General features: G+C 46.9%; 68 protein-coding genes and 2 pseudogenes (2 of these 70 running past the window's edge). 10 read left to right on the top strand and 60 right to left on the bottom strand.

What is annotated here, in order from left to right; genetic code table 11:
• The 15 genes and pseudogenes from gpG to G9F50_RS11545 form a co-directional block, all read right to left on the bottom strand.
• On the bottom strand, nt 1-76 hold the 5' portion of the coding sequence (gene gpG, locus G9F50_RS11610; RefSeq protein WP_241264965.1) for a phage tail assembly chaperone G. 263 nt of this gene lie to the left of the window's left edge; 76 of the gene's 339 nt are visible here — the first part of the coding sequence; the start codon lies at nt 74-76; the stop codon falls past the left edge of the window.
• Between the two features lie 83 nt (nt 77-159).
• Entirely contained in the window at nt 160-765 is a 606-nt protein-coding gene (locus G9F50_RS11605; protein ID WP_241264964.1) for a major tail protein, read from the bottom strand.
• A gap of 2 nt (nt 766-767) precedes the next feature.
• Nucleotides 768-1,112: a hypothetical protein gene (locus G9F50_RS11600; protein WP_165417759.1), complete on the bottom strand. Its 345-nt coding sequence runs from the start codon at nt 1,110-1,112 to the stop codon at nt 768-770.
• A complete protein-coding gene (locus G9F50_RS11595) occupies nt 1,109-1,537 on the bottom strand; it encodes an HK97-gp10 family putative phage morphogenesis protein (protein ID WP_232469702.1) in 429 nt (142 codons plus the stop codon). Before G9F50_RS11595 ends, G9F50_RS11600 begins: the two co-directional genes overlap by 4 nt.
• Nucleotides 1,534-1,875, bottom strand: coding sequence for a phage head closure protein (locus G9F50_RS11590; protein ID WP_165417758.1), 342 nt, complete (start codon nt 1,873-1,875; stop codon nt 1,534-1,536). The genes G9F50_RS11595 and G9F50_RS11590 overlap by 4 nt, the downstream gene beginning before the upstream one ends.
• Before the next feature lie 5 nt (nt 1,876-1,880).
• Complete coding sequence (locus tag G9F50_RS11585; protein WP_165417757.1) at nt 1,881-2,120, bottom strand: head-tail connector protein; 240 nt, start codon at nt 2,118-2,120, stop codon at nt 1,881-1,883.
• Nucleotides 2,121-2,122: 2 nt separating this feature from the next.
• Entirely contained in the window at nt 2,123-2,413 is a 291-nt protein-coding gene (locus tag G9F50_RS20580) for an Ig-like domain-containing protein (RefSeq protein ID WP_260399194.1), read from the bottom strand.
• Nucleotides 2,414-2,422: 9 nt separating this feature from the next.
• A pseudogene (locus G9F50_RS20795) lies at nt 2,423-2,638 on the bottom strand (fibronectin type III domain-containing protein); the annotation flags it as partial.
• 13 nt (nt 2,639-2,651) lie between these two features.
• Nucleotides 2,652-3,806 carry a phage major capsid protein gene (locus G9F50_RS11575; protein WP_165417755.1) on the bottom strand — a complete coding sequence of 385 codons (1,155 nt, stop codon included), beginning with the start codon at nt 3,804-3,806 and terminating at the stop codon, nt 2,652-2,654.
• Nucleotides 3,806-4,549: a head maturation protease, ClpP-related gene (locus tag G9F50_RS11570; protein WP_165417754.1), complete on the bottom strand. Its 744-nt coding sequence runs from the start codon at nt 4,547-4,549 to the stop codon at nt 3,806-3,808. The genes G9F50_RS11575 and G9F50_RS11570 overlap by 1 nt, the downstream gene beginning before the upstream one ends.
• Entirely contained in the window at nt 4,503-5,810 is a 1,308-nt protein-coding gene (locus G9F50_RS11565) for a phage portal protein (protein WP_260399193.1), read from the bottom strand. The genes G9F50_RS11570 and G9F50_RS11565 overlap by 47 nt, the downstream gene beginning before the upstream one ends.
• Before the next feature lie 3 nt (nt 5,811-5,813).
• Nucleotides 5,814-7,595 (bottom strand): terminase large subunit, encoded by a 1,782-nt coding sequence (locus G9F50_RS11560; RefSeq protein WP_165417752.1) that lies wholly within the window; start codon nt 7,593-7,595, stop codon nt 5,814-5,816.
• Nucleotides 7,570-7,893: a P27 family phage terminase small subunit gene (locus tag G9F50_RS11555; RefSeq protein ID WP_088030590.1), complete on the bottom strand. Its 324-nt coding sequence runs from the start codon at nt 7,891-7,893 to the stop codon at nt 7,570-7,572. Before G9F50_RS11555 ends, G9F50_RS11560 begins: the two co-directional genes overlap by 26 nt.
• Nucleotides 7,894-8,014: 121 nt before the next feature.
• On the bottom strand, nt 8,015-8,356 hold the full coding sequence (locus G9F50_RS11550) for an HNH endonuclease (RefSeq protein ID WP_165417751.1): 342 nt from the start codon (nt 8,354-8,356) through the stop codon (nt 8,015-8,017).
• The gene (locus G9F50_RS11545; RefSeq protein ID WP_242517106.1) at nt 8,346-8,693 is read right to left on the bottom strand and encodes a hypothetical protein; all 348 of its coding nucleotides are present in this window, start codon (nt 8,691-8,693) and stop codon (nt 8,346-8,348) included. Before G9F50_RS11545 ends, G9F50_RS11550 begins: the two co-directional genes overlap by 11 nt.
• A gap of 180 nt (nt 8,694-8,873) precedes the next feature.
• Between G9F50_RS11545 and G9F50_RS11540 the strand changes: the two genes are divergently transcribed.
• Nucleotides 8,874-9,500, top strand: coding sequence for a hypothetical protein (locus G9F50_RS11540; protein ID WP_165417750.1), 627 nt, complete (start codon nt 8,874-8,876; stop codon nt 9,498-9,500).
• A gap of 584 nt (nt 9,501-10,084) precedes the next feature.
• Here G9F50_RS11540 and G9F50_RS11535 read toward each other — a convergent pair.
• The 12 genes and pseudogenes from G9F50_RS11535 to G9F50_RS11480 form a co-directional block, all read right to left on the bottom strand.
• Nucleotides 10,085-10,624, bottom strand: a complete 540-nt coding sequence (locus G9F50_RS11535; RefSeq protein ID WP_165417749.1) for a hypothetical protein — start codon at nt 10,622-10,624, stop codon at nt 10,085-10,087.
• Entirely contained in the window at nt 10,621-10,899 is a 279-nt protein-coding gene (locus G9F50_RS11530; protein WP_165417748.1) for a hypothetical protein, read from the bottom strand. The genes G9F50_RS11535 and G9F50_RS11530 overlap by 4 nt, the downstream gene beginning before the upstream one ends.
• 1 nt (nt 10,900) lies before the next feature.
• Entirely contained in the window at nt 10,901-11,713 is an 813-nt protein-coding gene (locus G9F50_RS11525; protein WP_165417747.1) for a hypothetical protein, read from the bottom strand.
• A gap of 72 nt (nt 11,714-11,785) precedes the next feature.
• The gene (locus G9F50_RS11520; protein ID WP_165417746.1) at nt 11,786-12,157 is read right to left on the bottom strand and encodes a sigma factor-like helix-turn-helix DNA-binding protein; all 372 of its coding nucleotides are present in this window, start codon (nt 12,155-12,157) and stop codon (nt 11,786-11,788) included.
• 67 nt (nt 12,158-12,224) lie between these two features.
• Nucleotides 12,225-12,608 (bottom strand): hypothetical protein, encoded by a 384-nt coding sequence (locus G9F50_RS11515; protein WP_165417745.1) that lies wholly within the window; start codon nt 12,606-12,608, stop codon nt 12,225-12,227.
• A pseudogene (locus G9F50_RS11510) lies at nt 12,605-12,814 on the bottom strand (helix-turn-helix transcriptional regulator); the annotation flags it as partial. The pseudogene G9F50_RS11510 and the gene G9F50_RS11515, both read right to left, overlap by 4 nt.
• Nucleotides 12,815-13,225: 411 nt before the next feature.
• Nucleotides 13,226-13,426, bottom strand: coding sequence for a hypothetical protein (locus G9F50_RS11505; protein WP_165417743.1), 201 nt, complete (start codon nt 13,424-13,426; stop codon nt 13,226-13,228).
• Nucleotides 13,419-13,760 carry a hypothetical protein gene (locus tag G9F50_RS11500; RefSeq protein ID WP_165417742.1) on the bottom strand — a complete coding sequence of 114 codons (342 nt, stop codon included), beginning with the start codon at nt 13,758-13,760 and terminating at the stop codon, nt 13,419-13,421. The genes G9F50_RS11505 and G9F50_RS11500 overlap by 8 nt, the downstream gene beginning before the upstream one ends.
• A complete protein-coding gene (locus G9F50_RS11495; RefSeq protein ID WP_165417741.1) occupies nt 13,757-14,083 on the bottom strand; it encodes a hypothetical protein in 327 nt (108 codons plus the stop codon). The genes G9F50_RS11500 and G9F50_RS11495 overlap by 4 nt, the downstream gene beginning before the upstream one ends.
• A gap of 37 nt (nt 14,084-14,120) precedes the next feature.
• A complete protein-coding gene (locus tag G9F50_RS11490; protein ID WP_165417740.1) occupies nt 14,121-14,663 on the bottom strand; it encodes a hypothetical protein in 543 nt (180 codons plus the stop codon).
• Nucleotides 14,656-14,793, bottom strand: a complete 138-nt coding sequence (locus G9F50_RS11485) for a hypothetical protein (protein ID WP_165417739.1) — start codon at nt 14,791-14,793, stop codon at nt 14,656-14,658. Before G9F50_RS11485 ends, G9F50_RS11490 begins: the two co-directional genes overlap by 8 nt.
• Before the next feature lie 391 nt (nt 14,794-15,184).
• Nucleotides 15,185-16,360 carry an AimR family lysis-lysogeny pheromone receptor gene (locus tag G9F50_RS11480; RefSeq protein WP_165417738.1) on the bottom strand — a complete coding sequence of 392 codons (1,176 nt, stop codon included), beginning with the start codon at nt 16,358-16,360 and terminating at the stop codon, nt 15,185-15,187.
• Between the two features lie 119 nt (nt 16,361-16,479).
• On the opposite strand from G9F50_RS11480, the gene G9F50_RS11475 reads away from it, so the two are divergent.
• Nucleotides 16,480-16,695: a helix-turn-helix domain-containing protein gene (locus G9F50_RS11475; protein ID WP_101605383.1), complete on the top strand. Its 216-nt coding sequence runs from the start codon at nt 16,480-16,482 to the stop codon at nt 16,693-16,695.
• Between the two features lie 189 nt (nt 16,696-16,884).
• On the opposite strand, the gene G9F50_RS11470 is transcribed toward G9F50_RS11475, so the two are convergent.
• Both G9F50_RS11470 and G9F50_RS11465 read right to left on the bottom strand, forming a co-directional pair.
• A complete protein-coding gene (locus G9F50_RS11470; protein WP_165417737.1) occupies nt 16,885-17,220 on the bottom strand; it encodes a hypothetical protein in 336 nt (111 codons plus the stop codon).
• 268 nt (nt 17,221-17,488) lie between these two features.
• On the bottom strand, nt 17,489-17,635 hold the full coding sequence (locus tag G9F50_RS11465; protein WP_165410212.1) for a hypothetical protein: 147 nt from the start codon (nt 17,633-17,635) through the stop codon (nt 17,489-17,491).
• A gap of 181 nt (nt 17,636-17,816) precedes the next feature.
• Between G9F50_RS11465 and G9F50_RS11460 the strand changes: the two genes are divergently transcribed.
• Nucleotides 17,817-18,056, top strand: a complete 240-nt coding sequence (locus G9F50_RS11460) for a helix-turn-helix domain-containing protein (RefSeq protein WP_165417736.1) — start codon at nt 17,817-17,819, stop codon at nt 18,054-18,056.
• Nucleotides 18,057-18,264: 208 nt separating this feature from the next.
• Here G9F50_RS11460 and G9F50_RS11455 read toward each other — a convergent pair whose 3' ends face one another.
• The 7 genes from G9F50_RS11455 to G9F50_RS11425 all read right to left on the bottom strand — a co-directional run bounded on the left by G9F50_RS11455 (nt 18,265) and on the right by G9F50_RS11425 (nt 24,692).
• Nucleotides 18,265-19,341, bottom strand: a complete 1,077-nt coding sequence (locus G9F50_RS11455; protein WP_165417735.1) for a tyrosine-type recombinase/integrase — start codon at nt 19,339-19,341, stop codon at nt 18,265-18,267.
• Between the two features lie 199 nt (nt 19,342-19,540).
• Nucleotides 19,541-20,266, bottom strand: a complete 726-nt coding sequence (locus tag G9F50_RS11450) for a helix-turn-helix domain-containing protein (RefSeq protein ID WP_165417734.1) — start codon at nt 20,264-20,266, stop codon at nt 19,541-19,543.
• Nucleotides 20,267-20,422: 156 nt separating this feature from the next.
• Nucleotides 20,423-21,454 (bottom strand): tyrosine-type recombinase/integrase, encoded by a 1,032-nt coding sequence (locus G9F50_RS11445; protein ID WP_165417733.1) that lies wholly within the window; start codon nt 21,452-21,454, stop codon nt 20,423-20,425.
• A gap of 230 nt (nt 21,455-21,684) precedes the next feature.
• A complete protein-coding gene (locus G9F50_RS11440) occupies nt 21,685-22,047 on the bottom strand; it encodes a HesB/IscA family protein (protein ID WP_003151967.1) in 363 nt (120 codons plus the stop codon).
• 78 nt (nt 22,048-22,125) lie between these two features.
• Nucleotides 22,126-22,980: a diaminopimelate epimerase gene (gene dapF, locus G9F50_RS11435; protein WP_012118345.1), complete on the bottom strand. Its 855-nt coding sequence runs from the start codon at nt 22,978-22,980 to the stop codon at nt 22,126-22,128.
• Nucleotides 22,981-23,103: 123 nt separating this feature from the next.
• Nucleotides 23,104-24,321, bottom strand: a complete 1,218-nt coding sequence (locus G9F50_RS11430; RefSeq protein WP_012118346.1) for a NupC/NupG family nucleoside CNT transporter — start codon at nt 24,319-24,321, stop codon at nt 23,104-23,106.
• Nucleotides 24,322-24,455: 134 nt separating this feature from the next.
• A complete protein-coding gene (locus tag G9F50_RS11425) occupies nt 24,456-24,692 on the bottom strand; it encodes a YuzB family protein (protein WP_007408721.1) in 237 nt (78 codons plus the stop codon).
• Nucleotides 24,693-24,958: 266 nt separating this feature from the next.
• On the opposite strand from G9F50_RS11425, the gene G9F50_RS11420 reads away from it, so the two are divergent.
• Nucleotides 24,959-26,026 (top strand): NAD(P)/FAD-dependent oxidoreductase, encoded by a 1,068-nt coding sequence (locus G9F50_RS11420; RefSeq protein WP_060561898.1) that lies wholly within the window; start codon nt 24,959-24,961, stop codon nt 26,024-26,026.
• Between the two features lie 37 nt (nt 26,027-26,063).
• Here G9F50_RS11420 and G9F50_RS11415 read toward each other — a convergent pair whose 3' ends face one another.
• Nucleotides 26,064-26,390, bottom strand: a complete 327-nt coding sequence (locus tag G9F50_RS11415) for a YuzD family protein (protein ID WP_015240509.1) — start codon at nt 26,388-26,390, stop codon at nt 26,064-26,066.
• Nucleotides 26,391-26,469: 79 nt separating this feature from the next.
• On the opposite strand from G9F50_RS11415, the gene G9F50_RS11410 reads away from it, so the two are divergent.
• Entirely contained in the window at nt 26,470-26,805 is a 336-nt protein-coding gene (locus G9F50_RS11410) for a NifU family protein (protein ID WP_169510385.1), read from the top strand.
• Between the two features lie 40 nt (nt 26,806-26,845).
• Here the strand turns inward: G9F50_RS11410 and G9F50_RS11405 are convergent, their stop codons facing one another.
• The 5 genes from G9F50_RS11405 to cotNH form a co-directional block, all read right to left on the bottom strand.
• On the bottom strand, nt 26,846-28,822 hold the full coding sequence (locus G9F50_RS11405; protein WP_060561899.1) for a S9 family peptidase: 1,977 nt from the start codon (nt 28,820-28,822) through the stop codon (nt 26,846-26,848).
• A gap of 102 nt (nt 28,823-28,924) precedes the next feature.
• Nucleotides 28,925-29,854 (bottom strand): homoserine kinase, encoded by a 930-nt coding sequence (gene thrB / locus G9F50_RS11400; protein ID WP_060561900.1) that lies wholly within the window; start codon nt 29,852-29,854, stop codon nt 28,925-28,927.
• Nucleotides 29,851-30,909 carry a threonine synthase gene (gene thrC / locus G9F50_RS11395; RefSeq protein WP_007408726.1) on the bottom strand — a complete coding sequence of 353 codons (1,059 nt, stop codon included), beginning with the start codon at nt 30,907-30,909 and terminating at the stop codon, nt 29,851-29,853. Before thrC ends, thrB begins: the two co-directional genes overlap by 4 nt.
• Complete coding sequence (locus G9F50_RS11390; RefSeq protein WP_003151938.1) at nt 30,909-32,210, bottom strand: homoserine dehydrogenase; 1,302 nt, start codon at nt 32,208-32,210, stop codon at nt 30,909-30,911. Before G9F50_RS11390 ends, thrC begins: the two co-directional genes overlap by 1 nt.
• 201 nt (nt 32,211-32,411) lie before the next feature.
• Nucleotides 32,412-33,428, bottom strand: a complete 1,017-nt coding sequence (cotNH, locus tag G9F50_RS11385) for a spore coat-associated protein CotNH (RefSeq protein WP_101536283.1) — start codon at nt 33,426-33,428, stop codon at nt 32,412-32,414.
• Between the two features lie 154 nt (nt 33,429-33,582).
• Between cotNH and G9F50_RS11380 the strand changes: the two genes are divergently transcribed.
• Nucleotides 33,583-34,083 carry a phosphatidylglycerophosphatase A family protein gene (locus G9F50_RS11380; protein WP_060561902.1) on the top strand — a complete coding sequence of 167 codons (501 nt, stop codon included), beginning with the start codon at nt 33,583-33,585 and terminating at the stop codon, nt 34,081-34,083.
• Nucleotides 34,084-34,109: 26 nt separating this feature from the next.
• On the opposite strand, the gene G9F50_RS11375 is transcribed toward G9F50_RS11380, so the two are convergent.
• From G9F50_RS11375 to lipA, 4 genes are all read right to left on the bottom strand, one after another.
• Nucleotides 34,110-34,880 carry a TIGR01457 family HAD-type hydrolase gene (locus tag G9F50_RS11375; RefSeq protein WP_060561903.1) on the bottom strand — a complete coding sequence of 257 codons (771 nt, stop codon included), beginning with the start codon at nt 34,878-34,880 and terminating at the stop codon, nt 34,110-34,112.
• A 33-nt stretch (nt 34,881-34,913) separates the two neighbouring features.
• On the bottom strand, nt 34,914-35,348 hold the full coding sequence (locus tag G9F50_RS11370; protein ID WP_060561904.1) for a DUF86 domain-containing protein: 435 nt from the start codon (nt 35,346-35,348) through the stop codon (nt 34,914-34,916).
• Nucleotides 35,349-35,373: 25 nt separating this feature from the next.
• Complete coding sequence (locus G9F50_RS11365; RefSeq protein WP_003151928.1) at nt 35,374-35,649, bottom strand: YutD family protein; 276 nt, start codon at nt 35,647-35,649, stop codon at nt 35,374-35,376.
• Nucleotides 35,650-35,866: 217 nt separating this feature from the next.
• Nucleotides 35,867-36,763, bottom strand: a complete 897-nt coding sequence (lipA, locus tag G9F50_RS11360; protein WP_003151923.1) for a lipoyl synthase — start codon at nt 36,761-36,763, stop codon at nt 35,867-35,869.
• Between the two features lie 201 nt (nt 36,764-36,964).
• On the opposite strand from lipA, the gene lytH reads away from it, so the two are divergent.
• The gene (lytH, locus tag G9F50_RS11355) at nt 36,965-37,942 is read left to right on the top strand and encodes an L-Ala--D-Glu endopeptidase (protein WP_003151918.1); all 978 of its coding nucleotides are present in this window, start codon (nt 36,965-36,967) and stop codon (nt 37,940-37,942) included.
• 37 nt (nt 37,943-37,979) lie between these two features.
• Here the strand turns inward: lytH and yunB are convergent, their stop codons facing one another.
• The 6 genes from yunB to G9F50_RS11325 form a co-directional block, all read right to left on the bottom strand.
• Nucleotides 37,980-38,738 carry a sporulation protein YunB gene (gene yunB, locus G9F50_RS11350; protein ID WP_039253993.1) on the bottom strand — a complete coding sequence of 253 codons (759 nt, stop codon included), beginning with the start codon at nt 38,736-38,738 and terminating at the stop codon, nt 37,980-37,982.
• Nucleotides 38,739-38,864: 126 nt separating this feature from the next.
• Entirely contained in the window at nt 38,865-40,259 is a 1,395-nt protein-coding gene (locus tag G9F50_RS11345) for a bifunctional metallophosphatase/5'-nucleotidase (protein WP_060561905.1), read from the bottom strand.
• Between the two features lie 17 nt (nt 40,260-40,276).
• Complete coding sequence (locus G9F50_RS11340; protein WP_003151913.1) at nt 40,277-41,098, bottom strand: sulfite exporter TauE/SafE family protein; 822 nt, start codon at nt 41,096-41,098, stop codon at nt 40,277-40,279.
• A 19-nt stretch (nt 41,099-41,117) separates the two neighbouring features.
• Entirely contained in the window at nt 41,118-41,969 is an 852-nt protein-coding gene (locus G9F50_RS11335; RefSeq protein ID WP_060561906.1) for a DUF72 domain-containing protein, read from the bottom strand.
• 26 nt (nt 41,970-41,995) lie between these two features.
• Nucleotides 41,996-42,349 (bottom strand): YunG family protein, encoded by a 354-nt coding sequence (locus G9F50_RS11330; RefSeq protein ID WP_007408736.1) that lies wholly within the window; start codon nt 42,347-42,349, stop codon nt 41,996-41,998.
• Nucleotides 42,350-42,421: 72 nt separating this feature from the next.
• A complete protein-coding gene (locus G9F50_RS11325) occupies nt 42,422-43,786 on the bottom strand; it encodes an allantoinase (protein WP_060561907.1) in 1,365 nt (454 codons plus the stop codon).
• 180 nt (nt 43,787-43,966) lie between these two features.
• Between G9F50_RS11325 and G9F50_RS11320 the strand changes: the two genes are divergently transcribed.
• Complete coding sequence (locus G9F50_RS11320) at nt 43,967-45,562, top strand: PucR family transcriptional regulator (protein ID WP_007408738.1); 1,596 nt, start codon at nt 43,967-43,969, stop codon at nt 45,560-45,562.
• Nucleotides 45,563-46,571: 1,009 nt separating this feature from the next.
• On the opposite strand, the gene G9F50_RS11315 is transcribed toward G9F50_RS11320, so the two are convergent.
• From G9F50_RS11315 to allC, 4 genes are all read right to left on the bottom strand, one after another.
• On the bottom strand, nt 46,572-47,012 hold the full coding sequence (locus G9F50_RS11315; protein WP_041482215.1) for a hypothetical protein: 441 nt from the start codon (nt 47,010-47,012) through the stop codon (nt 46,572-46,574).
• Between the two features lie 529 nt (nt 47,013-47,541).
• Nucleotides 47,542-48,738, bottom strand: coding sequence for an MFS transporter (locus G9F50_RS11310; protein ID WP_060561909.1), 1,197 nt, complete (start codon nt 48,736-48,738; stop codon nt 47,542-47,544).
• A gap of 121 nt (nt 48,739-48,859) precedes the next feature.
• Nucleotides 48,860-50,071 (bottom strand): pyridoxal-phosphate-dependent aminotransferase family protein, encoded by a 1,212-nt coding sequence (locus G9F50_RS11305; RefSeq protein ID WP_285840295.1) that lies wholly within the window; start codon nt 50,069-50,071, stop codon nt 48,860-48,862.
• Between the two features lie 60 nt (nt 50,072-50,131).
• The gene (gene allC, locus G9F50_RS11300; RefSeq protein ID WP_060561911.1) at nt 50,132-51,373 is read right to left on the bottom strand and encodes an allantoate deiminase; all 1,242 of its coding nucleotides are present in this window, start codon (nt 51,371-51,373) and stop codon (nt 50,132-50,134) included.
• A 199-nt stretch (nt 51,374-51,572) separates the two neighbouring features.
• On the opposite strand from allC, the gene G9F50_RS11295 reads away from it, so the two are divergent.
• Entirely contained in the window at nt 51,573-52,442 is an 870-nt protein-coding gene (locus G9F50_RS11295) for an endonuclease I family protein (protein ID WP_007410107.1), read from the top strand.
• 49 nt (nt 52,443-52,491) lie between these two features.
• Here G9F50_RS11295 and G9F50_RS11290 read toward each other — a convergent pair whose 3' ends face one another.
• On the bottom strand, nt 52,492-53,598 hold the full coding sequence (locus G9F50_RS11290; protein WP_060561912.1) for an ABC transporter ATP-binding protein: 1,107 nt from the start codon (nt 53,596-53,598) through the stop codon (nt 52,492-52,494).
• A gap of 155 nt (nt 53,599-53,753) precedes the next feature.
• Here G9F50_RS11290 and frlR point away from each other — a divergent pair, with 155 nt between their 5' ends.
• On the top strand, nt 53,754-54,482 hold the full coding sequence (gene frlR, locus G9F50_RS11285) for a transcriptional regulator FrlR (protein WP_012118372.1): 729 nt from the start codon (nt 53,754-53,756) through the stop codon (nt 54,480-54,482).
• A 24-nt stretch (nt 54,483-54,506) separates the two neighbouring features.
• On the opposite strand, the gene G9F50_RS11280 is transcribed toward frlR, so the two are convergent.
• The 3 genes in view from G9F50_RS11280 to G9F50_RS11270 are tightly spaced (at most 13 nt apart) and all read right to left on the bottom strand, a layout consistent with a single transcriptional unit that may run on beyond the window.
• The gene (locus tag G9F50_RS11280) at nt 54,507-55,361 is read right to left on the bottom strand and encodes a PfkB family carbohydrate kinase (RefSeq protein WP_060561913.1); all 855 of its coding nucleotides are present in this window, start codon (nt 55,359-55,361) and stop codon (nt 54,507-54,509) included.
• Between the two features lie 13 nt (nt 55,362-55,374).
• Nucleotides 55,375-56,259: a carbohydrate ABC transporter permease gene (locus G9F50_RS11275; RefSeq protein WP_003151895.1), complete on the bottom strand. Its 885-nt coding sequence runs from the start codon at nt 56,257-56,259 to the stop codon at nt 55,375-55,377.
• Nucleotides 56,260-56,262: 3 nt separating this feature from the next.
• Nucleotides 56,263-56,343, bottom strand: partial view of a carbohydrate ABC transporter permease gene (locus tag G9F50_RS11270; protein WP_012118373.1) — the final stretch only. 810 nt of this gene lie beyond the right edge of the window; only the last 81 of its 891 coding nucleotides appear in the window; its start codon lies beyond the right edge, outside the window; the stop codon is at nt 56,263-56,265.

Here is a 56,343-nt window from a genome sequence, read left to right as displayed (position 1 = left end):
CGCGAAGCATTCTTCCTTTAATAAATGGTGCGTGAAAGACCTTTTCTTCACCTTTGATAAGTAATGTAATTTGCATGCAAACACTCTCCTAATTTGTTGTTTTTTGAGTGAACAAATAAAAGAGAGCCGGCCGCAGCCGAACTCTCTGATATGAATTTATTACTCGCCTGAAGGCGGTGTTCCGCCGCCACCGGTAGATGCGGAAGGCTCGTAAACTTTCGTGAACCAATCGTTAATAACCGCCTGATTAACGCCTTCACCTTTCGTGTAAACTGAACGTCCCCAAACGCCGTCAAACTCACGACGCATGAATGTGCCGGAAATTGAATCCGTTTGGAATTCTGGACTATCCGTCTTAGTAGCGAACTCTTCTTCCTGCAACTGGAACTTACCTTTATATAGCGCGTAAAGCTTGTCGCCGCCGCCCGATACTTGCGATTTAAAGAGTAACGCCCCATACGGCGCCAAGTCGGTATCTTTCTTTTCGAGCACGCCATCAGCATTAACCGTATGCCCGAGCAATAACGCCTGGATGTCGTGAGACAACTGGTCAACGCCGATTTCTACCTCGACGCCGCCGAAAGCCGTTTCGATCTCAGACGGCCCATCATCCGCGTTCAAAGTTTCGCTGTTAGTGTTCGGTGAAATAGACGCTTCAATTGCCTTACCGATCTTAACCGGTTTATCGTAAGTGGCGCCTGCTTCATCGTCCTTAATCAATTTCGCAAAGTAAATATCGCGTAATCCCATGCGTGTTCCTGCCAAATTTATTCCCCCTCTGTATTTTGCGCATAATAAAAACGGAGCACCTTGTGGTATATCTCCGTTTCGTTTTCGTATAGGTCGTACTGCCCTAAGCGCCCAAAGCCCGCATCGACGAGCTGTTTCTTAACGCCAGTTTCTAGCCGGGCGTATTCGCTTGGGTCCTTCGTATAAATATCAACTTGAACGTAAAATCCCGTCGCTTCCTCATCGTCTTCCGCATTGAGTGCGCTCTTTTCGTCGTAGAAGAAAAACCGGATGTATGTTTCGTCCTCTCCGCGATACTTAAGAAAAACAACGGGCACGCCCAACGGTTTAAGCGCCGAGTTAACGATTGCCCGCGCATTCATCGAAATAACTCCCTTTCTAAATAGCGTCTGATCTCGCGCTGTGCTTCGTTCTTTTTCGCGTTGAAAGACGGCTCAATAAAAGGCATCGCTTGGTGCCCCGGGTGATCGACTTCTCTTCCGTAAAACGTAGAACCGTCGCTCATGACCTTTTTGTTCTTCGCTTTTTCTAAGTGCGGACTGGTACCGAACTCAGCGAATCGCGATATAAAGTCGAGGTCGCTCGGTCCGATTTCGATAATGTCGTTCTTAACGTCGCTGACCAGGATCTTACTTTGTGCGCTAGGCTTACGCGCTTCCATCTCTTCAAATACCGGCTTAGCGCCGGCCTCAAGCGCGCCTTTTTTAACGGACTGAGATTCCCGCCCCATCCGGTTTAGCCTCGCCATCAGCTCACGCATGCCTTTAACGTTTGATCTTGAACTCATTTAACGTCGACCTCCTTCGCAATAATCGTGAAGGTAACGTTTGCTTCGTTATCGTTGATAATGCTTTCGATCTCGAACTCTCGTCCGTCATATTTAACGCGCATCTTGTTATTAAGCAACGCCTTCATTCGCTTGGAATAACGAATGATAAAACGGGTCGTCCTCTCGGCCTGAATCGTGGCTGCCGCAATAAATTCTCGGCCCTGTAACGTCTTTACTGCCGACCAAACCGTGGCAACCGACGTCCATCCGTCGATCTCAAACCCTTCGTCATTCGTTGTGTTTGCGTACTGCAGAAACGTGATCCGCTTATTAAAACTTCCGATGTTTACCGCCATAGCGCTCACCTCAATTGAAGGATCATACCGGCGATTTTTGCTCCGCTGTTAGCTGTCGTCCTGTTTTCGTAGGCGTCCGCAACAAAGATCAGCACCGCCATTTTGTACAGGTCCGATTCGGTATCCTTTACGCCTGCGTTTTCCATATGCTTTTCTGCTGCGGAAATAAAAAAGGAGACGAGGTTATCGTCCTCATCTCCATCAATCCGCAAGTATTCTTTTGCTTCATCAAGCGTAAGTGCCATCGTTATTCACCTGCCGGAGGTGCCGGTTCGTTGACCGTAATAGCCACCGTTTTCTTAACCGAAGGTTTCGACTTAGACGCGACAGTGATCGTAGCTGTACCGGCTGCTTTAGCCGTTACTAAGCCGGAGCTAGATACGGTTGCCGTCGCGGTGCTGCTAGACGTAAAAGTCACGCTTTGGTCTGCGCTTGAAGGCGTGACCGTTGCGTTAATCTTATACGTATCGCCCACCGTTAAGGTCTTGGAGGTTTCCGTTACGTTGACGCCTGTAGGTTCGGTCGCTAACGTAGTCACCGAAAGCTCGGCGCTAAGTGGAGACGGATCGCCGGTGTTAGGAATTGCGCGAACCTGATACTTATACGTTGTTAATTGCGTCAAGCCGCTGTCTGCAAACGATGTCCCTACGCGAGATCCGATAGATACTCCGTCTCTGTATACCTCGTATTCTTTAATGCCCCCATTAAAGGTTACGGCGTCCCAACTAAGGGACACCGATGTGTCTTTAGGAGTCGCCGTTAACCCTTGGGGCGCATTAGGGCGTAGTTACAACGGATGCAATACGGAACGCAGATTTAAGCTTGATTTTATGGTCGAACCAAGCAGTCAGAACGAATAAGTTTTCGCCTGTGTTGATGTCTTTGTCGCTTTCATAAGTGATCGCTGGATCGTAGTTAAAGTGAGAGTAACGGAAGTCACCGACGATTGGTTTAACCGCAGCATCCGAGAATACAACCTGTTTACCGATAATTTGCTCTGGCTGAGCGTTGTAAAGAGTTGCGCTGCCGTTTGCGAGAGTTTCGATCATTTCCAAGTAATCCGCATAGGTCATCATAACTTTTGCGTTCTCGCGGAAATCTTCCGGCAGATCGGCAATGGCCTTTTTAATCGCTTTGTACGTAGATTCTCCGGACACTTCTTTAATGCCGGCTCCGTAGAATGACATCTCCTCTTCGCCAACTTTCGGTGCAGTTGCAAAAGATACTTTCTTCTCTTTAGCAGCTAGACCGGACTGAAGTGCTTGCTCAACCGTTGATACTAGGTTTGTATCAGTCGCAGCTAAAATAGTTTCAGAAACTTTTGCTTTAACTTTGAATTTGCGGCGACCAAAAGTTACAACTGAGCCCTCAACTTCTAGCTCTTTAGCAGTCTGTGTATCTTGAATGAAATCATCATCATCTAAAGAAAAATCCACTTTAGGGATCTCTAGGTTAGTAACGCTTGTATAGGTTGATACATTACGGAGTGGGTTCTTTACAAAAGGCTCATGAATTAGCTCTTCAGATACTGTTTTCGGCAGTAATTTTTCTCCGCCTGTTCCGTTGTTATCGCCAAGAACCGCACGCACTTCTTGCGCCGGGACTTCACGGCGCATTGCAGCACGGATAAGTCCGGCTTTAGCTGAAACTTTACGTACAGATGGGTCAGAACTTTCAAGACCTGCACTCGCGCCCGCATGCTCTTTTTCAAGTGAAGCTTGAATCCTAGCCTTTTGCTCCGCTTCTTTTGCATCGTGCTGACTTTTCAAAATGTCGTAACGTGCTTGTAAATCTTGTTTTTTCTGCTGAAGCGCTTTTAAATCTTCCATTTGCGCACCTGGATCTGCAGCTTTCACTACGATCTCACGATCAACTGATGCCAATTGCGTACCTACGGTATTTAAATTAGCTTTTAGATCAAATAGTTCCATTAATTTATTCCTCCGTCATTTCTTAATTTGAGTAAATGTGTTTCGGCTTCTGCGGCAATTTGTTCGCGGAATCTCCGTTCCTCCTCCGACATGCCCGCAGGCTGATCGGACTTAAAGACGTCCGGAGTATTCCGGTAACTCGCGAATAACTTCGTATCTATCTTCGCAGCCACTTGTTTAGGTGCTTCGATGCTGTCGCAAAGCCCTAATTCGAGGCATTCTTGCGCTGTAAGCCACGTTTCAGCGTCCAAAAGCGCGATTAATCGGTCACGATCAAGCTTTTCGCCTGCTTTTCCGAGATAAGCCTCGATAAGACTTTCGCGAATGCGGTCCATGTCATCGGCCTGCTTACGGAGTTCGTCCGCATTTCCTTGCGCTAAGGTCCACGGGTTGTGAATCATCATCATCGCGTTTGCGGGCATAAAAATAGCGTCACCAGACATTGCGATGACGCTTGCGATACTGGCAGCCAGCCCGTCGACGTAAACGTTAACGTAGGCTTTGTGCCGCTTTATGATGTTGTAGATCGAATTTCCTTCGAAAACGGACCCGCCAGGCGAGTTAATATAGATATTTAGCGTAGAAACGTCGCCCAGTTCGTCTAAATCCGCCTTAAAAGTCTGCGCTGTTACTTCGTCGCCCCAAAATTGGGCCGAACTGATTTCACTGTAAATGTAAACCTCACCAGCTTTAGCGTCACTCTTCGCCGCTTTGATTTCCCAGAACTTCTTTATCGTCCTCACCTCCTTTCGAGTCTTCGTTATCATCTTCGTTAGTTTTTAACGTTGGAGGCGTTGGCGCGTCGTTGCTCGTGATTTTCTGCTGTGCGACTTGATCGATCGGGAATAAGTCTTTGCTCAAATAAAGCGTGTCCCCACCCTTTTCTGGCGGTAGATCCTCCCACGCACGCACCTCATTCGGCTTAAACCAACCGCTCCGGATGCCTTGTTGATAGAAATTGCCGCGAGTCTGCATGTCTCCGCGTAATAATGCGTTCATGCTAAACTTAAAATAATAACCGGCCTTGCGTTCCTCATCAGTCAGCAGCTTCCGGTTAAATTCCTTCTCGTATTGAGTTGCAATAGGCATCAATGTGCCTTGTACATAGTCGATGTAAAGTTGCTCCATTTTAGATACGCTGCCTTGCGTTTCCCCGAGCATATATAACGGAATATTAAAAGCCTGTGCAACCCTTGCACGTGTCACCTTCTCGACTTCAAACGCTTTCGTATCGATGAATTCCTTTTTTAATTCACGTATTTTTACGCCCTGTTCTTGAATTAAGATGCCGCCGTTATCTCTATAGAAGCTTTTAAAGTTCTCAAGCATCTCTGCTTTTCGCTTATCGTCCAACTGCGTTGCAAGTTCGAGAATAAACGATATCTTAGCGCCGTCCATCTGTTCGAGACTGAACGTCCTTACATCGCGATCAAAGTCGAGCGCATTCCGCAAAACCTTTAACGGCGAAATTCCTTTGAGTCCGTCAACCGACGTATACTTAACGTGAATCATATCCATGTTGTGAACGAAGTAGTTGCCGCTATCACCGAATATCTCGTACCAGAGCTCGCGAGACGTTTCTTCAATGACCGGCTGCACCCGCGAAGGATCTAAAACGTCCAGCCCGATGACTTCAAAACGCATTCCGTACCGTTTTATCGCGTAAGCATTGCCATAAACAGCCCGATGAGTCTCTAAAAGTCCGATCATTTCACCGGAAGTCATGTTATGGTTCGGCGCGTACGTTAATAGTTCGGATGCCTGCGACTCGATCGGCTGATAGTTCTTGTACGCCTTGATCGGCAAGCTTGCCATCGTATTTGATAGTCGCGATACAGCCGAGAAGACAGTCTCGTTATCAGCCAACGCATGCTCACCATAGTTTCCGAAAATGCTAGCTCGGGGGATAAACCAGTGAGCGAGATCCTTTTTGACGGCCGCCTTTGCTTCGGGTGCACCTCTGAAAAAGTTTCGTACGTTGCTCCAAAAGCCCAATTTTCTCACCTCCTAACCGTTTAATAGATCATTAATCGAGATAAATCCGACGCTTCCGCCTGCAACCGGCTTCGTCATGTCGAGATATATCTGCGAATGGGCGTTAAGGAACGCAGCAAAGCCATCAATTTTCCGGTAGCGTGTTTGTTTGGTCGGCAGCCAGTTTCCGTTACGATCCTCGACGAGTTTAACGTTGTTTAAATACCACGTGAAAAGTTTGTTCCCGTTATATACGACTCTTCCGTCGAGCAATAATTCTTTGACGTTCTTCAACGGATCGCTCAACGTGATATAGCCCTGCCGCACGACTTCAGTTTGGAAACCGTAATTTTGAAGGTCTTGGACCAGTCGCATCGCATTCGCCGGGTCAAACGTGATCTTTTCGATCTGATATTTGCGCGACATCTCCACGAACCAGTCGTAAACGTACTCGTATTCTACGTATTCGCCCGGAATAATCGTCAAATAACCGTCGGCCTCAAACCCACGGTAGTCGATTTTTTCGTTATCTTTTTGTACTTTTGCCGCCGGAACCCACGAATGAGACAAAACAAAAACGCGATTATCCGGCAAGATGAATTCCAGACACGCGCTCGTAAAGTCTTCCGTTTGTGATAAGTCGAAGCCGCCGATGCATCGCATGCCGCGCAATGATTCCGGATCGATATTTCCATTGTTGCGCTTGATGACTTCGAAGTCGATGAAACTTTCTTCGCCGTTATCAACGAAGATATTGAACCGCTTGACCAGCCAGTCGTTATATTCGCGTGGTACGTGTCGGTCTGCGTTAAAGTCCTGAATCATTGACGGAATATCCATCGTTACGCCGATGTTTGGGTTCGCTTTGATCCACATTTCCGGGTTTTCGACCTCAGATATGTCGTCTAATTCCGCCATAAAGTAGAAATTTCGCTCCTGGACGTTGCTTCCGTCAAGAACATCGGAGGCAATTTCGTAATATTCAACCAAAGGGCCATCCAGCTGATAGCCTGCCGTCGTAATGTAAATGATTAACGGTTGGGTACGCGCAGCCCTTGAGTTCTTGATTACGCTGATGAGCTTCGAATCTTTGAATTCGTGGATCTCATCGAATATGCCGAGGTGCGTGTTCAAGCCGTCCAACTTTTCGCTATCTGACGCCCGCGCTTCGATCTGACTCATGGACGCGTCGTGGTAAATGCCTTTTTGATTCTCGCGAATGTGTTTCCGAAGCTTCGGTGATTTTCTTATCATAGCGCGACTCTCTTCGAAAAGGACGCCCGCTTGCTGCTTCGAGTTGGCTAAAACGTAGGCTCTGGCGCCCGGTTCGCCGTCTTTTGTTATCGCGAAATTTGCTAAACCGCTGATTTTCGTCGTTTTTCCGTTCTTACGGCCGACAAATATAAGGCCTTCGCGGAAACGTCGTAGCCCGGTATCGCGATGAACCCAACCGTATAGCGATCCGATTACGAAGTGTTGCCACGGCTGAAGCGTTAAGTTTGAGTACCGTCCTTGCGACGGCTTGCAATACCGCTCGATAAATTGTATCGGTCGATGTCCTTTTTCTTCGTCAAATACGTAAGGAAATTCGTCTGTGCCGGCGCGTTCAAGATCGCGAAGATGACGTTTGCAAGCGAGAATATTTTTCTTACTCGCGACAATTTCACCGGCAGCCACCTTCTCCGCGTACCAAGTCGTTAGCAACTTTTCGGACGGTTTTTCACGTATAAATCCGGCTATTTTTTGCGTTTTTAGCCAGTTTTCGTACCATTTTTCGATCTCTGTAGCGTTAGAATTTACTGAAATCGTCGTCATCGTCATCACCGCCCGCGTTTAATTCTTTGCGCTGTGCCGGCGTAAGATCGAGCGATTTCAGAAGGTTATTTAATGTCGTAACCGTCTTCGTGAGCTCAATCGCTAACGGATTTTTGACGAGGTTTTCCGCGCCTGCCTTGTTCGTATGCCGCATCATTAAAGGGTTTTCTGCCACTTCCTTTTTTAATCGGCGGTAGAACTTATGCGTATCGACGTAAAGATCGATAAGCTCTTCGTCCGATTCCGTATACCTGTCGCCAAGATATTCGCGCAGCCTTTTCGCAGTGGGTACCGCCATATGATCGCTCCTTTCATCCGGGGATTTACCCCCTTTAATGTAAAAATTCCGGTCGCGCTACAAGCGAAGGGGCCCCGCCGGTCCTTACGTTTTTGCCTTCGAAATCCCAACGGTAGGGGGGCTATAGCTCCGGATTAGCCTGCGCCTTCACCACGTTAATCTTGCGCTTCTTCTTCGCCTTTTCAGCCGGTCCAGCGCCTTTTTCCGGATGCCTTCGGTTGTGGCACGGATTGCATAAACTTACGAGATTTTCGAGTGTTAAAGATAATTCCGGATGATCACGGAGTTCTTTGATATGATGAACCGTCTGAGCCTTCGTTATCTTACGTTCTTTGAGACAGTCTTGGCATACGCCATGGTCACGCGTCAAAGCCAACGCCCTGCACTCCGTCCATGCCTTCGACTTATAGAACGCCCGTGCTTCGGGGTTGCGCTTGTGCTTGTCGTAGTAGTTATGCGCCATAAGCCCGTTCGCCTACCGCCAGTTCCTTCGTCTCTACAACCGGTTTCTTACTGCCAATATTAGCGTGCTTGATACGGAAATAGGTAGACCCTATCTGCTTATCATCCCTTGTACTCCACTCGAAATCTACCGCAATAAGAGCAGTTACATCTTCGCCTTTGTATACGATGCGTGGTATCGATTGTTCATCCGTTAGTTCTATCGTTAGTAAGTTCGGTGATGCTGTCGGCTTAGTATCCGAATCCCCTACCGTTTCCCTATCGTAAAACTGACGAAACTTATTCACCGTTAGACCACTTAAGTTCATATCGTTATATCGTGTTGATCCGTCTTTCACCGCTATCCCTCCGTTCATAAACGCTCATTTGTCCGTTTAATATTATACATACGATCGGCCCAGGGTTATCACAAGTCTTTCCCTAAATAGTTTTGATATTTTCCTTTTAACTGATTCATAGCCTTAGTCTTTTGTTATAAACTATAGATAGACTATGATATAGAAGGAGCGATATAAATATTGGCCCCTAAATGGCAACCTACCGAAGGTTTAAACCCTATACAAGATCTATCAAACATAGACGAATTTTTAATTAAAAATGCAGTTGGTTTAGTTAAGGATGAGGTATTTTGGTATTATCAAAAAGATATCAACCAATTTAAAGTAATCAGCGATTTACATTCCGTGGAAAAAACTCATTCATTTAAAATCCTTGCTAATGTAGGCCTAGAATATCTAATTAAAGCTGTTTGCATTAAATTAAAAATCAATATATTTAAAGCCTATAAATCGGATACTAGGGAAAATTCGATTAACAGTATTTTCAAGATTACTGCAAGTAACAACGAGTGGTTGCAATCTATCTTTAACAGGCTTAGTTACCGATATTTAGGTGATATCAATACGATAACGTTAAATAAGTGTATACATAAATTAAAAGACAAGTTACTGCAGAGTAACTCCCATAAAGATCTTGCAGTAGAGATGTTTATAAGAAGGCTTGAATTCGTAAGAAAATACCACCGTAATTTAGAAACCCATATAGTTATAAATCTAACTGACACTGGGATGTACGAAAAAGAACTTCCTGATTTATACAATACGCTTTTAAACTTATTTTACGATAATAAATTTAACTTAAGTTAATTTTTGCATTTTGTGTTTTTGGATATAAGACTCTATAACGAGGTTGATTAACAAACAAGAATATTTATGACTATCCTAAAGAAAGGCGCCAGTATTTGCGGCTGATGCCTCGGTATTATTTCCGTGAGTGGCCGCCCTTCTTTACGATAGCCTTCTTCATAACGTATAGACAGCTAAAGTCCGATAATGTGCATGTCGGTTCTCATAACGTAAGACAGCATATCGACACATTGTGTGCATATAACCATTCATAATACATAGATAACTATTCGTGTGTGCATTTATAAGTATTATTTCTTAATATAAAAGAATAGCGCCCACTCCGTCGCTTTCGCTCCTTCGTGTACGCAGATATTTATATATTAAGTTCTTTATCGCGATAAGGTACTTAACTACTTACATATCCTTTATAACTAATATCTGCGATGTCAAAGGCGTAAGCATTTGGCTCGCTATTATTTGTTTCTATTTTACGTATTGCTCTTTTACGTCTTTCTCTTTTTACAATGTGTCCTGCGCACATCATCCGTAGTGTGTCCTGTACACATCACCGTTAATGTGTCCTGCGCACATGAAGCGTCATATCAACGTTTGCGACGCTTCGGCAAGTACACGCCAAAGTCCGGGTGCACCGTTTCCCCGAACTCATTAACGATATACCCATCGTCAGTTATGTGCGGACAGAATGACGGAAAGTACCACTTGAATCGCTTCGTCCCTTCGTAGTGTCCGGCCGTCCGTATAATCCCGTTCGTCTCTAAGATCGCGGCCAGCAAATTGATTCGGTGCTTTTCAATCCGCAAGCGCTGCTGAATAGTTTCGTAGTTTAAAAAGCAAGCGCCGAACCTATCGTTAAGGCTACCGTCACTGCGCGTATAGTTACCGTCAATATACGACTGCAGTAGAAAGTAAAACGCTACCACGTCGCGTATCTCCGGCTTGCGTTTGTAATCGGCATAAGCTACGTCATAGGCTTCGTTAATCAAGCGCGGAAAGACTTTCCGCATGAGCTCGCGGTTGTAAACCTCGAAGCCCTGCGGATTATCTAAGAGCGCGGCTTTGTCGTTCGGCATTGGCTTGCGTTCCTGTTCGCCTCCACCACCAAACGCTAATACGTTATTCATTCGCGCACCTCCTCGATTGATACGATATTCTGTAGCGCTTGAACAATGATCGGCGTGCTATCGTAGCCGGCGCCCAGATGCTCCGACATGATACTGCAGGCGAGCAACGATTTAGCGATCTGCTTATTGGGCGCTGTAACCGTTTCTTCCCGTTCGCCTGTTGCCGTCCCATACCCGGTAAATTCGGGCATTGGGAACGCATAGATATCGTAAGGGTCGGCGAGCTTAAATAACGGCTTTATCGTCGGTTTATAAACGATCTTGTATTTCTTCATATTACGCTTCCCCCTTAATAGTATTGATTAGTTCATTTAAAGGCATTTCTCGTTCATAATACTCGGTAATCTTCCCGTCCAGGCGATCGTGTGATGCTGCGCTTATATTGACGAGATATAGCGCTAGTGCTTCGATCTCTTGTACGTCGAACAATAATTCGATGTGATTTCCTTCGCTTTTTACAAGCAGTATCTTAATCGCTTCAAGAACTGATACCAAGTAGCTGTCGAAGTCTATCGGCGTATTCCAGTCGCTCAATTCGTACGTACTATCGACCATTTCCTCTAACGCCGTGGCTCCGGATACAAAATCGTCTATAGTAGCCGCAATGCTATCGTGCTCAATGCCTAGGCCGGAAAGAGTCACTTCTTCGACTAACTTTAGCTCCGTTGATAAGTTTGCGCTGTTTTCTTCGGTCTTAGCGTGTAGCTTGCGGACAGATTCGAAGAATTCACGTAAAAGCAGCTTCCTCTCGCTGACTTTATATTGCTCGTGGCCGGTCAACTCGATTGCTTCTTCGACACTCGGAACGTTCTCCCAATCGCCATTTACTGCGGCTTCAAACGCATCAATCATAACGTCATAGCTTACATTGCCGCACTCCACTTCGTATAAGAGGTCGTAAATGATTTCCGGAGGCCCATCTACGCCAAACAGTGCCTCATCCAGTAAAAAGGTACGCCCCTCCGTCAGATCGATGGTTGCGTTTCTACCGAACACCTTCTCGAAATCATGCTCCTTTTTATAATCATTGCGGCGTCCGTCTAAGATAACAGTAATAAGATTGCGTTCGATTTCAGTAAACTTTTTCATTAAAAAATTCCCCCTGTTTTTGAGTTTTATAGTTTAAATCGTCGAGTGCGGCAGATACACTCCCGGTTTGATTCAATTAACGCAGTAGCCTTCGCCTCTATCCGCCCAATATGCGTAAATTTCTGCGATTTTATTTACGGCAGCAGTTACGTGTTTTGATACAACACTTCTCTCAATCCCCATTTCGTCGGCGGCTTCCCTTTGTGTAAGATCCTCGATGTAGATTAGCGTTAAAGCTCGTTTTTGAAGCGCTGTGAGCATCGCAGCGTCTATCGCATCCTCTAAGTCTAGGAGGATATCAGATGCCGCGTAGTCGCCGTTTATTCGGCTATGACAGAGCTTGTGGTAATCACGCAATAGAGAGCGTATACCTTCGGAATCATTCAGTTTATAGTCCGCTTCATATTTGCGGTGTTGGTCCGGTCTGTTTGTCGCTGAACCCATTGCGTCCCCTCCCGTTTTAATGTTAAGATATTATTGGATCTTTTTAGCCTTTTTCCTTAAGTCAAAGTCAAAAACTCTTCCCCCACCCTTTAGCCCTTAGTTCTGACCTTAACCGCACAATAATCGTTTGTATGTGGTATTGAGTAAATGCGTAATCCAAACGTTTTTCTTTTGCATAAGGCAGTTTACAGTAGGTGTACGCAAACTTCTTCGCCAAACCTTCGATTTTATCGGGCCTAATACGACTTAGGCTACTAATGTCTGCGGTTCTCCTTACATACTCGCGAAGTTTACCGTATAAGTCCTCGCCATCCCACAACGCTATGTCTGATTTAACTACCAGCCTTTTGTTCGTAAAATACAACGCCACCTCATTCCCTTTGTTATCTGCAATACTTCGAAGAGGATGTTTCTTTTTGCAAAAATGACAGTATTCAAATTTAGTACTCATTGACTTACCTCCGTTTTTATAAATTCTTTTAGACTGTCATGCCTCATTTTGTAGTTTAGAAAGCTATCTGAAATAGGGACTTTTTGAATTAGTTTGTGTTCTGTTCTTTTTGATACTGGACGCTTGTTACGTTCAATCGCACTTACTGTCTTTCTGCTTATCCCTAATAAGTTCGCAAATTCCTCCTGTGTCATATTTTGATGCCTTCTTAGCTTTTTCTGCCGTCATTAATAACTGCGAGTTGAACTACCGACTTGGCACAACCTTTTCATTAATAACTGCAAAGTTACTTTTCAAAACGGACACTTTCCGCTGAAACTTTTTACCTCCTTCACCTGTAAAACCCCATCGATATATTCGATTTTGCGACATTCGAAGTAAAACTTTTTACAACCGATAATATGCGCGCCAAATTAATACCGCGCAAATTTCTACTGTCATTATTAACTGCGTATTAACTTCCAAATTGGCACGACCTTTTCGTTAAGTTTTCTCCCTTCACAAGTAAAACCCCATCGCTGTGTTCGAATCTGCATCACCGATTTAAAAATTTTCTCTTCCGTCACTATTAACTGCGTATGTACTTCGGAAAATGGACAAAAAAATTAAGCCGGCGTTTAACCGGCTTTAACTTCGGAACCTTCGTCAATCAACTTTTCCGGAACGTCATGTATAGTACCCGACTGCCCCTCGATCTTATAACTCCATTCTTCAGGCTGTCGGCCGATTATCTTACCGGTCAAAGCTTCCGCCGAAAGCCAAGTCAGCCCGCCTGTCTTAACGCCCCAATAACGTACGGTTTCGCCTACTTTATACACGGTTTTCGCCTCCCGTGAAAAACATCCGTATAAACTCCGCAACGCTCATATCCGCTAATTCCTTACCGTCGAGCTTCTTTAGGGCCGCCGTTGTCTTTGCGAACTCGAATGCAAATGATGACGGGTGTGCGTCGTCATATAAGTGGTAGCCGTCATCCTTCCGCGTTAGGCCGCCCGTGTCGTAAAACGCAAATCTGCCGCCGCCCCACGCATCAAAGTCGCACAATGCTACCGTATCCGCTGCAATTAAATAGGCGTCGTGGGTTTCTTTATAGGGAAAATCCGCCGATCCGTGTCGGACCAGATGCACCTTCTGCGATTGGAACTGGCTCATGCCGGTTGCGCCTCCTTTCCGTACTTACCGGTCAGGAACAACATAAGCTCGACTGCGGACATGGCTGCGATCTCCTCTAACCCCGGAATGCGTCCATTTTTTGGCGTTGAATACATCACATTTTCGCTTATTTCGGAGTGCCAGCCGATTTCCGGACCGTGTGGGCCGTCATATATCGAGTAAATACCTACTAAATTATCCGGCTCATCTTTGCCGGTCATTGTGAGCGCGCAGCCGTTACCGAGATCAATAGCCTCGACTGTCTCCTCAATCCGCTTGCCTTCTTCCATAAAATAAAAGTGTGTGATATTGATTTTCTCCACGTTATTTCCTCCTTTAGTTGCAAGTAATTCGGCAAGCTTAGATATAAGGTACAATCGCACGTTCTAAGTCGGTCATTTCTTTTCTAAGCGCTGATCTATCTTCATGTAGTCGCTTATTATCTGCGCAAAGGGCTGCTAAACGGCTGTTTAACGCCGCAGCCTCTTCGGTACCTGCGTCAATTAATTCGAAGCGCACTTTAGCGATTTCGTAACTATTTTCGTGAAAAGCGAGTTCAGCTTCGCACCATTTGTGGTGGATCTCGTCTCTTCTCGCGATCAGAGTCTTTTTAGTCGATTCCTTAAGCGATTGGCGTACCTCTTCCGAGAGGTTGTGCGGTGACTGTAGCGCGTAATCAATAGGGAAAACGTCCAAGACGGTGCCGTTCTCAGCGATTACAAGGCGCACTCTTTCTTTGTAATTGTCGTAAACGGCTTGGCTGCCGCTTGTAGAGTCGAGCGCCCAAACGAACGCGGCGCCTTGTGCGTATTTAATTAAGGCGTTCGGCGCTAGTGCATTTGTAAGACCGAGACGAGCTACCGCGTTTTTTATTGCTGAACGAGAAACGTTATATTTATTCATTATCGAACCCTCCGAAGTTGTTGTTTTGAGCGTCGGAATCTGTTTTCCAAACCGCCCATACCATGCAGCCTAAGATAAACACTACGATTACTGCGGATATCGGAAATATCCATGCGAAATCGACTGGCATATCGTTGACCTCCATTCAATTTTCCGAAGGTGTTCGCATACTGTTCGCCTTGTAAAATCCGGTGACAACGGATAAAATACAAAATAAGTAACTAAACCTTCGGGTTTTTTGGTTGCTTAAAAATGCTGTTATGTGAGAGTAACAGCGATGACAAATACGATTACTCCGCCAAGAGTGTAAATGTCGTGTTTGTTGTATCTTCTAACTGAGATTTACGGGTCGCCCGCGCCAACGGGTCGGCCTTTTTGTTGTGCGTTCGCCAAAACGTTTTTAACAATGAGTACACCCGCCAATTTTTATCAGCGGGCGATGTTTTTTCTATGCCCCTGGGCTTATCTCGGCCACTTTAAATTCCGACTTTGCCTCTTGCGTTGACGCCTGATTATTTTGGTTAAGATACCCGATCGATACTAATACGGCTCCAATGGCTAAAACAGCTAACAACTTCTTCTTCAAAATTAAACTCCACCTTTTCATTTAGATTTATCGACTTAAGTGCCTCTACTTGCGCTGAGTCGACTCCAAAATACGCAAGGTCATCGGCTATTAAATTAGCGAACAGGAAATTCTTTCGACTAAAAAAGTACTTATAACCCTCATAGAGTTTTGACAGTGAGTTCTCTAACCGATATTCAAAGTATTTTATGAAATCCGAATCACTTTTGAATTGCATTCTCTCTGCAAAACCTGCCACACCTTTAATGGACGCACCTTCTTTTACTTCATAGTACAGGCGTGCTAGTTCTAAGTGCATTCTGGATTCTTCAATCAAATCAGAACGCTCTATCTCCTTCATCAGTTCGTAACTACGTTCTAAACTTTTTAAACAAACCTCCTTATCTCTACCCAAGTACGTCATCCCAATACAATAATAACCATCCGACATAGTTTTACTGCTGATATTACTGTAAAGTAGAATTTTCGCAAATTTGCGTGAAACTTCAAAATTATTAAAATGCAAGTGGACCGGCATTAATACTTCCGCCAACCGGTATATATAGCATTGTCTGAAAAAAGCGCTTCTATCTTGGCCTATGTTTTGTATTTCTTTTTCGATTACATTTGCCATCTGAAGAATGCCTAGAAAGTCCTTTTGGTAGTAGAGTAAATAGCATTTGTAGATATCCACTATAATCGCGAGGTTTTTATCCTTCGAGATTCGAACCTGCTTAAGCAAATCGTACAAGTCTAAGAAAGCAATCTCCTTCTTCATAAATCTATAAATCAAGCTGTAAATCCCATAGTACGCACTCAATGAATCGTCGCCTTCTGCATTGTCTAACAAGTCACCCAAAAGTGCGATATCTCTTTTTATTGCTGCGTATTCAAAGGCGTGTTTTATACCTTCAGTAGTAGTAAGTAAGTGACACCATTTAGTCATTTTTTCATGATAATCCGCGCCATTACAGACTTGCGCGATTTTGAGCATAGTTATAAAACCTATAGTTCCACGACTTTTTATTTCATAAATACAACGCGCAGAAACTCCAGCCATGTTGGCAACCTCTTTGTAACTTAAATCGCTGTCCTCAATCAAGTTCAAAATTTCATCAGATAAACTTTTCAACCTTTTCCCCTTCTTCCTCCAAATTATTGTGCATCCAGGAACGAATAGAAAAACAGACGGCAATAGTTTATAATTTCCTTCGTAAAGCCCGATAAAAGCTTTGCGGAGGTGTTTAATCGGTGAAGTACAGACCAGGACGGTGTCTACTTCGCGACTTGTTAATCGAATGTGGCTTTACACAAACGATGCTTGCGGACAAAAGCGGTTACGATAAGAGTCATATCTCTAAGTACGTACAGGGTAAACAAGAAATGACTCTCGGAACTGCTCGAACATTTGCGCAGATCTTAAATTGCACGATAGACGATCTGTACGAATGGATTCCGCAAGAATAGATGGTCGCTGGCGGGGTTAAGCATCACCCGTCAACCGGAAAGTGGCTTACATAAGCCACCACGAAACAGAAGCGTACAAACGTTCTTGTCTTGTTCTATATATTACCTGACTATTACGAATATTTCAGTCGATTTATGTCGAAAGTCACAAAAATTTTAGAGGTAATTGTTTACAAATATGTCGAAACGCTACGATGCTGCCTTCTTCCGAGCTTTTCTTTCGGCAACCGCGAGCATGAATTCAAGAACCGACATACTTGCGAGCTTTTCGATTGGAACATCGGAGAGCCAACCGTCGTCGTATATATCGTGTAAGACGTTGTCATTGTCTCCGATCTCCCACGCGCCAGGATTGCCGGCCATTTCGTAAAGCAAAACACCGCAACCCTCTTCGTAGCCAATCGCCATGTTACCGCCTACGTGAACGAGTTGTTTGTCCTTCCGCAAGTCTTTTCCTTCCCCTGCGAAATTATATATAACGTACTCAGCCGGAATAAGGCTGTTTTTATTGATAACGTTTGTCATAACGGACCATCCTTTCGTTTAGTGACGTTCGACGACTTCGCTACCGTCGAACGCCGTTTTGTTTTTCATCGGGACAGTAATTTCCACACGATCAAACCGCAATATACGACCGCTGTGCCAATTCCGATGAAGTCTAAAACAGAAAGTACTGTAAAATTCATGCTTGCGATCCAGAAGCAAAGGGCAACAATTAGAAACAATTCGATTGTATTAATCCTTTTCATATGTGGTATAATTGATTGAACTGGGGGCTTTCGCCCCCGTTGGATTATGTGCGGCGACGGTGTTTCTTGGTCGGAAGCCGTCGCTTTTTGCTTTTCGATTCTTTTTGCATCTTGCGAAGTTCTAAGAAGAGTTTCGCAATGGTTAGCCAAGATGCAGTTATGACCGAAAGCTTCGTGATCAGTTCAATCAATTATTGTTCCCTCCTTTCGTTTTTGAAGGACTATCGTGCCGTCCTTCTAATACCAGAATACACTTTTGTGTAGTTTTAGTCAACACTTTTATGTATTTTTTCTACACTTTTTTGTATTTTCATTTGCATATATGTTATAATAAGCGCATAAGCACCTGATATACGTACGGAGGTAACACTTATGACTAAGAAAAAGCTGAATTTGAAACCTGATTATAGACCGCTTGATATGACCTTATTAAAGAGAAACAAAACCCGAAAACAGCTTAAGGATGACCTGAAGCTCTCTCCAACACTGATGGCGAAATTCTCAGCGAGCGATTTTGTTTCACTCACGACAATAGCCTACATATGCGATTATTTAGATTGTTCAATAGAGGAAGTTGTAAAATTCGTACCAAACGAAGACGCTGACGAATAGGTTGGCGTCTTTTTTATGCGCACAGCAACCCGCCGAGTTTAAAAATTTGTGACCCTATGCCGTATTACTGGCGTAACATGCCGCCACCCCATGAGTTCGGGGCGGCCATCCTCGGCAGGCATGGCTGGTTATTGCGAGCCCTACACTTCGATCTATTCAAAATGTCGATATATCTTTTCGTCTAAGACGTCTTACTAAATTATAATTCTCAAGGTAATTTTCTAAAGTTTTTATCCGTATCGTTGTTAACTTTTCTCTTACGACCAGCCTTACTACTGATTTGCACAAGAGGCGAAAATTTATCGTGCTGTTCTTTCAACGATTTTCCGGATAAATGCGTATACCTCTTGATCATTCGAAGATCATTATGTCCAAGTATCATCTGTAAATGCCGAATGTCTCCTCCGGCTTCTAAAAACATAGTTGCCCCGGTATGACGCAACAAATGAGGATGCACGCGCTTTTTGATGCCGGCCCGATCAGCATAGTTGTTCAAACGCTGCCTAAAGTTATTAGTTGTCATCTTCTCACCGTAGTTTGCTAGAAAAACATACTCACTATCGAATTCTTCGTTCTCTTTAATCAGTTCTTTTATAAGCCTCACTGTCCTACCTTGTAAAGGTATTAGTCTTCCTTTTCGGGTTTTCGTATTTGTCCCTTCTAATATTAAAAAGTTTGAAGAAAAGTCTATATTTTCAATTTTCAACGAAAGTATCTCGCCTACCCTACACAAAGAATCGATTAAACAAGTCATAATTACGAAGTCTCGGAATTCTGGATAGGACCTTAGGTATGGTGCAGCTAGTAATTGTCTAAGTTCTGATTTGGTCAATATCTCAATAACATCTTGCGGTTCTGTAAGGAGTTTCAACTTCAAAAAAGGATTTTCCATAGCCAAATCCTCATCGATCAAAAAACGAAAGAACGTCCGTATGGTTTTGATATAGTCGTTAACTGACCGCGGAGATAACCCCTGCGTCTTATGCTCGTCCAATTTGAAATTATGCCCGTCGAACTTTATTTTATCGTTAATCAGCCACGCGACAAACCCGCGCGCAAAGTCAACGTCAATATGACGTATGTCTGCGGACACTCCGATCTCTTCCGCGTACTTCGTTAGATACCGACAAGCACGCATGTACTTATCGATCGTTTCCTGAACGACATTCTCAGCGCGCTTGGCACGCACTAAGCGTTCAAATAATTCCTCTATCGAATGAATATTTGTACGCTCCATTTTCATTTTTCTTTTCACGCGCTTACCTTTTCGATTTTCTGAATGCATAAAAATCGCCTCCCATTTGAGATTACCGAAAGTAGACATTAAATATAAGAGTAATAACGAAAAATAACCCTATTTAACTAAATGAAAACAATCGTTTTCCCGTAAAAGACGAACGATAATAGGTAATTAATCCTTGAATTCTAACGAAAAACGAACGAAGAGCCTCGATAACAAAACGAAGAAGCAACGAAAACAGACGCTATGACGTTAACGAATCAAATCGCGCATCAAACAAACGGTCAAGCATCCGGTCAAGCACGCCATTATAATAGCCGGCCAAGTTGCGGATAGACTTCCGTTTAGTCGCTATAAACGTTTGACGAACGGCTTCCAGACCGATTTCTTGAAGCGTACCGGCAGCATACACGCCTTTTAAATACGACGTATGCGCAAGGTATATGCCGTACAGCTTGCTCGTTAATTTCCGATCGCTGACAAACGTATTGACCGCAGACTTAAACGCAGCATACGTATTCTGTAAGAACTTTAATTTGCTTTGAGAAATAACAGCTTCGTTCTCCCGTTTCGGCGCTTCCGGCTTTGTCTCCGTTGGCTTTTCGGCTTCTTGGCGGGGTAACACAGACGGAGTAACATCGGCCGCCGGCAGGATAACGTACATATTTGCGCCGTTGCCGCCGGATACTGGCCGGTATTTAATTTCTTTGCGGATAATGCCGAGATCGACTAAACGTTTAATCGCCCGAATAACTGTTACGCGGTGCTTGCCGATTAATTCCGCGATAGAGGCGAGCTTCAGGTACGCCACGCCCGGCGTTTTGACGGCATGACGAGACAACACCTTTAGAACCTCAATTGCGGCAGGCGTTAGATCTGATTTATTGCGGTATATGTGCGTGCGGATGGCGCCGTTAAGCTCGTCCACTGAACGGAACGACGCTATTTTAGAGGCTTCTTTCGTGTACATTCGGCTCTCTCCTCGATAAGAGACGCCGGTCCGTCGGAAAATGGGCGCACTTAAATAAGCGTTGACAAGTACGCTTATTTTCGATAAGATAGACGTAGGGTAGGACGTTCTATCTATCGGATTTATTTCCGGTGGATGGCGTTCTTTTTTTTGTTTTTAGGCTTTTTTCTTTCTAATTGTCGTCAGCGGTGAAAAGTCGTCGTGGCTTCTTCTCATTGCTCTCGTATCCATTTGTATATAACGACGCATTGTTCTAATGTCCGACCATCCTCCGATCTTCTGTAACGTGAACGGATCACAGCCGTTTAGTATCATCGTTTTAGCCCAAGTATGACGGTATACGTGCGCAGTAACCTTCTTATCTTTTACACCGGCTTTTTCCGCATAATACTTCAGCCTCTTATTAAAATGATTTGCGCCCAAGGGCTCGCCATAACTGGATAGAAAAATACGATCAGTCGTAAAGTGTGATTTATTTTCTGTGATAAGCTGTAGCAAAAGCTTTACGCAATGAGCAGATATAGGCACTAACCGATGCTTTCTGTTTTTACTAACATCGGCGTTAATCGTTATGAATCGGCTTGAAAAATCTATATCTTTTTCGCGTAGACTCAACAACTCCTCGATGCGAAGCCCGGAATCTAGCAAACAATTCATAGCGCAGTAATCACGAAAGCCCACATAATCCCGTAAATTCGGTTGCCGCAATATGTCTTTAATTTCATCATCAGTAAAACAGTTTGTAAGATCGATGTCCTGCCGGAGCAGCTTAACGCGTGAAGCCGGATTTACCTCGATCAACTCTTCGCGGTCAAGATAATTAAACAGCGCTTTAATTGTCCGCAAATTAATATTTATCGTCGTATCTGAAAGTCCGACTTTATTATCGTCTGATTTTATATACTTGTGCCCGTGATACCGCGGCTTGTCGTATTTCATGTAGTTAATATAGTTCCTTAAAATCTCCGTGGTGATCTCATCGATATATGTAACTTCGTAGTTGTCGTTAAGCCATTCGGTAAAATACCGCCACATCTTTCTATAATCTGTGAGCGTTCTTTCGCGAAGTCCTTCCGTTCTTTTACCAGCCAAAGCGATCTCTAATGCTTCGCTAAGTAGTAACCGCGGGTAGTCTTTTTTGTCCGCCGAAACATTCGTAACTCTTCGTCGTTTCTTATTTAACGCCATAATAAAAACGCCTCCCTTAACGATGGTTTAAGTTACATCGCTAAGAAAAGCGTCATCAACAATCCTAACAACCGTAAAACAGGGTTGTTTTTATTCCGAATAATAACGATTAATCGCGGATTTTTCACTGCAATCCGTAATCCTCCGATTCAGTTTCCGATTAGATGATCGATTCATATCTCGGAAATAGGATCGAGTAGAAAAACGTTGATATACCAGCGGGTTGACCCTTAGCACTCTTCCGGCGTACCGGCGTTTTTGGCCGTGCGGAAAGATGAACCGCAGCCGCAGGAAGCGATGGCATTCGGGTTGTCAATGGTGAAACCGCCGCCCATCATGGACTGTTTGAAGTCAATGATCGTGCCGGTCATAATATCAAGGCTTTCGCTGTCGACCAAAACGGTGATTCCGTGCTGTTCAAACATGCTGTCTTTTTCGCCTTTTTCGTGCTCAAATCCCATTCCGTAAGACAGGCCGCTGCAGCCGCCGCCTTTTACGCCCACACGGAGAAACGCGTTTTCTTCTTCATGCTCTTTCATCATATCTTTTATATGCAAAGCCGCTGCTTCAGTGATGGTTACTGGAACACTCATAGGTAGACCTCCTTTTTTTAAAAACGGATGCTGATATCTATTATAAACCTTGAGGAGAGTATTTCTCAAACGAGCTGTTTACAAATAATAGACGCCGCTGCATACGGTTTCGGCGGGTCCCGTCATCAGTACGTGCCCGTTGTCCTGCCAATTAATCACAAGGTCGCCTCCCGCTAAATGAACGGTGATATCCCGGTTTCGTTCGGAAACACCGTTCAATACGGATGCGACAGCCGCCGCACAGGCGCCTGTTCCGCAAGCCTGTGTAATGCCGGAGCCGCGTTCCCATACGCGGAAATGAAGTTCATCGGCGCTGACGGTTTCCACAAATTCGACATTGACGCCTTCCGGAAATCTCGGGTCTTTTTCAATGACGGGACCGAGCGTTGTAAGAGGCGCTTGATTGATATCCGCAACCGGAAAAACAATATGGGGGTTTCCCATTGATACGGCTGTTCCGGAAAGCTCCGTTTCTCCAAAAACAAAGGTTTCATCGATCGTCCGTTCATCTTCATTGCCGAGCATCGGCAGCTCTTTTTTGGTGAGGCGCGGTTCGCCCATATCGACGGCGACTTCACGCACAATCCCGTTGTCCTCTGTAATGTCTGCTTTCACTAGACCTGAAAGCGTCTCAATGAAAAAGGACGTTTCTTCTGTCAGCTTATGTTCGTATGCGTACTTTGCCACACAGCGAAGGCCGTTGCCGCAATTTTTCCCTTCTGAGCCGTCATTATTAAAAATCCGCATTTTGACGGGCGCTTTTTCTGACGGACAGATGAGGATCATTCCGTCAGAGCCGATGCCCGTGTGAATGCTGGACACTTTAACGGCAATCTCAGCCAGCCGTTCTTCCGGCAGCTGTTCTTCAAATTGATTTACATATATATAACTGTTTCCAAGACCGTGCATCTTGGTAAAACGGAATGAATTCATATCGGCCTCCAACTTTTTTTCTTTTACTTAGTATAAAAGCTCTTCTGCTCGGACACAATACAAATATCCCCCGTTTTTCATACATAAAAGCTCCCTGCATATGCAGGGAGCTTTTATCGTTTACTAAATAAACATGCCGGCAATCGCCGCGCTGAGAAGGTTTGCGAGTGTTCCCGCAATAACCGCTCTTAATCCGAGGCGCGCAATGTCCGAACGGCGGCTTGGGGCCAAACCGCCCAGTGTGCCGAGCATAATCGCAATCGAAGAGAAGTTGGCAAATCCGCACAGCGCAAAGCTGATAATCGTAGACGTTTTTTTAGAAAAGTCCGCAATATGCGGACCGAAGTTTGAATAAGCGACAAACTCATTCAGCACTAGTTTCTGTCCGATATAGCTTCCCGCTCCGAGCGCTTCATGCCAAGGAACGCCGATTACAAATGCGATCGGTGAAAACACGTAACCGAGAATGGATTCTAATGTAATATGTTTGAAACCGAACCAGCCGCCGATTCCGCCGAGAATTCCGTTCACTACGGCGATGAGCGCGACAAACGCAAGCAGCATGGCGCCGACATTTAGAGCAATCTGAAGGCCCGTGGACGCGCCTTTTGCCGCTGCATCAATCACATTAGCGGCGCCTTCGCCTTCTTCGTCCATATTAAAATCGCCTTTTATCGTCTGCGTTTTTTCCGTTTCAGGTATTAAAATTTTTCCGAACACGAGACCGGCGGGAGCCGCCATAAAGCTGGCCGCCAGCAAGTATTCGATCGGAATGCCTAACAGGGCGTAACCGAAAAGCGTCGAACCCGCTACAGCCGAAAGGCCGCTCGTCATAATCGTAAACAGCTCGGAACGGGTCAATCCCGCAATCAGCGGTTTAATGGCAAGCGGTGATTCAGACTGTCCGACAAAAATATTCGCAGCCGCCGCAAGCGATTCCGTTCTGCTTGTCCCAAGAAGTTTTGACAGTCCGCCTCCGATGACGCGAAAGATGAGCTGCATGATTTTCAAGTGATACAAAACGGCAATCAGCGCTGAGAAAAAGATAATGACCGGCAGAACGCTCAGCGCAAAAGCCGGGCTGCTGCCCACTTTTAACAGCGGGCCAAAAATAAAGCTGATGCCTTCGTTCGCATAATCAATGAGAAGCTGCACACGGCTTGAGAACCATAAAAATACGGCCCGTCCGGCGTCCCACTTTAATACGATGAATCCGAAGGCCATTTGTAAACATAAACCGACAATGACGGTTCGCAGGTTAATTTTGCTTTTCTTCTCTGATAACAAAAAAGCAATGGCTAATATAGCAACTGCCCCGAGCAGCCCCCAAACGATATTCAATGAATCCACCTCTAAAATTTTATTTAAAAAAAGTCTTTATTAAGATAACAATATTTATTTTTGCTGTCTACAAATTTTTTATTTTGCCAAAACCCGGGCGCAATAAAAAAAGAGACCCCATTCGGAGCCTCTGATTAAAACATCGGATTTTCTTCTATGAACGTATATATGTTGTCAACCAGTTCAGCAGGCGTGCCTCCCGTGACCACTTCGCCGTTGACCAGGGCGAACAGGGACTCCATGCATTTCCCGCAATAGCTTAAACAGCCGTATTCAAGCACGTCCAAGTTCGGATCCTTCTCTAAGATCTCAAGTGCTTCCTGGGAACCGCGCGCTAAATTGCTGACACAGAATTCAATCATCGGATTCATGCGGTTTCACCTCACATATGTACCTTATCCTAACGGAATTTCCTCTATTCGTCAAAGATCCGGTTTCACACTCAATGTTATCGTAACATATTAATTCAGGTTAAAGGTTTTACTATTACGTGTTTTCTGGTCAATTTGTAGGTTATTTTAAAACTATTATTGTGGTTTTAGGTCAAATTCGATATAATTCTAGATGTTATTTTACATAGTTCGTTATTTTGTAACAACATTGACTACCATATTTTTCGGGCAAAAGGGGAATCATTATGAAAAAATTGGTCTTGATCGGCGGGGGTTACGGAAACATGCGGGTGCTGCACCGCTTACTGCCGAACCAGCTTCCGTCAGATATATCCATCACGCTGATTGACAGAAACCCGTATCACTGCTTAAAAACAGAATATTATGCGCTCGCCGCCGGCACGATTTCTGATCATCATATCAGGGTGTCTTTTCCTGAGCATCCGAATCTGGATGTTCAATACGGTGAGGTGGCTTCCATCGACACGAAAAACAAACAGGTTCTGTTTCATGACCGCGAACCGATTTCTTACGATGACGCGGTGATCGGACTGGGCTGCGAGGATAAGTATCATAACGTGCCCGGCGCGCCGGAACATACTTACAGCATTCAGACCATTGATCAGTCACGCGAAGCCTATCAAAAGCTGAACAACCTCGGCGCCAATGCATCTGTCGCTATCGTCGGAGCGGGATTAAGCGGCGTGGAGCTTGCCAGTGAATTAAGAGAGAGCCGTGACGATCTGAAGATTATGTTATTTGACCGGGGCGACCTGATTTTATCAAGCTTTCCGAAAAGACTCAGCAAGTATGTACAGAAATGGTTTGAAGAACACGGCGTCACCATTATCAATAATGCGAATATTACAAAAGTGGAAGACGGGATCGTTTATAATCATGATGAAGGAATACCGGCCGATGCCATCGTGTGGACGGCGGGAATTCAGCCGAATAAAGCCGTCAGAGAACTGGACGCTGAAAAAGATCCGCAGGGCCGCATCATTTTAACACCGCATCACAACCTTCCGGGCGATGAGCATGTTTACGTCGTCGGTGATTGCGCGAGCCTGCCGCATGCGCCGAGCGCCCAGCTGGCTGAAGCGCAAGCGGAACAAATTGTGCAGATCCTCCTGAAACGCTGGAACAATGAAGAGCTGCCGGAAACAATGCCGCAATTTAAGCTGAAAGGCGTTCTCGGTTCACTCGGAAAAAAAGCGGGCTTCGGTCTTGTCAACGACCGTCCGCTCATCGGGCGTGTGCCCCGTTTATTAAAATCAGGCCTTTTATGGATGTACAAGCATCATAACGGCTGATAAGAAAAAAGCCGCTGATTGCGATCAGCGGCCATTTTTAAGAGCCCGCAACATAGCCGCGCTTTTCCATTTCTTCATATATATCTTTTAAATGCGGATTCCCTTCCCCCACAATGACATCCTCCACCAGCACGAGCGGATAGAAAAATTCATCGTTTCTGATGCGCTCCGCAAGCTCTTCTGTCTCCTTTTGCTGAGGCGGTGCGTCAATATCAATATACCGCATGTGAAAAGGCTGCTCCGGATATTTCCGTTGCAGCGCCGCCTCCAGCCATTCAAACGTATCTTTGGCGCTCGGCATATTCACGCAGCTTGCGCAGAGCGTTTCAGCGCCGTAAACACTGAGCGTAACCGGCTTTGTCATGTATATCATCCCCTTTACACCAGTATACAAAGGACGAGGCAGCTTTTGTATAAAAAACGGTTTTTATGTTCAAGTTTAAATATGCTATAATGGGGAAAGCAGCTTTGCAAACCAAACATTAGATTTTTACCGTTACTGTGAATATAATGGTTTTATGTATATGAAAGGAGCGAATCTCATGACTGAGGTTGAAATGAAAGAGCAAGTACAGGAAGTATTGGATAAATTACGTCCGTTTCTGCTTCGTGACGGCGGTGACTGTGAGCTTGTTGATGTAGACGAAGGCATTGTAAAGCTTCGCCTCCTTGGCGCATGCGGCAGCTGCCCAAGTTCAACGATTACGCTGAAAGCCGGAATCGAACGCGCCCTTCTTGAAGAAGTACCGGGTGTCGTTGAAGTAGAACAAGTATTTTAATCATAAAACCAGGCTGCATGACAGCCTGGTTTTTTATTTTTTACAAATAGTCATCAAACCATGAACAAATATAACGGATGCGTTTCATCCGCTGTTCCGGATGGCCGCTTCTCGACAGCTCATGCGTAGCTTTCGGAAATCGGATGAACGACGTCGTTTTGTTCAGTTTCTTCAATGCGGTAAAGAGCTGCTCCGCCTGCTCTATCGGACAGCGGTCATCTCGCTCACCATGCAGGATCAAAAGTGGCGTCGAAACACGGGACGCATATTTTACAGGAGAACGATCCCAAAGCTTATCCGCTTCCTCAAACAAATCATGTCCGAGCTGCCAGTCAGTAAAAAAGAAACCGATATCGCTGACACCGTGGAAGCTGAACCAATTTGAAATGGAGCGCTGCGTGACGGCTGCTTTAAAACGGCCGGTCTGCCCGACAATCCAATTTGTCATAAACCCTCCGTAGCTTCCGCCCGTCACACCGAGACGGCCGCTGTCAATAAACGGATACGCCTGAACGGCTTCATCTACCGCCTGCATGACATCACGGTAATCTCCGCCTCCGTAATCACCCCTGACACGATTGACAAAATCCTGCCCGTAGCCGTGGCTTCCTCTCGGGTTGACATACACGACAGCATATCCTTGTGCGGCCAGCACTTGGAATTCGTGAAAATACGTATGGCCGTACATCATGTGAGGCCCGCCGTGTATGTATAGAATGAGCGGATAAGTTTGATCCTCTTCAAAAACGGCGGGCTTTAAAAACCAGCCGTTTACCGTCAGCCCGTCCTTTGTTTCATATTGCAGCTTTTCCGGCACGGATATGATGCGCTCCTCAATAAACCGATCATTGTCGGATGTCAATTGCTTCTCTTCCCCATCTTCGAGCGAAATGCTGTAAAGCCCGGAAGGCTGTGCGGGTTTGGCAATGACAGCGATACAGCTTTTCTGATCAGGATGAAAAGCAAAACCGTTCACATACTCTTCTTCTAGTCGGATCGGATATACGAGGCCGTCAATCGAGATATAATAAATACCGGTGCTTCCCTGCTCGCTCCCGAGAACGTAAAAACCCTGCCCGTCGTTTGTCCATACCGGCCGGGGCGTCACTCCTCCTATGATTGAATCCGCAATCAGCGCATCGCTCAAATGAACATCCAGCATGTCGGTCAGGCAGGAGAGCCGCTCAGTTTTCACGTCGTACAGCCACGCCTTCTCTAAAGTCGCATTGCGAAATTCATTTTCATGGCCCAGCATCGCGATATAAGAACCGTCCGGTGAAAACACGCAGGAACCGAAAGAACCGCGGTGCGGTGTAATCTGCTTCAGGCTTCCGTCCGCCAGATTCATCAGATAGACATCGCTCGGCTTTCCGGCGTCACCCGGCTCGCATAAATTGGCGGTAAACGCAAGCTGCCTGCCATCCGGTGAAAAGGCCGCGCCATAATGATCCGCTTCATGATCCGTCAGCTGCCGAATCTCCCCCGTTTCAAGATGAATCAGCACAAGCTGGGCCCAGCTTCCGTTCAGCAGGCCTTTCCCGTCACGTTTATATGTTAATGACTGAATGTCAACCGGCTCATACTCGTCATGCTTCTTTTTTTCTTTCTCATCGGCGCGCTCCGCTGATGTCAGACTGACGGACACAAGCACGGATCTGCCGTCGGGCGCCCATATCGGATCTGATACGCCCCAAGGAATATCGGCCGCCTGCTCCGCCTCTCCTCCGGCAGCGTTGATGATGTACAGCTGTGGGATGCCGTTCTCCCTGTCAGAAACAAAGGCGAGGCGCCGTCCGTCAGGTGACCACCGCGGACTTGTATTTCTGTTGTCCCCGAAAGTCCACGGGTTTGAGATGCCGGATTCTGTGTCATATACCATAATGGCTGAGGAATAGGAATCACGCTTATGATTGACTGTTGTCCGGACGTAAGCGGCTCTTCTGCCGTCAGGGGCATATTGCGGGTCTGTCACGGATACGAGAGTCGCAATGTCCTCCTCGGTTATGAGTTTTTTCAATCGTTTCTCCTCCTTTTCTTTTTTATTTCGCTTCCCTAAATAAAAATCCTTCTCCAGAAAAAGAAAGCGTCCTTCTCTGATGGGAAGAACGCTTTTTTATCATTATACACTTTTCACCTGTTCTAAAGGATTCCGTTCAATTACGCTTCCTTCTGACGGGACGGTAAGCGCCGCAATCTCACAGTGGGGGAAATGCTCAGAAAGCTGTTTTCTCAGCTCTTCTCCCTTTCCTTTTTCAATCAGGACAAGAATCGTCGGTCCCGCTCCGCTCAGCGCCGTTCCGTAAGCGCCTTTCATTTCGGCCGCATGTTCCACCTTTGAAAGCTCAGGAACAAGCATGGCGCGGTACGGCTGATGGAGGATGTCTTTTCTCATCATTTTCCCGGCGAGCGCCCAGTCATTTGACATGATCGCAGCAACGAGAAGGTTGCTGACGGCGCTTGCTTTAACGGCGTGCCGGTACGGCAGCTCTTTCGGGAGCACGTCTCTTGCGTCCCTGGTCAGAACTTCGTAAAACGGAATCACTGCCACAACATCGATATCCGCTTCGGAAACACGCACGATATGTGTTTCATCTTCTTCGTGAAGGCCGATCACAAGCCCTCCTGCAAGAGAAGCAGCGGCATTATCAGGGTGCCCCTCTTCAAGACTCGCTAAATGCAGTTTGTCGCTTTCCGACAGCTGCAGGCCGCATAACTCATCCGCAAGCTCAATGGCGGCGACGATAGCGGCCGCGCTGCTTCCGAGACCCCGTGCAAGGGGGATGTCACTCCACACTTTGACATGGGCGGGCGGAAGCTCTTTCTGATAGCGGTCAGCCGTCCGTTTGGCGACTTGGTAGATGAGGTTGTCCGTTCCTTGAGGGATGCCCGCAACAGTTTCGGTTTCCGCCGAGAACTGCCATTCATCGTTTCGGAAAACCGAAAGCTTCAAATATCTGCTGAGCGCCATCCCGACGGAATCAAACCCAGGCCCTAAGTTGGCGGTGCTTCCCGGAACCGTAATGGAAAACAGCATCTCCGCCTCATTCATACACGCGCCGCTCCATTTAAGTATTCCAGAATACTGTCCTCATCTGTCGGCAGCGTGATCGGTTTTATGTCAGATACGTCTACAGCCGTGTTCGGATCTTTCAGGCCGTTTCCGGTCAAAACTGCGACAACCTTGCTGCCTTTTGGAATTTCACCGGATTTCACCTGTTTCAAAACGCCGGCGATGGATGCACAGGAGCCCGGTTCGGCAAACACGCCTTCTTCACGGGCAATCAGCTGATAAGCGTGAAGAATGTCTTCATCTGTGACTTCATCAATTTTTCCGGCTGATTCTTCCGCAGCGAGCACCGCTTTGTCCCAGCTGGCAGGATTCCCGATTCGGATTGCCGTCGCAACGGTCTCTGGATTTTTAATGACTTCGCCGCGGACGATAGCCGCAGAACCTTCCGCCTCAAAACCGCGCATCTTCGGAAGTCCGGTGCCGTTTTTCTCATGGTATTCTTTGAACCCTTTCCAGTAGGCCGTGATATTCCCGGCGTTTCCTACCGGGATCGCCAGAATGTCCGGCGCTTCGCCGAGCTGTTCGCATACTTCAAAGGCCGCTGTTTTTTGCCCTTCAATCCGGTAAGGGTTTACTGAATTCACTAATGCAATCGGTGATTTTTCGCAAATTGACCGGACGATGGCCAGCGCGTCGTCAAAGTTTCCGTCAATCGCGATGATTTCCGCACCGTACATAACGGCCTGCGCAAGTTTTCCGAAGGCGATTTTTCCGTCCGGGATGATGACGATGCATTTCATGCCGGCTCTCGCCGCGTATGCCGCAGCTGCCGCGGATGTGTTCCCTGTAGAGGCGCACATGATGGTATCATTGCCTTCTTCTTTCGCTTTGGCGACCGCCATGACCATGCCGCGGTCTTTAAAGGATCCCGTCGGATTAACGCCCTCTGTTTTCACATGCAGTTCAATTCCGAGCTTTTCGGAAAGTTTCGGCAGGTGAATCAGCGGCGTGTTGCCTTCATGCAATGTCAGGGCCGGCGTCTGATCCGTCACCGGCAAAAATTCTTTATATTGATGGATGAGTCCTTTCCACATTAGCTCCAACCGTTCCCTTCTACGCGATATGTGCTTTTTACTTCTTGTACGACTTCGAGGTCATTTAAGTTTTGCAGAATGTCACTGAAATCTTCTTCCGATGTATGATGCGTGACGATGACGATTTCCGCGAGGTCGTCATGGCCTTTAATCGGCAGCTGCAGAATTTTTTCAAAGCTGACGCCGCGCTCTGAGAAGGCCGATGTGATTTTTGAAAAAGAGCCGACCTGGTCTTTGACGTGAATTCTTAAAAACTGCTGGGCATAGATATCAGACGGCTGCTTCAGATTTCTTTCAAACTGCGGGGCGACAAAGCTGTTTCCGTTTACGCCGAGACGCATGTTTTTCATGACCGCGACCAGATCGGAAACGACCGATGTCGCAGTCGGCATGCTTCCGGCTCCGGGGCCGTAAAACATCGTTTCGCCGACGGCTTCTCCGTACACGTAAACGGCATTAAACTCGTTATGCACCGCAGAGAGCGGATGATGATCCGGGAGCAGTGTCGGCTGAACGCTGACTTCGATTTTATTATCATCACGCTGGGCGATGCCGATCAGCTTCATCGTATAGCCGAGCCGTTTGCTGAAGCTGATGTCTTCATCCGTAATCCGGGAAATTCCTTTTACTTTGACATCGTCCAGATCGACGTTCATAGAGAAGCCGAGACGGGCTAAAATCGCCATCTTGCGTGCAGCATCGAGCCCTTCTACATCGGCGGTCGGGTCCGCTTCCGCGAATCCGAGATCCTGCGCTTCCTTCAGCACTTCTTCATACGGGCTTTTTTCTTTAATCATTTTCGTTAAGATGAAGTTCGTCGTTCCGTTGACGATTCCCATCATTTTTGTGATCCGGTCAGAGGAAAGGCCTTCTTCGAGCGTGCGTAAAATCGGGATTCCGCCGGCGACACTCGCTTCATAATACAAGTCACAGCCATTTTCCTTTGCGGCGGCTAAAAGCTCTGACCCGTATACGGCGATCAGATCTTTATTTGCGGTCACAACATGTTTTTTCGCTTTCAAGGCATCAAGAAGATATTGCTTCGTCTGTTCGACACCGCCGATGACTTCAATAATCACATCGACCTCAGGGTCATCGATCACATCATAGACTTCTGTCGTCAGCACTTCTTTCGGCAGATCTGCGTCTCGTTTTTTATCAATATCTTTAACTAGCACTTTTTTGATCGTCACCGGACAGCCGACCTGGTGCATAAGCTTATCCTGATGATCTTGTATAATTTTGACGACTCCGCTTCCCACGGTTCCCAGTCCTAACAGTCCAATACGAATCGCTTCCAAAGAGAAACTCCACCTTTCTTCCTTTTGTCCACTAGAAAAGGACAATTGTTAACCCTTCACAGACATTTAAGTTACAAATATTATATAAGCCCGCATTTGTTTTGACAAGCGGCTGAATATTGTTTCTACGGCTATGAAAACGCTTAACACATTGATATGACAAGATTCCCTATTTTCTAAATATTTTTACGTCATATTTTCTTACGAACTGATTCCTTTTCCGAGCCACGCCACAGGCGGGACAAAAACCTGCGCCGACCTGACATTCATCATGTTGTGACATGTCTGTAAAAACTGTTCATAGCGGGTGCAGTCGGCAAGAATGTAGTCAAGCTGCTCTTCGTAAAACTGTTTTTCAGAATCATGAGAAATGTAATAGCTCTCCACCGTCTCGAAGAAATGGAGCGGAAACAGCAGGCGGCTGTAAAACAGGCGTTTGGAAAAGGAGGATAACGGCGTAATTTGCTCATATTCCTGCAGAAACAAAAACCCATCTTTGAGCAGGTCGTCACGATGATACAAATATGTGCTGCGCATATATTCCGCAATATCACGGGCAGCATGGTCGAATACCCAATCGCCCGGAATGCGGATCAATGATTCCTCCGACCAGGTATCCCGTTCCATCCGCTGATGGCAGATTGTCCCCGAGTCTTCTGCGCCGGGATTGTCATCCAGCTCCGTATCCACTAAATATTGAATGGCGTTTTCCGCTAAGCCTGAATAATAAGGAAATGCTTCGATCATTTTCTTTTCGAACGGTTCAAGCGGAGACATATGAATTTTCTGCATCCAGAATGATTCCAGCTGATCCACCCGTTTTCCCCATAAGTCCTTCCATTGGCCGATCCTGCCCGCTTCTTTCACTTCGTACGGAAAACCCCGCCCTTTTCTGTGAAATTCGGCAAGCTCCCCTCCGACAGAAAACGACCGGTTTGCGACGGGGATCGGCGCTTTTAAGAGCGCATACGTTTTGCCTTCGTCCTCAAAGGTCAGTTCTCCTTCCTTCGTAAAGATAAACACTGAAACGTATGGGTCACTTTGTTCTTGTAAATACTGACTCATGTAGTAAAGCTCCGTCAGCTCTGATTGCGAAAATCCGGAAACGGGAATAATAAGAAAGAAGGAATTAGGCGTCTGGAAGCATTGGTATTTCTGATAAACGGAAAGCTGTCTGACGTGGATGCCGTACTTTTCTTTAATGATGCTTTTCATCATAATCACCTGCCTGGAAAATTAGAGCTATTCACATCGTAGTCATACGCCGGCGGAATTATGAATACATATTGTAATCCTTTGAATCAAGTGGAGAAACATCGTACACATCGGAAGGGTGTTGTATAAACTAGTAAAAAAAGATTGGGTGAAGCAAATGTCAGAAAAGGAACAACTGAATCACGTGGAAGCTGTCGCCAGAGCGCGTTTAAAAGAACGGGGGGTTGAGACGGACGATATTGCCGAGCTGGTGTATTTCCTTCAGAAAAAATATCATCCTGATTTGACGATGGAAGTATGCAGGCTCAATGTGGACCGTGTCATCGCAAAACGCGAGGTGCAAAACGCCATTTTAACGGGAATAGAATTAGATGTGCTCGCCGAACAAAAAAAGCTGTCTGAACCGCTTCAGACCATTCTGGCGATTGATGAAAGCCTGTATGGGGTTGACGAGGTGCTCGCCTTCTCTATCGTGAATATATACGGCTCAATCGGCTTTACGAATTACGGCTACATTGACAAAGAAAAACCCGGCATTCTCGGGCGGTTAAATGATAAATCTACGGGCGAATGCCATACGTTTCTTGATGATATCGTCGGCGCAATCGCAGCAGCGGCTTCAAGCCGGCTTGCCCACAGCGCCAGAAATACAGAATAAGGACGGCCGTCATGGCCGTCCCTTTTTTATAGATGTTCAATCCATTCGGTTAAAGAGTCAATCGCATATGTCGGCTTCCGGTCGTAATCTGCCATATGCTCACGCTTTGTCACTCCGGTATGAACCAGCAGCGTATCCATGCCCGCATTGATGCCGGCCATAATATCCGTTGCATAGTTATCGCCGACCATGAGTGTTTCGGAAATATCCGTTCCGAGCACACGCATCGCCTGTTCCATAATAATCGATTCAGGCTTGCCGATAAAGACAGGCTCAACGCCCGTTGACACCGTCAAAACGGATGTGAGCGAACCGTTCCCTGGTAAAAGCCCTCTTTCAGTCGGAATGGCGACGTCGCCGTTTGTTGAAATGAACCGGGCGCCGTTTCTGATCGCAAGGCATCCCGTTGCCAACTTTTCATATGTAATGCCGCGGTCGATTCCCACAACGACAAATTCCGCGTTTTCTTCTCCGAAGCTCAGCCCGTTTTCTTCAATGGCCTGGCGGATGCCTTCTTCGCCGATCACATACACCGACGCGTCTTTTTTCTGCTGGGCGATATGCTGCGCAGTCGCCATGCTCGTCGTGAAGACCTGCTCTTCAGATGCCGGAATGTCAAACCTCATCAGCTTGTCCGCCACCTGCTTCGGCGTCCGGGAAGAATTGTTCGTCACGAATAAATACGGAATGCCGCGCGCTTTAAGCGTTCTCACGAATTCACACGCTTCTTCGATTTTTTCCGTCCCGTTGTACATTGTGCCGTCCAAATCTATCAAATATCCTTTATAATCCTTCATACTCAACACTCCTGTGGATTTTCTCACTCGTTGTTATTTAAATGCGGAAACAGGCCCTAATTCTGTTTCCAGGTAGGTTCTTACACGGGCCGGAAAGGCTTTCAGCACGTCCCTGTTTGACGTGATCAGCGTAAACAGTTCCTGATGATCGGCTTGCTGATATTCCTGAACAAGCTGCTTTCTGGAAGAGATCAATTGCTTCAGCTTATTCGCTTCATCCTCAGCTACCACCTTTTCATCCGTCAGAATATCCATGATGTCGTCATAACTTCCCGGATCGCGCATGATAAAGCCGTCAATCATATCATTTCCGACATCGAGAATGCATTCGATCATAAGATGGCTGATCCGCTCAAGCGCCCTTTTTTCGATTTCGCTCTGCCATGCAGGCGTGCTGTCAAACAGCGCCAGCTGGGTCTCAAAAAAACGGAGTGTTTGTTCGATATTATTTCTGTCAACAAAATACACGTGACAGCATCCCCTTCTGCATCAATTATTTTCTGATTCGTTTTAAAACAAAATACGCGCAGCCGAAATTGCAGTATTCGTAAATGTATTCGTCCAATGTGCTGATTTTCGTTTCAAAGGTTGCTTTTTGATTCTGGTCATCAAAGAAGCCTTTGAGCCGCAGCTGACTGTATCCCCAGTCTCCCACAATGTAATCATATTTATTTAATATGTCCGAATAGCGGGCTTTGAACGCTTCTTCATTAAAGCCGTTTTTAAAATCGTGTACGAGTTCAAACTCGGCATTTTGAATAAGAATCATGTCTTCACCTCTTTTATCACTCTTTACTATCATAATTCATTGACTTCTGTCCATCAATTGCAAAATGAGACGGTTCTGACGGACGGAAAAATTTTCCCCTTTTAATCCAGTGTAGCGGTTCTGACGATCCTTATTCAAGAATGACTTTTTCCCTGCACAGACGGCTCCATCACAAAAAACCCAAAACCTGCGGCGTTTTGGGTTTTTTCGGCTTATCTTATGCTTGGGCCTGGCGTTTTTTAGACGCTTCGTTCACTTGTTCATCCGCATGGTAGGAAGAACGGACAAGCGGGCCTGCTTCACAGTGGCTGAAGCCTTTTTGCATCGCGATTTCTTTCAGTTCGGCAAATTCGTCCGGATGATAATATTTTTGGACTTTTAAATGTTTTTTCGACGGCTGCAGGTATTGGCCGATCGCCATGATGTCTACATTGTTCGCAAGCAGGTCGTCCATCACTTCAATAATTTCTTCCTTCGTTTCGCCGAGACCGATCATAATGCTTGATTTCGTCGGGATGTCAGGCTGCATTTCTTTCGCACGGCGCAAGAATTCCAAAGAACGGTCATATGTTGCACGGGCGCGGACTCTCGGTGTCAGGCGGCGCACGGTTTCAATGTTGTGGTTCAGAATATCAGGACGGGTATCCATTAATGTTTTCAGGTTGTCGTAATTTCCGCCCATATCGGATGGCAGCACTTCAATTGTCGTGAACGGGCTTTTTCTGCGGATCGCCCGGACCGTTTCCGCAAAGACGCCTGCTCCGCCGTCTTTCTGATCATCACGCGCCACGGCCGTGATGACGGCGTGTTTTAAGTTCATCAGCGCGACGGAATCAGCTACGCGTTCCGGTTCCTGCAGATCCAGCTCAGTCGGCAGACCCGTTTTGACAGCGCAGAAGCGGCATGCTCTCGTACAGACGGAACCGAGAATCATGAACGTCGCCGTACGTCTGACAGCCCAGCATTCATGGATGTTCGGGCATTTTGCTTCTTCACATACGGTATGCAGATTATTTTCACGCATTAATTTTTTCAGACCCGTATAGTTTTCATTCGTGTTCAGCTTTATTTTGAGCCATTCCGGCTTTCTCAGATGCTCGTCTTTCTTTGCCATTTCCCCATCATCTCCATTATCCCTTTATTCATGTTCGTGTGCGAAAAATTTCTATTTCACGATGGATATAAAACTTGCAGATTTCTATTCAATAGTCACTTTAACATAGGAAAAATTTCTCGACAAGGGAAGAGAATTACTTACATTTTCTCGGATTGTTGCCGCAAACTATTTGTATTAATCCTGAAAGGAGATCATGTTGTGAAAGTTCTGTTATCTGCTCTTCTCCTTTTATCATTTTTCTGTCCGGCTGCAAGCGGGAAAGAACAATCGGCTCCTGTTTACGGCGAACGGATGCAGTTGTACCGCAAAGCCGAAGCAGTCACGCAGATTCCTTGGTATGTGCTTGCGGCGGTTGATCAATATGAAGAAAATGTCCGCTCGAACCGAAAGGATCTGCCGGAAAAAGCGGGAATCATCAGCATTTATATTCCGGATCATTTGTGGAGCGGGCCTGAAAATCCAAATCCTAAGGACGAGGCGCCCCTCAGCATTAAAGTATTTGACGGGATCGGCCTGGACGGCGACGGCGACGGAAAAGCCGAGGTCAGCAATGATGAGGATATTCTTTATACATTTGCACAGTATTTAGCGGGATTCGGAACGGATCTTGACCATATCCGCATCGGCCTCTGGAATTATTACCGCCGTGATCAGACGGTCGGCATTATCACCGAATTCATGACATTGTTTAAAACGTTCGGCCGCCTTGATCTCGGAGAGCACGCTTTTCCGCTTCCCGTGAAGACGGATTACAGCTACCGCAGCACATGGGGCGCCGCGCGGGGTTTCGGCGGGCGCCGGATTCACGAAGGAACGGATCTGTTCGCCCATTACGGGCTCCCCGTCAGATCGACCTGCTACGGTATTGTTGAAATGAAGGGCTGGAACCGTTTCGGCGGCTGGAGAATCGGCATCAGGGATATCAATAACACGTATCACTACTTCGCTCACCTGAACGGTTTTGCAAAAGGTGTGCATAAAGGCCAGATCGTCAAACCCGGAGAGGTGATCGGCTCTGTCGGCAGTTCCGGATACGGACCGCCTGGCACCGCGGGAAAATTTCCGCCGCATCTTCACTACGGGATGTATAAAGATAACGGCAGATCGGAATGGTCTTTTGACCCGTATCCCCATTTAAGGGCATGGGAGCGAAAAGAAATCCGCAGGAAAAAGTAAACACACAGCCGCCAGGAAAGATTGCGGCTGTGTGTTTTTATTTATCTTTCTTCTGTTTTTCATTCGGCAGCTGAATGGAAGGCGTCACACCTGATCCGCCGCTTCCGTTATAAAACTGCGGCACCTCTCCTTGAATCGCTTTAATGGAGACCGGTATATTATTTGTCACGACTGATGTTTTACTGGCAAACGGGATAATAACCTTTACCTTAATTTCCACAAAAATACTGATATCGATCAGGGCATTGTTAATGCCGTACGGCTTTATTTTTGTTTTCACATCAGTTAACGCATCACCGATCAGGTTAAAGCGCACGGGGATTTTCGGCCCCAGATTTCCGAGAATGCTGTTTCCCGTGACCTGCCCTAAAGGGATGTTAATCATAATTTCATCGGCCGTTTTCGCGCCTTTCTCCGTTTCATGCTGCTTATTGTTCGACTCCGCTTCCTTCAAATGAGCCTGAAGCTGCTTTGTCACTTTCGCCTTCATGCTGTTGACCATTTGTGTATTAAAATCCATCGTTGTGACTTTTCCGTTTTCATCCGTTTTCATATCGACCATATCTTTCACATTGTCGCTGTGAGACATGTATTCTTCAATGGATTCCGTAATGACTTCTGTCGCCACCCGTTTGGTTTCCATTTCTCCGATGTTCATCAGCACCGGTTTGATTGAGGAGTTGATCATCCAGAGGCTGATGACCGTCGATATGATAAAAAAAGCAAACGACAGAAGAAGCACATATCGAAAAGGCAAAGGCCCTCTCTTGCGAAGAGCGCTCCGGTATCTAGGCAAGAAAAATCCCCCCTTACATATCACAATGTATGCTTGTAAGAGGGGACATAGTATTTTATTTTTACTCTTAAAAAGTCAAGCTTACCTTCACTCGAATGAGATGGAACGGCCGGCGGATATCTGACATTACGCTTGCCGCGCGAGCTCCCAGGCGAGCAGATCTCTTAAAAACTCCGGCATAAAGTATTGTTTTTCTTTTGAATCGCGGATGTAAGGGAACAGCTTTCCGAGTGTAAACATGTCGAGAACGGCAACCGAGTATATCCGCTCCGGATCCACCTCTTCTCCGTTCACTTTCACATTGAGGAGATGCGTCACACCGTCTTCAAGAATGCCGGCCTCTGCCTCCGCTCCGGCATATACCATCCTGCCCATCACTTCCCCGCGGAAGCCGAGGCCCTTAATCCGCAGCTGCTCCATTTGTTCCGAGGCGGCCTGGCTGATTGTTTCCTGGAGCTCCCTGCCTGAAAGACGAACGGCGACCGGATTGATCGGATGAGGGCAGATGCGGTGCAGGTCAAGCTTTGTGACAGGCCCCTTCTGTAAAGGCCCCAAAATGACGCCTGAATTCACCATGCTGACTTCACAGCCGCACCAGCTTTTCAGCGCTTCGGCTAATAGAAGCGGCAGCGGCGATTCCTCAAACCACTTCACGCCGGCTTCTTCCTTCAGATTGGCGACTTGTACGGAGAGCAGGTTTTCCGCTTCCCGTTCTTTCTCTTTCAGAAAAGCCGCCGTATCTTCAGATTCCCCGTGCCAATCAGCCATTTTCTGTACAGATGCCTGTTTGCTGACAATGGTTCGTGATTCACTTTCTATCGTGAGCTCGACACAGCCGACATAGTTCCCGTATTTTTCCGCACATGCAAGCAATACGCCGTTTATGTCCTGTCCGTCCTCAAGAAGGTGGTGCGTATGTGATTCAAGAATGACATCGATGTCGGGAAATTTTTCCGCTGCGGCCCGGTCATCGATCAGGCCTAAATGAGAAAGCAGAATGATGATGTCCGCTTTACCCTTGATATTGTCAAGTGATTCTTGAATGCTTTTTTCCGCATCCGTCACCGTCCAGCCGAGTTTCTGATAGACGGGATAATACGGCACCGTGACGCCTAGTATGCCGGCGGTCATCCCGTTTTTCAGCGTTTTGATCACGTAGGGCTTGGCCCATTCCGGGCGCTGTCCGTCCGCGTCAAACAGGTTGGACACAATGACGGGAAACGCGGCATGAGTATATAAATCCGCCAGCTCATCGTGAGGCAGCGTAATCCCTTCATTATTCCCGACGGCAGCCGCATCAATCTCAAGACGGTTTAACAAGTCGACATTCGCTTTGCCGAAGGTCGCTTCCGTTATCATTTGGAATCGGTCCATATGATCGCCGATGTCGAATACGAGTGTTTCCTCCCCGTCCTTTTCATGCTCACTTCTCTTCTGCTCAATATAATGTACGATTTTCGGCCAATTTTCGAAATGGCTGTGCAAATCATTCGTATGATATAAACGGAGCTTCTCTAACATACCATCTCTCCTACCTTTTAGCTGAATATCCCTTGATAAATCAATTCACAGCCGATCAAAATCAAGACGACCCGCATGAAAAGCACGATCGTTTTCGTCTGCACCCGCTTATTGACCCACGCGCCCATTTTGCCGCCGAACCACGCGCCCGGAACGAGGCACAGCGCATACAGCCAATTGACATGGCCTTCTGCGATATGTGACACGGAACCCGTCACGGAGGATAAGAAAATGATGAGCATTGACGTCGCCACAGCCACTTTCGGCGGGAACAAAAATAACAGCATCATGGCCGGAACCATAAGAGAGCCGCCGCCGATGCCGAAAAGACCGCCCAATAAACCGACGAAAAAGGCAATGGCGATACCGGTAAAAATACGGTACGAATATGTATAAAGCTCACCCGATTCATCCTCATAAGTCCGGATCATGCCTTTATGCGCTTTATTGACCGGTTTTGCTTTCGCCTTCAGCATTAATGTAATAGAAATCAAAATCATAAAAAGTCCGAACCAGACGGAAAACGTATGCGCATTAAAAAGTTTAGACAAATACGCGCCGATGATGCTTCCCGGGCCGGAACCGATAAAAAAGATCAGTCCGCTTTTGTAATCAACGGTTTTATATTTCATATAGGCCAGAGTTGATGACAGGCCCGTAAAAATAATCACCAAAAGGGATGTGCCGATGGCAGTCTGCGGTGTTACGTCATGGAAAAACGGAGTCATCGTGCTTAAATAGAGCATTGCCGGCACGATGATAATTCCTCCCCCAAGCCCGATCAGGCTGCCGACCGTTCCCGCGATAAATCCTAATATGATCAAAATAAGATAAGACATGTGTCTTGAAACCTCTTTTCTAGCTGAATAGGTCGAGCTGCTTCGGAGCAAGCCCGGTATATGAGATATTTAACATTTCAAGCATCTCAAGCCCGTTATCGGCGGCGTCTCCGCCTGAGTTATTATTGAAGAGCACATACAGATTGCGCGACTGTTTTTTCAGCACCTGAAGATTGTTTTTCCAATCTTTGAGCTCCTGTTTGTTATAGCGGTATAAATATCTGACCTCACGCCAGTTTTGTCCGCCGTCTGGTTTGATCCAGCCCTGTTTGTTCCGTCCGTGAAAACGGACAAGCGTTTTTTCTTCATCCGTTGCTTTCAGGACGGTCGGAATGCTGCCCTCGCCGATTTGCGGCTCGTCACATATGCTGTGAATCCAGCCTTCCTCCTTCATAAAGGAAAGCGTCTGTTCATAAAATGGCGGGGAAAACCAAGACCGGTTGCGGAATTCAAGCGCGCACGGGATATCGCCCATCTGCTGCCTGCACCATCTTAAATATGCGACGTTTTCTTTATTGCAGTCAAACCACGGCGGGAATTGGAACAGCACCATGGCAAGCTTTCCATGCTCTATATACGGCGATAATGACAGCTTAAACGCCTCAAACATTTCTTCCTTCGATTCATAGGGAATATCGCCGCGCTGATGGCCCGTCATTCCTTGATATGCCTTAATGACAAATTGAAAAGATTCCGGCGTCTCTTTGACCCATCTTTCATTATTGCGGGCGGGCTGTATCGCGTAAAAGCTCGCGTCCAGCTCAACGATGGGAAAATGGGAGGAATACGCCTGCAGTTTTTGCGGGCCCGCTGTTTTAGGCGGATAGATGCTGTCATGATCCCCCCACCCCGTCAGTCCGATATAAATCACAATCCTTCACCTCTCACTCTAGTTTATCACAGGTGTTTTTCTCTTTCTGTTTCCATGTTTTTTCTGAATGCACTTTTCAGGAACCGATACTGATGTTCATTGGTGTCCGAAAATGCCTCATCTCTGGAAGAAAGAATGTGCTGATAGACGATCGGCTCTGAAAACTGACCGCTCGTGAAATCATATATCTCCCCGTCTATCCGGTTATAAAAATGCCAGCTTGTGCCGGTTTTTGTTTTGAGAATGTCACCGCCATAAACATCTTGGATGACTAAAGCCGTCACGCCGCACTGGCCTTTGGCCGGGCAATCTTCCGTCCATTTTGTACTAGTCTTGCGCGACCAGGATGCCGTTAATATGTTCAAGATTTGATCATACAATGTGTTTTACTCCTTTTTATAAAAAGATACCACGAGACCCGCTTTCCAAACGACAAAAAAAGCCGATTCTCATCAGAGAATCGGCTCTTTTATTTCAGAAGGCTTCAGGAATGTTCCGAAAGCCCCGCTCTGCTTACGACCGCCATCCTGATACACACAGCGTCCCTTGCTGTAGGTCGCAGCAATTCGGTATGGAAAGGTGCGGCCTTCATACAGGCTTTGCTTATGTTTGGAAAACATCGTTTCTTTTGTGACGGTAAAAGGTTCCGGCCGGACGATGGCAAAATCAGCGTCAAATCCTTCTTCAAGCCGGCCTTTATTCGTTAACCCGAAGCGCTTGGCAGGTGCTTCGGCCGTCCATCGGGCCACATGTTCAAACGGAATCCCATGATCGATCGCTAATTGAATCATGCCGAGAAGCGTAAATTGGCCTCCGCTGATCCCGCCCCACGACAGAAACATATTATCCTCGCGTTTCAAAGACGGATGACAGGGAGAATGATCCGAAGACACCATATCAATCAGGCCCTCTGCCAAACCCCCGATCAATTCCTCTTTATCAGCCTCTGAGCGGAGCGGCGGAGCGCATTTGGCGGCCGCCCCTTTTTTGAGGAAGTCTTCAAAGCTGAATAATAAGTAGTGCGGACACGTTTCAACGGTGACATCCAATCCGTCTTTTTTCGCCTGCTGAATGGAGAGCACGGCCCGTTTCGTGCTGATATGTACAAAATGAAGCGCGCATCCCGTCGCTCTTGCATATTCAATCGCCCGCTGCACAGCCTCGCATTCGGCTTCTTCCGGACGGGAGGAAGCGTAAGCGCGGGCATCAATTTTCCCTTGGAGCGCGTACTCGGCTTCAAGGAATCGGGTGAGGGCGTCGCTTTCTGCGTGCAGGGCCAAAATCTTGCCGCACGCCGCGATTTCCTTCATTCCCTTTAAAAGAGTCCGTTCATCGGCTGATTGAAATTCATCCGTTCCCGATTTAGACAGAAACGCTTTAAACCCGATTGCCCCCGCTTCTGCCATCGGCCGGATATGTTCGGTATATCCGGGCATCAAACCGCCCCAAAGCGCAAAATCAACCGCTGACTTTCGTTCGGCGATTTCCGCCTTTGCCAGCAGGTTTTCAGCAGTTACCGTCGAAGGGATGCAGTTAAGCGGCATATCAAAATAAGACGTACAGCCGCCGGCAGCCAGCATGTTTGAGCCGGTTTCAATGCCTTCCCATTCTTCGCGGCCGGGTTCATTGAAATGCACGTGACAATCGACCGCTCCCGGAAACACATACATGCCGTCCGCCTGCACCACTTGTTCCGCGTTTTCGTCAATGCCGAGCCCGATCAAGGCGATTTTCCCGTCCTTGACGGCGATATCAGTCCGCTCTGTTCCGCCTTTTCGCACAGCTTTCGCACCCTTTACAATTACGTCATAGGCCATTTTATCTTCCTCCCTGTAAGGATGACGATTTTTCTGTCAGTTTTTATCACAACATGCGTCTATGATTGCCAGTTTACTGCTACTATGATCGTAATACATCAGCAAAACCGCTATAATTTTTGATGATTTTTATTCATATTAACCAATGGTTGTCTTTAGAACCTGAAAGGAGACTGACTGATGAACATTTATGACGTGATGAAGATTCCCGCTTATGAGCGGGCCGCATTAATCGCAGGCAAATCCGGCGGCTGGAGGGAGGTGCAGCACGTCAACATGATGGATGCGCCGGACATCGCTGATTTTTTACATAAAAACGAATTGCTCGTCACGACGGCTTACCACTTGAAGGACCGCCCTCAGCTGTTGAAAGATTTGATCCGCCTCATGGCAAAACGGGGCTGCGCGGGACTGGGGATCAAAACGAAGCGTTACCTTAATGTCATTCCGAAAGATGCCGCGGAGCTTGCCGACCGGTATGAATTTCCGATTATTGAGCTGCCGGAAGACATCAGGCTCGGAGATATCGTCAACGCCACACTGAGCCATATTCTTGATATGCGTTCAAATGAGCTGCAGCAGGCCATTTACGCCCATAAAAAATTCACAAACCACATCATGAGCGGCAAAGGGCTGCAATCCCTGCTTAAGAAGCTCTCAGACATTCTCCGGCTTCCCGTGCTGCTTTTGGATCAGCATACAAAACTCTTATCATCGTCCCACCGCATACCCATTGACACGTCTTTATTGAAAAACATCTGTTATTCCCTTTCCGGGCCTTATTTCACTTGCTTTTCCATGCTGTCCGACAGAAAGGCGTATTCTGTCCTGCCGATTCTGAATGTTGAAAAAAACTGCGGTTATCTGGTGATACCGGAGCTGGTGCAGACCGCTGATAAAGGCATGATTTTGACTATTGAACAGGCGGCTAACGTCATTTCCTTTGAACTGCTGAAAGAAAATGCCGTCAAACAATTCAGCAGACGAGCGCGCAATGAATTTTTCAGCAATTTCATCGACCGCTCGTTTACCGGCCATGAAGAAATCAAAAGCCGCGCCAAAGAATTCCGGCTCCGCTGGGATCAGAAATACATGTGCATTTGCGGAAAGCTTGACCGAAATGAGAAAACGATCAGCTTTACCGAAAATCAGCTCGTTTCCGATCATGTATTTGATCTGCTTGAAGGGGAACTGTCATCCTTCCCGTTTCCCCCTCATCTCTTTATTAAAGGAAATGTCGGTATTCTTCTAATTGAAGCGACAGACAGCTGGAATGAAATGCACGCGTCTGTCATCAGCTTTTTGGAGCAGTTTCAAAAGCAGGTCCGGACGCAATTTAAACGGACTGTCTCCTTCGGCATCTCAAACATATGCCAAAAGCTGATCGACGTCCCTGACGCTTTTACTGAAGCTTCAGACGCCATTTCATCCGGGCATTTGTCCAGAAGCGCGGAGTTTATTCAAATCTATCATGCCAAAGACGTGCCGGAGCTGCTCCGCCTGCTTCCGGCGGAAGATGTGAAGAAGTTTTACGAAGCCACCCTCCAAAGCCTGGCCGACCGGCAAAAGGAGGACCAGAGCCTGCTTCATACGCTGTCTGTTTATCTGGAGACCCACTGCCAGATTTCAGAAACGGCTAAGCGCCTGTACGTCCATCGAAATACGGTGATCTATCGTTTAGAAAAATGCGAGGAACTGCTCGGCAAAAGCTTAAAAGATCCGGAGACGACGATGCGCCTGCGGCTCGCGCTGAGAATGCAGCGGCTGATCGGTTAAGGAATTGTTGCATATCCTCAAATGAAATCCACTCTCATTGGCGTTTCCGCCAAAAAATACGAATATTTCAGCGATAACGCCTGATGGCATTACGTCTTCCGCATACTAACGTGTATTAAACATCACATTCGGAAAAATGAGGGGTTGAAATTAGAGAAAAACAATAATACTAGCCATGCTTACAATCAGCTCACAGTATGTAGCTGCCATATATGCAAGAGCGATTACAATGCCTTATTCGGCGGGCGCGTAATAAATTTGAGGTCCGATGAGCTTTCTTGCCTTTTAGCAATTGATTTACTGACGGGCCCTGCCACTTTGCTGAAAACCATGTGGGGCGCATCAATCGGTATCGGCCTATGCTTGGCAGATTTTTTGCATCTTAATGATAATTACCGCCTGATCTCCATCACTGGAATGAATATACAGTCCTGCGAGATGACAGCAGCCAGCTGCTATTTGTCCATTTATAAATCGGCGGGACAGAGGATCGTACGGAGAGCCGCGCGAAGACTATAGTGCCGCGGAACAGGTTCGTGACATAGCCGCTTCTGTATTTCACAAACAAGCCCCCTCGATACCGAATCTGGTTTAGATGCAGATTTCCCTAGCTGTTTCACATTACCTTCCAATCTCAAAATCATACATGGGATACAGTCGTCGGTGAGATTCCATGTTCGGAAGGAAAAACGAAGAAGGGCGGCTCGACAGCTATCTTCTCAGCGAACAGATGCAGCTCGGAGAAAGATGGAATCATACGGGTGCTCGCTTCTCCTGCTTGGGCTTTCTTAAAAATACCCCTTTCCATGCATTTTCACACCATGACGCATTAAAGAACTACCACATTCTGCTCCTGCTCATCCTATTTGGCTATCAGGTTGTAATACTCAATGAAAAGGATGCAGGGGTCCCCTGCATCCTAAGTACATTTAGAAAATTTTCAGCCTCTAAACATTAATTAATTTAGAAGAATAATTATTACTAATCAGTCGAAATCAAGTTTTAGATATTAGCGTTTCCATTTACTTGAATTTACAGTTTGAATTAGTTCTGAGTGTTTCCAATTGTTATAAAGTTTCACTTTCACACGAGTTGAAGCAGATTTTTTAGCGATATTTGTAAAAGTAACATTCAATTTTTTTCCGTATGATGCATTACCGGAAGCAGTATCAATAGTCTTCCATGAACCGCTTGTATACCGCTGAAGGTATAATTTACAATAAGCTGCGGTCTCCCATGTGCCTGATCTTCCTAATTCAACTGTAGCATTAACATTTTTGTAGTTATCTGATGTATGTATATATGATTTTGCAGAAACAGTTCCAGTATTGTAAGTAAAGCTCGTTGTTTTGCTTACTGCTTGCGCTGATTGGCTTAATCCTATAATCAGGCCAAAAGTCATAATACCTGCTAACAATACTGCTAGAATATTCTTAGTTTTACTTCTCATGATAAATCCCTCCATTAATAATTATACTTGTAAACACAAGACTATTATACATTCTAACCCATATTTTCCGATTTTTAAAGACTAAATAATCTTTTGGTTGCAAAAACTAGATAAGAATACGATGAGTTTTAAAAAGACATAGTATGAATTTTATAAATAACTTTTAAAAATGACATCTGATAAGAACAAAAGCCTCCACCTCATTTTCTCCTCAGTTCTCATTTATTTTGGTAAATAATAGATTTTTGTGATTTTTTATCCGAAAAGCCGTTTTTTCTGTGCTTATCAATCTGTTATTGGCTTTCCAAGAGCTTCTGTTGCCGTGTCAACTTTCTGCCTTATTTATTTCTCGACTGCTTGTATTCTGGAATTGCAGAAAATCACAGATGAAGCCGTGGGTACGGAACTCACCAAAAAGGTGTATTCGGCCACTTTATTACTGTCAGCCTGCTTCATATCCTCATTACAGACAGCCGAAGAATAAACGGCAATCAGCAAAAAGCCTCCGGATACCCGGAGGCTTTTGATTCTATCCTTGCTGCGTGAACGGCCGGGTCTGTGTCTTTTTGCCCCAGCCAAGCGCGGCCAGAAAACTGATGGTGAGAATGGCCGCTCCCAGCATATACGGAAATTCCATATTTACGTCAAAGAGAAAACCGGCGGCTGACGGTCCGGCGATATTCGCTAAGCTGATGAATGAGGTGTTCATCCCGCCGGCAAACCCCTGCTGGTCACCGGCGAGCTTCGACAGCATCGTATTAACCGCCGGCCGGAGCAGCGATGTCAGCGTCAGGAAAAAGATTGCCGCGGCAAAAACGGCCCAATATGAACCCGCAAACCGGCACCACACAAGTCCTGCAGCAGCCCCGATCAACGTCACGTTAATGACGCGCTTTTCCCCGAACCTGCGGACGAGATAACTGACGCCGACCGCCTGCACAAACACGCCGATGAGACCCGCAGCCGTAATAATAAAGGCAATATCAGAGGCTTTAAATCCGTGTTTATGGTCAACGTAAAGGCCGAAAACGGATTCAAAGTTCATAATTCCGAAGTTCAGCACAAAAACCAGAATCAGCATAAACGCGAACGGCGATTTGAGCGCGCGTGACATTTGCTTAAACAGATGCTCACGTTTTTCCGTTTTTGCCCGGGCTTCCAGCTGCTTTTCACGTCCCAGCGTTTCAGGCAGAAAGAAAAATGAAAGCACCGTTGAAAAGCAGGCGAGACTTGCAGACACGATGAACGGCACAGACATGCCGTAATGAACCAAATAGCCTCCGACACCTGGCCCGATGACGACACCGAGCGTCATCGCCGCGCTGAACAGCCCCATTCCTTTCCCGCGTTCTTCTTCGGTCGTAATATCCGCTATGTAAGCGAACATTGACGGCATTAAAAACGCCGCGCCCATTCCGCCCAAAAGCCGGGATGCGAACAGTTGCCACAGGCTTCCGGCAAAGGCGAAGATCAATTGTGACACGGCAAAGGCGGCGATGCCGAAAATAATCAGTTTCCGCCGTCCGTATTTGTCGGTTATTTCCCCGGCAATAGGCGCAAATAAAAGCTGTGTAAGCCCTGCCGCCGCAACAAGCAGACCCATCGTGCTCCCCGTCGCTCCGAATTCAGTAATATAGGTGGGCATAATCGGAATAATCAATCCGATTCCAAGCATCGCAATAAACATATTCAGCATTAAAATTGACAATCGGCCTATGTACGCCATGATTTCTTACCTTCTCCCCAGACAAACAGATGATCATTCCATATTTGTCATTTTTTATACCATTCAGTATAACGGGCAAAAGGGAAAAAAGTCCAGATGATTTCAATCTCGTTTTCAAGTCTCATGACAGCACACCGGTTTCAGCCGGCAGATCATATATGTTAAGGGCCGCCTGCAGCGCTTCCCCGGCTTTAACGGCAACTCCGTGTCTGATCAGAACCGCTTCAAGTCCGGCCAGCACAAACAGCACATTTTCCTTTCTGCAGCTGTAGCCCATCGTTCCGATTCTCCAAATTTTCCCCTGCAGCGGACCGAATGAGCTGGCGATTTCAATTCCGAATTGAGACAAAAGCATCCTTCTAATCGATTCGCCGTCTGCTTCCGGCGGAATCTTCACACATGTGACGACAGGCAGCTTCGCCTCCGGATCGCCGAATAAATCAAGGCCCATCGCTGCAAGTCCCGCCGTAAGCGCTTTTTCATGACGCTGATGCCTGCGGAACCGTTCTTCAAGTCCTTCTTCCAGGACAAGGCGCACACCCTCCCGCAGCGCATAAAGCATTGCTGTCGCTTCTGTATGGTGATTCAGCCTTCTTTCACTCCAATAATCTTCGAGCTGGCTCAGATCAAAATAGTTGCTCGTAACCGGCCGATGACCGGACAGCCTTTTGCCGTCGGCTGCCGTCGCAATGCCCCGTTCTACCTTTTTACGCGCGGCAATGACAGCTGCCGTCCGGTCATTATAAGTAATCGGCGCCATTCCGGAAGGGACCGACAGGCATTTTTGCGTTCCCCCGATGACTGCGTCAATCTTCCATTCATCCGTTTTTACGGCGCAGCCTCCGATCGTGGCCACGGCATCCACGATAAAGAGTGCGTCTTGGGCGCGGCACGCTTCCCCGATTTCTTTCAGCGGGTGAATCCGCCCCGTTGATGTTTCTCCGTGCACCATAGCGACGATTTTCGGGGAAATCTTTTTCATCTCGCTGATAATCTCTTCAGGCCGGAAGACCGTTCCCCATTCACACTCGATCGTATGAACGTCCGCTCCGTACCGCTCGGCGATTTCAGTCAGCAGGTATCCGAAGCGTCCGTATATCGGAACGAGCACGCTGTCGCCCGGTTCTATCACACTTGCGAGAACAGCCTCAATCCCCGCTCTTGATGTACCGTCAATCGGATAGGCCCAGCGGTTTTCCGTTTGAAACAATTCACGGAGCATTTGCATCGTTTCGTTCATGATGCCGGTAAATGCCGGGTCAAACTGGCCGATGATCGGAGCGCCCATCGCCCTCAGCACTCTCGGTTCAGCTTCTGTCGGTCCCGGTGTCATAATCGTTCTTTGCGGAATGCATAATTCTTTTCTGGTCGGCACGCCGATTCCCCCTTTACGTTAATAGGCAAGTTTATGTAATACATTCGCCAGCGTAAGGACGCCGGTTTCAAGCTGATGTGCGGGTGTGAATTCAAGCGGCGAGTGGCTGATTCCGCCACGGCTCGGCACAAACAGCATGCAGGCCGGAAAGGTTCTGCCGAGCATCTGGGCGTCATGTCCCGCTCCGCTTACGATTTTCTCCGGGTCCGCCCCCTGTTCTTTTGCAGCCTCCGCTGCGGTTCGCGTCAGTGTCTGATTCATTTGAACCGGCTCTATCCTCATATATTCATCAATAACGGGCCTGACTCCTTTGCTGCGGCTGATGTTTTCAACAATCGATACCAGTTTTTGATGGAAGGCTGCCAGCACGTCTTCCTGCCGGTGGCGAATATCAACGGAAAACTGGATACGGCCCGGAATGACATTCGCCATATTCGGTTCAACCGTCATTTTCCCGCACGTCAGGCGGAGCTCTTCCGGCTGTCTTTCCGCTGAGAGCATGAGTTCATGGATGATGCTGCTTCCCGCCGCGAGCGGATCTTTCCGCCATTTCATCGAAGTGGTGCCGGCATGGTTGCATTCACCGTCAAGCGTAACGGTATAGCGTCTCTGTCCAGCAATCCCGGTGACAATCCCGATATCCCTTCCCGATCGTTCAAGCGTTTGCCCCTGTTCAATATGAATTTCCAGAAAGGCTTTGATATCTGTGCGCAGCGGTGCTGGATAACGGCCTGCACCGAAGCCGTTCTGCCGCATGGCTTCTTTCAGAGAAATGCCGGACGCGTCTTTCGGCGTTTCCGCATCTGAAAGCGAGAAAGCACCGGTGATATTGCCGGATCCCCAATAAGTGATGGGAAAACGGCTCCCTTCCTCTTCACAGAGCGACACAGCCTCCAGCGTTTTTTTCGGACGCCCGCACGTCTCATGCAAATGACGGATCGCCAGCATGCCCGCCAGCACGCCGAACGCACCGTCATATTTGCCGCCGTCAATAACGGTGTCAATATGCGACCCGGTCAGAATCACCTCATCAGGCGATTCTGTGCCGTTCAGCCGGCCGAATACGTTACCGACATCGTCAAATGCCGTTTCCAGCCCGAACGCCTCCATTTTCTTTTTGACGGCAAGCTGGGCGTCCATCCATTCTTTCGTATATAAAAGCCTCGTCACTCCGCCGGAAGCGGAAGCGCCGAATTGAGACAGCCATTGTATGTCATCGGAAATCCCGATATTCGCCGCCGAAAGCTGCTGATGTTCCATACACGCCCTCCTTTTAAACTGAAAAACTGACAAGATGATCTTCATTATAGAAGGAGCGCATAACGAGTTCATTATCATATCTTCCAAAAAATCAACGATTTTCCGGATACTTTGACCAATAAGCCGAAGGAACCATTTTTCAAAAAAGATAGAATATTAGATTTATTTTTTGGATAATAGAGGTAAAGGAGGGCAAGTCATGACAAAAAAACTTTGGTTTCTGCCGATTGTCTGCCTGTTTTTCATTTTTGGATGGGCCGCGCCGTCAGCCTCTGCGGGCGCGCCGGCTGACACGAATCTGTACAGCCGGATGGCGGTTTCAACTGCCGGCGGCACAACTCTTTTTCCGCAAACTGCCTCAGCTGTCATCACTCCGTCTGCGGATACGGACACATATTACAAAGAAGCTTCCGGAAAAAGCGGAACGGCCTTAAAGAGCGCCCTGCACCGCATCATCAGCGGACATACAAAGCTGTCTTACAGCCAAGTATGGAATGCATTGAAGGAAACTGACGAAGATCCGGCAAACCCGAACAATGTCATCTTGCTCTACACCCAGGAATCACGGGCCAAAAGTAAAAACGGCGGAAGCGTCGGGGACTGGAACCGTGAACACGTGTGGGCAAAGTCACACGGAAACTTCGGAACAGCTGCCGGCCCCGGGACGGACATTCATCATCTGCGCCCTGCAGACGTCCAGGTGAACAGTGCCAGAGGAAACATGGATTTTGATAACGGCGGCTCAGAATACCCGAAAGCGCCGGGCAATTATTACGACGGTGATTCCTGGGAGCCGCGCGATGAGGTTAAAGGAGACGTCGCCCGCATGCTGTTTTACATGGCGGTGCGTTATGAAGGAGACGACGGGTATCCTGACCTTGAGCTGAATGATAAAACCGGAAACGGCTCAGCTCCTTACATGGGAAAACTGTCCGTTTTGCTCAAATGGAATCAACAAGACCCCGTCGACAGTAAGGAAAAACGGCGGAACGAAATCATTTACGAAGACTATCAGCATAACCGCAATCCGTTTATCGACCATCCGGAATGGGCGGACGAAATCTGGTAATCGTATCATAAGAAGTGATAAGGGAGCCCCGATCAGCAGGCTCCCTTTTTCAATATACGGCGTTTTCAGTGTCGGCATCAAAAAAGACGGCCCGGTTCATATTGACCGCAAGCAGAATAGCATCGCCGGGTTTCACCTGTGAAGCGCCGTCAAGACGGATCGTCATGCGGTCATCTCCGCTCACCGCATGAACGTACATCTCCGCGCCTAAGTTTTCACATACTTCCGCCACAGCGCGGCACACCGCTTCAGGCGGGTGCTCTGATTGTCCGGCAAGCGTCAAATGCTCCGGACGCAGCCCCGCAATCATCTCCTTACCGCTGTATCCTTTCTGCACAAGAACGGCCGCTTTTTCTTTCGGAATGGGCAGACGAACGGACGAACCGGCAAAATACCATTGCCCGTGACTTTCTTCAATGGCGCCTTTTATAAAATTCATACTCGGAGAACCGATAAAACCCGCCACAAACAGATTCGCCGGATAATGATAAATCTCATGGGGGCTTGCGGCCTGCTGAATATCTCCTTCATTCATCACGACAATCCGGTCGCCCATTGTCATCGCTTCCGTCTGATCATGCGTCACATAAACGATGGTCGCTTTCAAACGCTGATGGAACTTGCTGATTTCGGCGCGCATCGTCACTCGCAATTTCGCGTCTAAGTTGGAAAGCGGCTCGTCCATCAGAAACACTTTCGGCTCCCGCACGATCGACCGGCCGAGCGCAACCCGCTGCCGTTGCCCGCCTGAGAGAGCCTTAGGTTTCCGCTTGAGCAGATGCCCGATTTCCAAAATATCGGCGGCCGTCCGGACTCGCTCTGCGATTTCTTTTTTCGGCAGCTTTTTGAGCTTCAAACCGAACGCCATATTGTCAAACACCGTCATGTGGGGATACAGCGCGTAATTCTGAAAAACCATTGCGATATCGCGATCCTTCGGGGGCAGATCGTTCACCGCGTCTCCGTCGATATAAAGCTTCCCCTCAGAAATGCTCTCCAGTCCGGCAATCATTCTGAGTGTCGTAGATTTGCCGCAGCCGGAGGGACCGACAAGCACCAGCATCTCCTCATCTTTTACATCTAAGTGAAAATCCTTCACTGCCGCCGATTGGGCGCCGTATGTTTTTTTGATATGGTCAAATGTTAATGATGCCATTCGAAACCTCCTCCAATACTGGAAACCGCCACATCTTTCTGTTATGTTAAAAATGTTCGGGGTTTCTGAAAGATTCATAAATGAAAAGCAAATTTGTATTATAACGTCATAATACATATAATAGTACTACTACTTGACAAAGGAGGTCCGTCCCATTGTTAAATAACGGGAGCTCGAAACCTTTATATATTCAGCTGAAACAAATTATCGCGGACGATATCAAGAAGGGCGTTTATTCGCCGTCCGTAAAACTGCCGACCGAAAATGAGCTGTGCGAAACGTACAACGTCAGCCGCATAACGGTCAGGAAGGCCATCCTTGATCTTGTGGAAGAAGGCTGGCTCGTCCGGCAGCAGGGAAAGGGAACGTTCGTTAAAAGCCCTAAACTGAAGCGGGAGCTCATCGCGGTCAACGGCTACTCTGAATTTATGGAATCAACGGGGAAAAAACCGAAACACCAGATCCTTTCTCATGAAATCATTGAAGCGCCTAAATCCATCGCCCAAAAACTTCGCGTCGCTTCCGAAAGTCCCGTTCTTGAATTGAAACGCATTTTATTTCACGACGACCAGCCGCTCTCATTCGAAATCGCCCACTATCCGCTCAGTTTATTTCCCGACATCGGCAAGCATATTAAAGGCGGCGTGTCGATGCATGACATTTTGAAACAGCACTATCAGGTGGTGCCCACCCATAATACGAAGCTGTTAAATGTCGTATACGCCAAGCAGGAAGAAAGCCGCTATCTGGCTTGTGATATCGGGGATGCGCTTTTTGAAATTGATAAAACCGCATTTATGTCAAAAGACCAGCCGATATACAGCTCGCTGTTTTTAATGCATACCGACCGCGTCACGTTTACCATTAACAGTCCCTATGCGTAACAAGTATAAAAAACGAGACAATGCTTATCGTATTCTCGTTTTTTCACTGCTTTTCCAGCCGCCCGGCCTGTAGGGATGCCCGTAACCGAACGCTCCGAACCCTCCGCATGTTTTGGCAGCCGTCCCGGCGGCCGCAGTAAGCGCTCGCCGAATATCCTGATGCTCGAAGAAATCGGTAAGAAACCCGGCGATAAAAGAATCACCCGCGCCCAATGTATCTATTATATCAGCTCTTACCACCGGCTGATGATAGACGCGTTCCCCATCCGATAACACCGCGCCATATTCTCCCCTTGTCAGACAGACGATTTTCGCTCCGAAACCGCGGGCTTTTTCGGCAAGCCGCATACATTCACTTTCACTCAAATCACTCCCGGAAAAAAACGCATACGTCACGTACGGACAGACCGCTTCTAAATAGGCTTCGTCACGTTTTACAGAGAAGTCAAAGGAAATCGGCACATGGCCGCTCAGCATCGGAAGATCACGTTCTATCCTGCTGTATACGCTCGTATGGAGCAAATCATGTCCGGCGATAAATGAGATGTCATTCTCCTGAAAAGCGAGCGTCAGACGCGATTGCACGCCGCCTTTATTTGATCCGGCAAATATCCTGTCCCCTCTTTCATCAAGCGTGACGACCGCCATCCCGTTTTCTCCGTATGCCCGGCGGATCAGATCGGCATTCACCTTTTCCAGTTTCAGCACATTCAATACGTGATCCGCCGCTTCATCACTGCCGAGAATCCCGATATAAGAAGTTTCGTGGCCTAAGCGCCGGGCAAGCACGGCTACATTTAACGCATTTCCGCCCGGGTAAAACGTCTCCTGATCCTGATAATAATCTACTACATTATCTCCGGCCGCTATCAGTTTCATCTTTTCATCCTCCTTATCCTTTCACGCTTCCCGCAGCAATGCCGCGGATAAAATATCTCTGCATCAATAAAAACAGCGCGATGATCGGAGCAGCAGAAATCGTCAGCCCGGCCAGCAGCACGCCCCAATCCGTCTGCAGCGCATCTCTGAACTGCATCAGCCCGGCCGGAATCGTCCGTAAATTTTCATCATCGATAAAAATAATCGCAAACATAAACTCATTCCATGTATGGTAAGCCGTCAAAATGCCTGATGTCACCAGAATCGGCACGCTCATAGGTAAGAATATTCTGAAAAATATTCCGAAACTTGTACATCCATCCAGATAGGCAGCTTCCTCAAGCTCTTTGGAAATCGACAAAAAATAGGAACGGATCAGAATCACGGTAAACGGAATACGGTAGGCGGCGTACGGAAGAATCAATGCCCAATACGTATTGTACAGTCCCAATGACTGGATAATGGAGTACAGCGGCACAAGACTGACCTGCGGCGTCAGCATCAAGCCGCCAAGACAAATGATCAGCACAAACCCTTTTCCTTTAAATTGGAAACGGGCCAGCCCGTATGCCGCCCAGGCGCTCACAAATACGGTGATGAGACAAGTCAGCACGGTCACAATGACGCTGTTCATAAAATAAGCGGAAATTCCTTGGTTCCATGCGGATACGAAGTTTTCGGGATGCCAGACAGAGGGCAGCGACCAGCTGTGCTCAAAAATCTCATCCGAGCTTTTAAAGGCGCTGACCGCCATCCATAACAGCGGATATGCAACGGCAATGAGGTAGATAAAGAGAAACAGCCACACGGACGTTTCCCCGACATACCATTTTCTCGGTTTTCCGCCTGTTCTGACGGCCTGACGGGCATGACGCAAGTCCGTCTTTTCAGGAAGCATCGGCTACTCCTCCTTTCCGGTCTTAAAGAATTTCATCTGAATAAGCGACAGAGCAAGCGTCAGCAAAAGCACCACCGTCGCGAT

Source organism: Bacillus sp. EKM206B (assembly GCF_011066015.1).
Classification (GTDB): domain Bacteria; phylum Bacillota; class Bacilli; order Bacillales; family Bacillaceae; genus Bacillus; species Bacillus velezensis.
The sequence above is the reverse complement of the archived record's forward strand: the minus strand, read 5'-3'. Positions and strand labels throughout refer to the sequence as shown.

Bases quoted from the DNA above. Each gene is read 5' to 3' on its own strand.
- cotNH (WP_101536283.1), bottom strand. From the start codon at position 33,428: ATGATGAAAAGCATCATTAAAGAAAAGTACGGCATCCACGTCAGACAG.
- G9F50_RS11325 (WP_060561907.1), bottom strand. From the start codon at position 43,786: ATGGCCTATGACGTAATTGTAAAGGGTGCGAAAGCTGTGCGAAAAGGC.
- G9F50_RS11575 (WP_165417755.1), bottom strand. From the start codon at position 3,806: ATGGAACTATTTGATCTAAAAGCTAATTTAAATACCGTAGGTACGCAA.
- G9F50_RS11375 (WP_060561903.1), bottom strand. From the start codon at position 34,880: ATGAAGGATTATAAAGGATATTTGATAGATTTGGACGGCACAATGTAC.
- G9F50_RS11555 (WP_088030590.1), bottom strand. From the start codon at position 7,893: ATGGCGGTACCCACTGCGAAAAGGCTGCGCGAATATCTTGGCGACAGG.
- G9F50_RS11295 (WP_007410107.1), top strand. From the start codon at position 51,573: ATGACAAAAAAACTTTGGTTTCTGCCGATTGTCTGCCTGTTTTTCATT.
- G9F50_RS11420 (WP_060561898.1), top strand. From the start codon at position 24,959: ATGAAAAAATTGGTCTTGATCGGCGGGGGTTACGGAAACATGCGGGTG.
- G9F50_RS11380 (WP_060561902.1), top strand. From the start codon at position 33,583: ATGTCAGAAAAGGAACAACTGAATCACGTGGAAGCTGTCGCCAGAGCG.
- G9F50_RS11525 (WP_165417747.1), bottom strand. From the start codon at position 11,713: ATGAAAAAGTTTACTGAAATCGAACGCAATCTTATTACTGTTATCTTA.
- G9F50_RS11345 (WP_060561905.1), bottom strand. From the start codon at position 40,259: ATGTTAGAGAAGCTCCGTTTATATCATACGAATGATTTGCACAGCCAT.
- G9F50_RS11290 (WP_060561912.1), bottom strand. From the start codon at position 53,598: ATGGCATCATTAACATTTGACCATATCAAAAAAACATACGGCGCCCAA.
- G9F50_RS11550 (WP_165417751.1), bottom strand. From the start codon at position 8,356: ATGGCGCATAACTACTACGACAAGCACAAGCGCAACCCCGAAGCACGG.
- G9F50_RS11455 (WP_165417735.1), bottom strand. From the start codon at position 19,341: ATGCATTCAGAAAATCGAAAAGGTAAGCGCGTGAAAAGAAAAATGAAA.
- G9F50_RS11500 (WP_165417742.1), bottom strand. From the start codon at position 13,760: ATGAGCCAGTTCCAATCGCAGAAGGTGCATCTGGTCCGACACGGATCG.
- G9F50_RS11490 (WP_165417740.1), bottom strand. From the start codon at position 14,663: ATGAATAAATATAACGTTTCTCGTTCAGCAATAAAAAACGCGGTAGCT.
- G9F50_RS11460 (WP_165417736.1), top strand. From the start codon at position 17,817: ATGACTAAGAAAAAGCTGAATTTGAAACCTGATTATAGACCGCTTGAT.
- G9F50_RS11600 (WP_165417759.1), bottom strand. From the start codon at position 1,112: ATGAATGCGCGGGCAATCGTTAACTCGGCGCTTAAACCGTTGGGCGTG.
- G9F50_RS11560 (WP_165417752.1), bottom strand. From the start codon at position 7,595: ATGACGACGATTTCAGTAAATTCTAACGCTACAGAGATCGAAAAATGG.
- G9F50_RS11315 (WP_041482215.1), bottom strand. From the start codon at position 47,012: ATGAGAAGTAAAACTAAGAATATTCTAGCAGTATTGTTAGCAGGTATT.
- G9F50_RS11320 (WP_007408738.1), top strand. From the start codon at position 43,967: ATGAACATTTATGACGTGATGAAGATTCCCGCTTATGAGCGGGCCGCA.
- G9F50_RS11530 (WP_165417748.1), bottom strand. From the start codon at position 10,899: ATGAAGAAATACAAGATCGTTTATAAACCGACGATAAAGCCGTTATTT.
- G9F50_RS11520 (WP_165417746.1), bottom strand. From the start codon at position 12,157: ATGGGTTCAGCGACAAACAGACCGGACCAACACCGCAAATATGAAGCG.
- G9F50_RS11425 (WP_007408721.1), bottom strand. From the start codon at position 24,692: ATGAATCCGATGATTGAATTCTGTGTCAGCAATTTAGCGCGCGGTTCC.
- allC (WP_060561911.1), bottom strand. From the start codon at position 51,373: ATGGAACATCAGCAGCTTTCGGCGGCGAATATCGGGATTTCCGATGAC.
- G9F50_RS11450 (WP_165417734.1), bottom strand. From the start codon at position 20,266: ATGTACACGAAAGAAGCCTCTAAAATAGCGTCGTTCCGTTCAGTGGAC.
- G9F50_RS11585 (WP_165417757.1), bottom strand. From the start codon at position 2,120: ATGGCACTTACGCTTGATGAAGCAAAAGAATACTTGCGGATTGATGGA.
- G9F50_RS11470 (WP_165417737.1), bottom strand. From the start codon at position 17,220: ATGACAAACGTTATCAATAAAAACAGCCTTATTCCGGCTGAGTACGTT.
- G9F50_RS11310 (WP_060561909.1), bottom strand. From the start codon at position 48,738: ATGGCGTACATAGGCCGATTGTCAATTTTAATGCTGAATATGTTTATT.
- G9F50_RS11365 (WP_003151928.1), bottom strand. From the start codon at position 35,649: ATGATTCTTATTCAAAATGCCGAGTTTGAACTCGTACACGATTTTAAA.
- lipA (WP_003151923.1), bottom strand. From the start codon at position 36,763: ATGGCAAAGAAAGACGAGCATCTGAGAAAGCCGGAATGGCTCAAAATA.
- G9F50_RS11280 (WP_060561913.1), bottom strand. From the start codon at position 55,361: ATGAAACTGATAGCGGCCGGAGATAATGTAGTAGATTATTATCAGGAT.
- thrC (WP_007408726.1), bottom strand. From the start codon at position 30,909: ATGTGGAAAGGACTCATCCATCAATATAAAGAATTTTTGCCGGTGACG.
- G9F50_RS11535 (WP_165417749.1), bottom strand. From the start codon at position 10,624: ATGAATAACGTATTAGCGTTTGGTGGTGGAGGCGAACAGGAACGCAAG.
- G9F50_RS11515 (WP_165417745.1), bottom strand. From the start codon at position 12,608: ATGAGTACTAAATTTGAATACTGTCATTTTTGCAAAAAGAAACATCCT.
- G9F50_RS11340 (WP_003151913.1), bottom strand. From the start codon at position 41,098: ATGTCTTATCTTATTTTGATCATATTAGGATTTATCGCGGGAACGGTC.
- G9F50_RS11415 (WP_015240509.1), bottom strand. From the start codon at position 26,390: ATGACAAAGCCGGTTACGCTCAGTGTTTACGGCGCTGAAACGCTCTGC.
- G9F50_RS11305 (WP_285840295.1), bottom strand. From the start codon at position 50,071: ATGACACCGGGACCGACAGAAGCTGAACCGAGAGTGCTGAGGGCGATG.
- thrB (WP_060561900.1), bottom strand. From the start codon at position 29,854: ATGAATGAGGCGGAGATGCTGTTTTCCATTACGGTTCCGGGAAGCACC.
- G9F50_RS11440 (WP_003151967.1), bottom strand. From the start codon at position 22,047: ATGAGTGTTCCAGTAACCATCACTGAAGCAGCGGCTTTGCATATAAAA.
- G9F50_RS11485 (WP_165417739.1), bottom strand. From the start codon at position 14,793: ATGCCAGTCGATTTCGCATGGATATTTCCGATATCCGCAGTAATCGTA.
- G9F50_RS11590 (WP_165417758.1), bottom strand. From the start codon at position 1,875: ATGGCGGTAAACATCGGAAGTTTTAATAAGCGGATCACGTTTCTGCAG.
- G9F50_RS11595 (WP_232469702.1), bottom strand. From the start codon at position 1,537: ATGAGTTCAAGATCAAACGTTAAAGGCATGCGTGAGCTGATGGCGAGG.
- dapF (WP_012118345.1), bottom strand. From the start codon at position 22,980: ATGAATTCATTCCGTTTTACCAAGATGCACGGTCTTGGAAACAGTTAT.
- G9F50_RS11275 (WP_003151895.1), bottom strand. From the start codon at position 56,259: ATGCTTCCTGAAAAGACGGACTTGCGTCATGCCCGTCAGGCCGTCAGA.
- G9F50_RS11445 (WP_165417733.1), bottom strand. From the start codon at position 21,454: ATGGCGTTAAATAAGAAACGACGAAGAGTTACGAATGTTTCGGCGGAC.